The following is a 56641-nucleotide window of genomic DNA, read 5'->3' as shown; positions in this document are numbered from 1 at the left end:
CCCCGTGAGCGAGCGATGTACTGTGAACCTTGTGATATTCGCCACTATCCGCGCATTTCACCGAGCATGATTGTGCTGGTGACCCGTGGCGACGAGGTTCTGCTGGCTCGCTCGCCGCGTTTTGTCACCGGGGTCTACAGCACGCTGGCGGGGTTTGCCGAGCCGGGTGAATCGGCCGAGGATTGCCTGATTCGCGAGGTCCGCGAAGAGGTGCAGATCGAGGTCAAGAACATCCAGTACATGGGCAGTCAGTGCTGGCCGTTCCCGCATTCGATGATGCTCGGTTTTCATGCCGAGTACGCCGGTGGCGAGATTGTCTGTCAGGAGGACGAGATCGAAGACGCCCAGTGGTTCAACGTGCATGAGCTGCCGCCGTTGCCGGCGTCGCGCTCGATTGCCCGTTACCTCATCGACGTCTATGTGGCGCGGCGCTTAGGCCACGCTGAACCAGTGCTGCCAGGCTAACCGGACGGTCAGGCCGAGCACCACGGTGATGAACACAGGGCGAATGAATTTCGCACCGCCGCTGATGGCGGTGCGCGCGCCGAAGAAGGCGCCGACCATCACCGACAGGCCCATGCTCAGGCCGATGATCCAGTCCACCTGCCCGGAAAAGATGAACACCGACAGCGCCGCGATGTTGCTGACGAAGTTCATGCTGCGTGCCACGCCGCTGGCCTTGACCAGGTCGATGGGGTAGAGCAGCAGGCTGCTGACGGTCCAGAACGCCCCCGTTCCCGGACCGGCCACACCGTCGTAGAAGCCGAGGCTGAAGCCCTGGCTCGACTGCCACTTCTTCTTGATCGGTGCGTCGCTGTCCAGTGGCGCCTTTGGTGTGCCGCCGAACAACAGGTACAGACCGCAGGCGAACACGATCACCGGCAGCATCTTGTTCAGCCATTCCGCCGGCAGGTAATGAGCGACCACGGCACCGGTGAGTGCGCCCACCAGCGTGCCGACAATGGCGTGCATCCATTGCCTTGGATGAAACAGCTTGCGCCGGTAGAAGGTGAAACTGGCGGTGGCCGAGCCGAAGGTCGAACTGAGTTTGTTGGTGCCCAGTACCAAGTGCGGCGGCAGGCCGGCGGTCAGCAGCGCCGGGGTGGTCAACAGACCGCCACCGCCAGCGATGGCATCGATAAAACCGGCAATGAAAGCGACGAGAGCCAGAACGGCCAGGGTAGTGAGGTCAACGCTGAGTTCGAAAGGCATGGAATCGGCTTATTCGGCAGGGCGCAGAAGATGGGCTGCGGGGAAGGCCGGTATCTTACCCATAAAGTTATCCTGATACAGCCGATCGTTCCCACGCCTTACGTGGGAATGCCGGTATGTGCGCTTCGGATGTGGCGCGGAGCGTCATGGGATGCATTCCCACGCGGAGCGTGGGAACGATCATCGAGGTGAGGTGAAGTTACAGACCCAGATCGGACAAGCCCGGGTGATCATCCGGTCGGCGACCCAGCGGCCAGTGGAACTTGCGGTCGCTTTCCTTGATCGGCATATCGTTGATGCAGGCGTAACGGTTGAACATCAAGCCGTTCTCGTCGAACTCCCAGTTCTCGTTACCGTAGGAACGGAACCAGTTGCCCGAATCGTCATGCCATTCGTAGGCATAACGCACGGCGATACGGTTGTCGCCATGGGCCCAAAGCTCCTTGATCAGCCGGTAGTCCAATTCCTTGGCCCATTTACGGGTCAGAAAGCTTTTGGCTTCTTCGCGGTTGTGAGCGAACTCGGCGCGATTACGCCATTGTGTGTCCAGGGTATAGGCCAGCGACACCCGTTCCGGGTCGCGGGAGTTCCAGCCATCTTCGGCCAAGCGAACTTTTTCGATGGCCGATTCCCGGGTAAAGGGTGGCAATGGCGGACGAACTTCGGCAGTAGACATATCAAGTCTCCCTATCAAATTAATGTTCCAGCAAGTTGTCGGCTTATTTAAAGTGTTACAGGTCCAATAACTTTCGCGCCATGCATTGCGCATTATCGGCGGCACTGTGATCACCCATCACAAGCGCTACGGTAATGGCACCGTCGATCAGGATCAGCAGCTGTCTGGCCAGCGTCTCCGGGTCTGTAGCGCCATGTTCGGTACAGAGCTCGCACAGGTAGTCGAGCAGTTTCTGTTTGTGGTCTTTGGCAACCAGGCGAACCGGGTCTTGGGCATCGCCGGTTTCGCCGCTGGTGTTAATGAAGGCGCAACCGCGAAAGCCTTCGGAATCGAACCAGGTCCTGAGCACGGTAAACAGGTTGAGCAGCCGCTCGGCCGGGGTTTTTGCCTTGCCGACTTCCGTTCGGTACCACTGCATCCAGCGCACATCACGGCGTTGCAGGGCCGCGACGGTAAGCTCCTCCTTGTTGGCGAAGTAGCGGTAAATACTTTTTCTGGAAACGCCGGCGGTTTTCACCAGAAGATCCATGCCAGTGGCCGCGATGCCACTTTTGTAGATCAACTTTTCGGTGACATCCAGAATGATGTCGCGTGTGTCGTTGCTAGTGATTTCGTTCATGTAGCGAACAGTAGAATGATCGTTCTCCTTGGTCAAGAAGTTATTTGTGGTGGTTGTCAGATTGTCTTCGCGGGCAAGCCTCGCTCCTACAGGGGAATGCAATCAACCGCAGAACGAGGCTTGCCCGCGAAGAGGCCATTACAGACAGTAACAAGACCCAAACCCATCCATGGTGTAAGCTCTCGGGTTCTTCGGATTCGACCCTTTGCGAGCCCTATGCCGTCGCTTTTCAAACGCTCTCTGCTGCCTAAACTGCGCAGTTTTCCGCTGACCGCCGATGCCGTCACCATCCTCTCCGGCGCTGCCGAATTCCGTCGTTGCCTGCTGGAGCAAATCGCTCAGGCAACCCGGCGCATCTATATCGTCGCGCTGTACCTGCAACAGGATGAGGCCGGGCAGGAAATTCTCGATGCCCTGCATGCCGCCAAACTGGCGCGCCCGGAACTGGACGTGGTGGTGGTCGTGGACTGGTTGCGCGCCCAGCGCGGTTTGATCGGTGCCGGCAAGCAGCCGGGCAACGCGGCCTGGTATCAGGAGATGACCCGGACCCACGAAAGCGTTGTGCCGGTGTACGGCGTACCGGTGCAGACTCGCGAGCTGTTCGGCGTGCTGCATTTGAAGGGCTTCGTGATCGATGATTGCGTGCTCTACAGCGGCGCGAGCCTGAACAATGTTTACCTGCATAAATTCGGCAAGTACCGCTTCGATCGTTATCACTTATTGCAGAATCAGGCGCTGGCCGATTCGATGCAGCACCTGATTCAGCACGGCCTGATCGCCTCCCAAGCGGTGCATCGCCTAGACCTGCCGAACCTGCCGACCACCCGCAGCTTGCGTCACGACATTGGCGATTTGCGCAGCCGTTTAAAGCATGCGGCATACGACACCACGGCAGGCAGCACGGTGAAGGGCGGTTTATCGGTCAGTCCATTGCTCGGTGTGGGCAAGAACAACCCGTTGAGTCGGGTGATTTGCGAGCTGATTGCCAGCACCCAGCATCAGCTGACCATCTGCACGCCGTACTTCAACCTGCCGCTGGCCGTAACCCGGGAAATCAACCGGGCGCTGGCGCGGGGGGTGAAGATCGACATCATCGTCGGCGACAAAACCGCCAACGATTTCTACATCCCGCCCAGCGAACCGTTCAAGGTGATCGCGGCGCTGCCCTACCTTTACGAAATCAGCCTGCGGCGCTTCGCCAAACGCCATCAGCGCAGCATCGACAGTGGCAGGCTGAACCTGCATTTGTGGAAAGATGATGACAACACCTATCACCTGAAGGGCATGTGGATCGATCAGCGCTACACCTTGCTGACCGGCAACAACCTCAACCCGCGTGCATTCCGTCTCGACCTGGAAAACGCGTTGCTGATCGATGATCCGAAAGGCGAATTACTGGCGCCGCGTGACAAAGAGCTGGCGGAGATTTTCCTGCACACCCGCCGCATCGAGCGGTATCAGGATCTGGAAACGCTGCCGGATTATCCGGCGGGGGTGGCCAAGTTTCTCAAGCGTGTGAGCCGGGTACGGATCGAGCGGTTGTTGTATCGGATTTTGTAGGTCCCCGCACGGCGAGGCAGGTGTGGTGCCTGTGCGTTAATATGCTCACCACTCAAACAACAAGGCTCGCCTCGGTCAATGTCGGAAAAAGACACCATCGCCGTTCAACTGGTGCGTGAAGCGCTGTTGCAAAGTTGCGCCCCGGGCGCTGCCACCGCAGAGGTGTTGAATAAGGTCGGCATCGATCCTGCGCTGCTGCAAACCAGCGACGCCCGTGTTCCGGCCACTGCTTATGCACGGCTGTGGCGCTTGCTGGCCCGGCGCGGGGACGATGAATTCTTTGGCATGGACCCGCGCAAACTCAAGTCCGGCAGTCTGGAGTTTCTGTGTCGCTGCTCCATGGCTCAGCCGACCCTGTCCGCCGCGCTGACCTCGGGCTTGAGCTTTCTGTCGTTGATGCTCGAGCGCTTGCCCGCGCAATTGGTGCGCCAGCAAAGCCTGGCGGAAATCGTCCTGCTGGAGGACGACGAAGACCCGCGCCGTGCCTTCACCTACTTCACTTACTGGATGATCGTACACGGCGTGGCCTGCTGGCTGGCGGGGCGGCGGATACCGATCCTGGCCATCGAGTTGCGCTGCCCGGCGCCGGATTTTTGCGATGACTATCGGGTGATGTTCTCCGAGAACCTGCGGTTCGACCGGCCGCGCACGCGGATGATTTTCTCGGCTGACTGCCTGGATTTGCCGATCAAGCGCAGCCCTGAAGAACTGAAGCGATTCCTCGCTCATGCGCCAGCGAATATCCTGGTCAAGTACCGCGATCCCGAGAGCCTGGCCAGCCGAATCAAATACAATTTGCGGCAATTGCCCGCCGAGCACTGGCCGGAAACCGAGGCGCTGGCGCAGCGATTGTGCATGTCCGCCTCGACCCTGCGCCGCCGCCTGGCCGAAGAGGGCCAGACTTATCAAGGGCTCAAAGACAGTGTGCGCAAGGAGCTGGCGATCGTCTGGCTGGCCGAGCCTGCCATCAGCTTCGCCGAAATCGCCACCCGTTTGGGGTTTGCCGACACCAGCTCGTTCTACAAGGCCTTTCGCAAGTGGTCGGGGTCCAATCCTGGGCATTATCGGAGTTTGATTCTTAACGAATCCACTTGACGGAATTCGCTCCCGTAGGAGCTGCCGAAGGCTGCGATCTTTTGATCTTGATTTTGTGCGGCTCTCGATACAGCCAGAAGATCAAAATCAAAAGATCGCAGCCTTCGGCAGCTCCTACAGGGATCACCTACAGGCGCCACATCCCTTGAACCTTGGCCAAACCAGTCACCCAACTTGATAGCTTTGACCATTGTCCCGCGCCCCGCGCAGAGCGAGTATTTCCCTGTTGTTTACGGTTCCCCCAACCTAATAAAAACACACAGGGATTCTGGCAATGCGCGATTACTTGTCTGCTACGTCACAGTTCAATTATCAGCACACCGTCGATGCCGCGCTCTCCGGGTCGTTAAGCGCGCTCAATGCCTGCGTCGAGTGTTGCGACCGGCATGCCTTGCCGGGACGCATCGCGTTGTTCTGGGAAGGTCGCGATGGCAGCAGCGCGACTTACACGTTCAGTGACTTGCAGGACAAAGCTGCGCGGTTTGCCAATTTCCTGCTGGCCCAAGGCGTGAAGAAGGGCGATAAAGTCGCCGGCCTCCTGCCCCGCAACATTGAATTACTGATCACCGTGTTCGCCACCTGGCGCATCGGCGCGGTCTATCAGCCGCTGTTTACCGCCTTCGGCCCGAAAGCCATCGAACATCGCCTCAACAGCTCTGGCGCCGCAGTCGTGGTAACCGATGCCGTCAATCGCCCGAAGCTCGCTGAAGTCGCCGACTGCCCGACCATCGTCACGGTTGGCGGCCCGAAAGGCCAAGGTATTGTTCGGGGTGATTTCAGTTTCTGGGCCGAACTGGCCAACTACTCAAGCGTCTGCGAACCGGTATTGCTGACCGGCGAAGACCCGTTCCTGCTGATGTTCACCTCGGGCACCACCGGGCCGTCGAAAGCGCTGTCGGTGCCGCTCAAGGCGATCGTCGCGTTCCAGAGTTACACCCGTGACGCGGTGGACCTGCGCCCCGAAGACGCGTTCTGGAACGTCGCCGATCCGGGCTGGGCCTACGGCATCTATTTCGGCGTCACCGGGCCGATGGCGATGGGGCACCCGATTACCTTTTACGATGGCCCGTTCACCCTCGAAAGCACCTGCCGGGTGATCAACAAATACGGGATCACCAACCTCACCGGTTCGCCGACGGCCTATCGCTTGCTGATTGCCGGTGGCGATGAATTCTCTCGCTCGATCAAGGGCAAGTTGCGCATCGTCAGCAGCGCCGGCGAACCGCTGAACCCGGAAGTGATTCGCTGGTTCGCCGATAACCTCGGTGTGGTGATCCACGACCATTACGGCCAGACCGAATTGGGCATGGTTCTGTGCAATCACCATGGCCTCGAGCATCCGGTACACGTCGGCGCTGCCGGTTTCGCCTCGCCGGGCCATCGCGTGGTAGTGCTCGACGACGAATACAAAGAATTGGGCGTCGGTCAGCCAGGCATTCTGGCCATCGACCGGACCCAGTCGCCGATGTGCTGGTTTGGCGGTTACGAAGGCGTGCCAACCAAAGCCTTTGTCGGTAACTATTACCTGAGCGGCGACACCGTCGAATGGAATCCTGACGGCAGCATCAGCTTCGTCGGCCGCAGCGACGACGTGATCACCACCTCCGGCTACCGCGTCGGCCCGTTCGACGTGGAAAGCGCGTTGGTCGAACACCCGGCGGTGGTCGAAGCGGCGGTGGTCGGCAAGCCCGATCCGGAGCGCACTGAGCTGGTGAAAGCCTTCGTCGTGCTCAGCCCGCATTACCGTGGCGAACCTGCACTGGCCGAAGAGCTGCGCCAACACGTGCGCAAGCGTCTGGCGGCGCACGCGTACCCCCGTGAAATCGAATTTGTCAGCGAGTTGCCGAAAACCCCAAGCGGCAAATTGCAGCGCTTTATCTTGCGCAACCAGGAAATCGCCAAGGCTCAAGAGGCCGCCGCGAAGAACGTTTCAGCTTGAACCCAAGGAAACAATGATGCAGATCGAAAACAAGGTTTTCCTCGTCACCGGCGGTGCATCCGGCCTCGGGGCCGCCACCGCTGAAATGCTGATCGCCGCCGGCGCCAAGGTAATGCTGGTGGACATGAACGCCGAAGCCGTCGCGGCGCAGGCTGCACGACTGGGCGCGCAAAGCGTGGTGGCCGACATCAGCAATGAAGCGGCTGCGCAAGCGGCGGTGCAGGCGACGGTCAAAGCGTTTGGTGGCCTCAATGGGCTGGTCAATTGCGCCGGTATCGTGCGTGGCGAGAAAATCCTCGGCAAGAACGGTCCGCATGCACTGGACAGTTTCAGCCAGGTGATCAACGTCAACCTGATCGGCAGTTTCAACATGCTGCGTCTGGCGGCGGCGGCGATTGCCGACACCGAAGCCGATGAAGATGGCGAGCGTGGTGTGATCATCAACACCGCCTCGGCGGCGGCCTTCGACGGCCAGATCGGTCAGGCCGCGTATTCGGCTTCGAAAGGTGCGATCGTCAGCCTGACCTTGCCCGCCGCCCGTGAACTGGCGCGCTTCGGCATCCGCGTGATGACCATCGCTCCCGGCATTTTCGAAACGCCGATGATGGCCGGCATGACCCCGGAAGTTCGCCAGTCTCTGGCCGCAGGTGTGCCATTCCCGCCGCGTCTGGGCAAGCCGGGCGAGTACGCCGCGCTGGTCAGGCATATCATAGAAAACAGCATGCTCAACGGCGAGGTGATCCGTCTCGACGGTGCCTTGCGCATGGCCGCCAAATAAGGAGGATTTGTCATGACACTTTCCAACGACCCGATTGTTATTGTCAGCGCCGTCCGTACCCCGATGGGCGGTTTTCAGGGCGAATTGAAGAGCCTGACCGCACCGCAGTTGGGTGCCGCAGCGATTCGTGCGGCCGTCGAACGCGCCGGTATCGCCCCTGAAGCCGTAGAAGAAGTGCTGTTCGGCTGCGTGCTCTCCGCCGGCCTCGGCCAGGCGCCAGCGCGGCAAGCGGCGCTGGGTGCCGGGCTGGATAAATCGACCCGTTGCACGACACTGAACAAGATGTGCGGCTCGGGCATGGAAGCCACGATTCTGGCTCACGACAAGCTGATCGCCGGAAGTGCCGATGTGGTCGTCGCCGGGGGCATGGAAAGCATGTCCAACGCGCCATACCTGCTGGACCGCGCCCGCAGCGGTTACCGCATGGGCCATGGCCGGGTACTCGATCACATGTTCCTCGACGGCCTCGAAGACGCGTACGACAAGGGGCGCCTGATGGGCACCTTCGCCGAGGATTGCGCTGAAACCAATGGCTTTACCCGCGAAGCTCAGGACGCGTTTGCCGTCGCTTCGACCACCCGCGCTCAACAGGCGATCAAGGACGGCAGTTTCACCGCCGAGATCGTGCCGCTTACCGTGACCGTCGGCAAAGAGCAGGTGCTGATCAGCCACGACGAACAACCGCCAAAAGCCAAACTGGACAAGATCGCCTCGCTGAAACCGGCGTTCCGCGACGGTGGCACCGTGACCGCGGCGAACTCCAGTTCGATTTCCGACGGCGCGGCGGCATTGGTGTTGATGCGCCGTTCAGAAGCCGAGAAACAAGGCCTGAAACCGCTGGCCGTGATTCACGGTCATGCCGCGTTTGCCGACACACCGGGGCTGTTCCCGGTGGCACCGGTGGGCGCGATCAATAAGCTGATGAAGAAAACCGGCTGGTCTCTGGACGAAGTCGAATTGTTTGAAGTCAATGAAGCCTTCGCTGTGGTCAGCCTGGTGACCATGACCAGGCTGGAAATCCCCCACGAGAAGATCAACGTCCACGGCGGTGCCTGCGCGTTGGGTCACCCGATTGGTGCATCCGGTGCGCGGATCCTCGTGACTTTGCTCTCGGCCTTGCGCCAGAAAGGTTTGAAACGCGGTGTTGCAGCGATCTGCATCGGCGGCGGCGAAGCCACGGCCATGGCTGTGGAATGCCTGTATTAAGGGCTGACGCCAATCCTTGTGGGAGCGGGCTTGCCCGCGATGACGGTTTTACAGGCGCCAAGGATGTTGCCTGACAGATCGCTATCGCGGGCAAGCCCGCTCCCACAGGTCCTGTGTTTCAACTGACAGGCATTTTGTACGAAGGCAAATTTTTAAGGACTTGGCATGATTCCCAATGACGAACAACTTCAGATCAGCGACGCGGCCCGGCAGTTTGCCCAGGAACGGCTGAAACCGTTCGCCGCCGAATGGGACCGCGAACACCGCTTCCCCAAGGAGGCCATCGGCGAGATGGCCGACCTGGGCTTCTTCGGCATGCTGGTGCCGGAGCAGTGGGGCGGTTGCGACACCGGTTACCTGGCGTACGCCATGGCGCTGGAAGAAATTGCTGCGGGTGATGGCGCCTGCTCGACCATCATGAGCGTGCACAACTCGGTGGGTTGCGTGCCGATCCTCAAGTTCGGCAACGACGAGCAGAAAGAGCGCTTCCTCAAGCCACTGGCCAGCGGCGCGATGCTCGGTGCGTTTGCCCTGACCGAACCGCAAGCCGGTTCTGATGCCAGCAGCTTGAAAACCCGGGCTCGGCTGGACGGCGATCACTACGTGCTCAACGGCTGCAAGCAGTTCATCACTTCCGGGCAAAACGCCGGGGTGGTGATTGTGTTTGCAGTGACTGACCCGAGTGCCGGCAAGCGCGGCATCACGGCGCTGATCGTGCCGACCGATTCACCGGGTTATAAAGTCGCGCGAGTCGAAGACAAGCTCGGTCAGCACGCCTCAGACACCTGCCAGATCCTCTTCGAGGGTGTGAAAGTCCCGGTGGCCAATCGACTGGGCGAGGAGGGCGAAGGCTACAAGATCGCCCTGGCCAACCTCGAAGGCGGTCGTGTCGGCATCGCCTCGCAATCGGTGGGCATGGCCCGCGCCGCATTTGAAGCGGCCCGCGACTATGCTCGTGAACGCGAGAGCTTCGGCAAGCCGATCATCGAACACCAGGCGGTGGCCTTCCGGTTAGCGGACATGGCCACCCAGATCGCCGTCGCCCGGCAGATGGTGCATTACGCGGCGGCGTTGCGCGACAGCGGTAAACCGGCGCTGGTCGAAGCGTCCATGGCCAAGCTGTTCGCTTCGGAAATGGCCGAGAAGGTTTGCTCGTCGGCGTTGCAAACCCTTGGCGGTTACGGTTACCTGAACGACTTCCCGCTGGAGCGGATCTACCGCGACGTGCGGGTATGCCAGATCTATGAAGGCACCAGCGATATTCAGCGCATGGTCATTTCGCGCAATCTTTGAGAAGGAGTCCACCTATGAGCTACGAAACGATTTTGCTGGAAACCCACGGCCGCGTCGGCCTGATTACCCTCAACCGTCCGCAAGCCTTGAATGCGTTGAATGCGCAAATTGTCAGCGAACTGAACCACGCCCTTGATGGGATGGAAGCCGATTCGAACATCGGTTGCATCGTGCTGACCGGCTCGAAAAAAGCCTTCGCCGCCGGTGCCGACATCAAGGAAATGGCGGAGCTTACGTATCCGCAGATCTACCTCGATGACCTGTTCAGCGACAGCGATCGCGTGGCCAACCGCCGCAAGCCGATCATCGCTGCGGTCAGCGGTTTCGCTTTGGGCGGTGGTTGTGAACTGGCGTTGATGTGCGACTTCATCCTGGCGGGCGACAACGCCAAGTTCGGTCAGCCGGAAATCAACCTCGGCGTGTTGCCGGGCATGGGCGGCACCCAGCGCCTGACCCGTGCGGTGGGCAAGGCCAAGGCCATGGAAATGTGCCTGAGCGGTCGTTTGATCGATGCGGTGGAAGCGGAACGTTGCGGCATTGTTGCGCGCATCGTGCCGGCGGACGAGTTATTGGAAGAAGCGCTGAAAGTCGCGGCACTGATTGCCAGGAAGTCGCTGCCGATTGCGATGATGGTCAAGGAAAGCGTCAATCGCGCCTTTGAAGTCAGCCTGTCGGAAGGCGTGCGCTTTGAGCGCCGGGTGTTCCATGCGGCGTTTGCCACGCAGGATCAGAAGGAAGGGATGGCGGCGTTTATTGCCAAGCGTGAGGCCGAGTTTCAAGGCAAGTAATACAACGTTCTGATTGACGCCATCGCGAGCAGGCTCGCTCCCACAAGGGATCTCATGAACACTGGAGATCCACTGTGGGAGCGAGCCTGCTCGCGATGCTTTCACCGATCATTCCCACGCTCTGCGTGGGAACGATCTTCTTAGACCAGGTAGTGCTTGAGTTCCCGGGCAATCACCATCCGCTGTATCTCGCTCGACCCTTCATAAATCTGCGTGATCCGCGCATCCCGGTAGTAACGCTCCACCGGGTAGTCTTCCAGGTAGCCATACCCGCCATGAATCTGTATCGCCGAGGAGCAAACCTTCTCGGCCATTTCCGAGGCAAACAGCTTGGCCTGTGAAGCCTCCGACAGACACGGTTTGCCAGCACTGCGCAACCGTGCGGCATGCAGGATCAGCAAGCGCGCCGCGTTCAAGCGGGTGTGCATGTCGGCCAGCATGTTGGCGATGCTTTGGTGCTCGATGATCGGCTTGTCGAACTGCACCCGATCCCGCGCATAAACCAGCGCCGCTTCGAACGCTGCCCGGGCGATGCCCAAGGCTTGCGCGGCGATGCCGATGCGGCCGCCTTCGAGGTTGGAGAGGGCGATGGCCAGGCCTTTGCCACGTTCGCCCAGCAAATTAGCTTGGGGAACCGTGCAATTGTTCAGGGTCACGGCGCAGGTGTCGGAAGCGCGGATGCCCATCTTGTGTTCACTGCGATCGACAATGAAACCCGCGGTTTCGGTCGGCACAAGAAACGCCGAAATGCCGCGCTTGCCCAGCTCCGGATCGGTCACGGCAAACACAATCGCCAGTTTCGCCCGTTTGCCGTTGCTGACGAATTGCTTGGCGCCGTTGATCACCCACTGGCCGTCGCGCAATTCGGCGCGGGTACGCAGGTTATGCGCCTCGGACCCGGCCTGGGGTTCGGTAAGGCAGAAGCAGCCGATGGCCTGGCCGCTGGCGAGATCCGGCAGCCATTGCTGTTTTTGCTCTTCGGTGCCGTAGTTGAGCACCGGCCCGCAGCCCACGGAATTGTGGATGCTCATCAGCGCGCCGGTGGCGCCGTCACCGGCGGAAATCTCTTCCACCGCCAAGGCGTAGGCGACGTAGTCGACATAAGTACCGCCCCATTCCTCGGGCACCACCATGCCCAGCAGACCCAGTTCACCCATCTTCGCCACCAGACCGTCATCGATCCAGCCGGCCTTTTCCCAGGCTTGTGCGTGGGGCGCGATTTCGCCGCGGGCAAAATCCCGGGCCATGTCGCGGATCATGACTTGCTCTTCGCTCAATTCGATATCGTGCATGGCTCAGCTCCAGCTTGGGTCGAACCCGGTGAAAAAACTCGCCACGTGCCCGGCGTCCAGCGCCTGCAGAGTCGGCGGATTCCAGCGCGGGTTCTTGTCTTTATCGATCAACAAGGCGCGCACGCCTTCAATCAGATCGCCGCGTTCGAACCACTGGCGATCCAGATGCAACTCGAGGGCGAAGCACTGTTCCAGGCTCAACTGCCGACCCCGTCGCAGCATTTCCAAAGTCACGCCCATGGCCAGCGGCGAACGGCTTTCGAGCAGGTCGGCGGTGGCCGTGGCCCACTCATGAGTGTCGGCGACGGTCACTGCACGCAGTTGTTCCACCATACTCGGCACATCGGGCAGGGCGAAGAAGTGATCGATGGCCGGCCGCAACGCCGCCAGGGGCGCTACCGGTAATTGCTGCACGGCGAGTTTGGCCAGCACGCCTTGCAGGTCCTTGAGTGGCGTGTCGTGCCATTGGAGGTGATCAAGTTGCTCGTCCAGCGCGCTCAGGCTGGCGCTTTCCAGATACCAGTCGGCCAGGCCGCAATAGAGCGCATCGGCGGCACGAATCTGCACGCCGCTGACCCCCAGATAAATGCCCAGCTCACCGGGGATGCGCGGCAGGAAGTAGCTGCCGCCAACGTCCGGGAAATAACCGATGGCCACTTCCGGCATCGCCAGGCGACTGCGTTCGGTGACCACCCGCAAATCGGCGCCTTGCACCAGGCCCATGCCACCGCCCAGCACAAAGCCGTCCATCAAGGCCAGGACCGGTTTGCGATAGTGATGGAGGGCAAGGTCGAGGGCGTACTCTTCGACGAAGAAGTCCTCGTGCAGGGTATCGCCGTTTTTGAAACTGTCGTACAGCGAACGAATATCGCCGCCGGCACAGAAAGCTTTCTCACCTGCGCCGCGCAACACCACTGCGTTTACCTGCGGATCTTCGGCCCATGCATCCAGGTGCTGTTGCAGGCTGCGAACCATGTCCAGGGTAATGGCGTTGAGGCCGGCGGGGCGATTGAGGGTGAGGTGACCGATGTGATTGCGAACCTCGGCCAACACCTCGTTTTGCGTGGCATCCATGGACTGTGTGGTCGGGGATGAAACTTGAGCAGTCATCACTAACTCCCTGCTTTTATTGTTCTTTATAGAGGCTCGCGCGCGAGCGATGCTGGATCGTATCAGTGCAAATTTGTGATGTACAACCGGGATACGTGCAGGTGCTGTTTGCATTTTTGTGATGTCGGGCGCGAATGTATTCCTCAAAACGCACAGGTACGGGCGCTCACGACCGATTCGGCTGTGAAAACCACCTTATCAGCGTAATAGGGGGGTCTGCATCGGTCCTAACGACACCTGCCGCCGAGCTTCTGTTGGCATTCTGGACGCGGGTTTGAAACCTTGTGTCGAGGGGTTTCGGCCAGGTGCCGGTCTGTAACAAGCACCTTGTGCAAAACAATAAGAACGCTGTTGCGGTGTGAACCGCATCGACTCTCTGTTCCTGCCCATAAAGGTGGCCTGGTTAGCCCGGCCGCGATAATTCCAAATAAATCGGGATTCAAGAAGATGAAGACTAGATGGCTGAGCGTATCGCTACTGGCATTGCTGTGCTGTTCCACGGTTGCCAGCGCCAAGGAGTGGAAAGAGCTGCGATTCGGCGTCAACCCCAGTTACCCGCCTTTTGAATCCACCACCGCCGATGGCGGCGTGCAGGGGTTTGGCGTGGACTTGGGCAATGCAATCTGTGCCGAGCTTAAGTTGAAGTGCGTGTGGATCAGTAATGACTTCGATGGGTTGATCCCAGCCCTGAAGGCAGGAAAGTTCGACGCCATCGAGTCCTCGATGACCGTCACCGATGCGCGCAAAAAACAAATCGACTTTACCAATCGCCTGTATGCCGGGCCGACCGCCATCGTCACCCGCAAGGACTCCGGCCTGTTGCCCACAGCCGAATCGCTGCGAGGCAAGACCATCGGTTACATGCAGGGCACCATCCAGGAAACCTACGCCAAGGCCAAATTGGGACCGGGCGGGGTGAAATTGCGCGCTTATCAGAACCAGGACCAGGTTTACGCCGACCTGGTTTTCGGGCGTCTCGATGCGTCGATCCAGGACAAGCTGCAAGCGCAGATGAGCTTTCTGATGTCTCCCCAAGGGGCGGATTTCCAGAACAGCGAAGGCATCAGCGACCCGTTGGTGCCTTCGGAAATCGCCATCGGCATCCGCAAGGACAACGAAGAGCTCAAAGGCATGCTCAATGCCGCCATCAAGGCCCTGCATGAAAAGGGCATCTACGCACAGATCCAGCAGAAGCATTTCGGCGATCTGGACCTCTACAACAACTGATCCTCGCGCCCCGAGCGCTGCGCCCTGACAACAGGCGCAGCGCTTGCAAACGGGCGCCTCAAGACAGGTGACTGGCGTGAATTCCTTTCTGAATCTGATCGGGGTCGATCTTTCGTCCCTGCAAGGCTATGGCCCTTTGTTGCTGCATGGCACCTGGGTCACTCTCAAATTATCGGCGCTGTCGCTGCTGGTGAGCATGGCCTTGGGGCTGCTCGGCGCGGCGGCCAAGCTGTCGCCGCTGAAACTGTTGAACCTGCCCGCGACCTTCTACACGACCCTGATTCGCGGGGTGCCTGACCTGGTGCTGATGCTGCTGATTTTCTACAGCTTGCAGGGCTGGCTGAGCAGCCTGACCGAAGCGATGAACTGGCCTTACATGGAAATCGATCCGTTTGTGGCCGGGGTCATCACTCTGGGCTTCATCTACGGCGCGTATTTCACCGAGACTTTTCGCGGGGCAATCATGAGCGTGCCGCGCGGCCAGCAGGAAGCCGCCGCGTGCTTTGGTCTGAACCGCTGGCAGCGGTTTCGCTTCGTGGTGTTCCCGCAAATGATGCGGTTCGCCTTGCCGAGCCTGGGCAACAACTGGCTGGTATTGCTCAAGGCCACGGCGCTGGTGTCGATCATCGGTTTGTCGGACCTGGTCAAAGTCGCGCAGGAAGCCGGTAAAAGTACCTTCAACATGCTCGATTTCCTGCTGCTGGCGGGGGCGCTGTACCTGCTGATCACCAGCGCGTCGAACTACGTCTTGCGAGTGCTCGAGCGGCGTTATAACCAGGGCGTTCGGGGGATGGCGCGATGATCGAGTTGATTGCCGAATACTGGAAACCCTTTCTGTTCAGCGACGGCTACAGCCTCACCGGCTTGGCAATGACCTTGTGGCTGCTGGTGGCGAGCATCGTGATGGGGTTCTTCCTGTCGTTGCCAATGGCGATTATGCGCACTTCGCGCTGGGGCCTGCTGCGCTGGCCGGTCCAGCTGTTCACGTATGTGTTTCGCGGCACACCGCTGTATATCCAGTTGCTGATTTGCTACAGCGGGATCTACGGCATCGCCGTGGTCCGCTCGCAACCGTTGCTCGAAGCGTTCTTTCGCGATGCGATGAACTGCACCTTGCTGGCGTTCACGCTCAACACCTGTGCCTACACCGTGGAAATCTTCGCCGGGGCGATCCGCAGCATTCCTTACGGGGAGATCGAAGCGGCCCATGCCTATGGCTTGAGCGGCTGGCGCCTGTACTTGCGGCTGATCCTGCCTTCGGCATTGCGCCGGGCGCTGCCGTATTACAGCAACGAAGTGATCCTGATGTTGCATGCCACGTCGGTGGCGTTCACCGCGACCATTCCCGACATTCTAAAAGTCGCCCGGGACGCCAATGCCGCGACCTTCATGACGTTTCAGGCCTTCGGTATTGCCGGCCTGCTGTACCTCGCACTGTCATTCGGCCTGGTCGGTGCGTTTCGTCTGGCGGAGAAGCGCTGGTTGAGCTTCCTCGGGCCGGCGCACTAATTCCTCTTTTCATCCAGAGCAGCGCCCAAGCACGCGCTGCTGGAGACTTACGCATGTACAAACTCACGGTTGAAAATCTGTATAAACGTTTTGGTGACAATGAAGTGCTCAAGGGCGTCTCGTTGAACGCACGGGCTGGCGATGTAGTGAGCATGATCGGTGCCAGCGGTTCGGGTAAAAGCACCATGCTGCGTTGCATCAATTTTCTGGAGCGGGCGGACGAAGGCGCGATTGTGCTGGACGGTGAGCGAGTCATCACTCGCCCAGGCGCAGGCGGCATGCGAGTCGCCAACCCGGCGCAGTTGCAGCGCTTGCGCACACGCCTGGCGATGGTGTTCCAGCATTTCAATCTGTGGAGCCATCTGACCGTGCTGGAAAACATCATACTGGCGCCGTGTCGGGTGCTGGGTGTCAGCCGCAAGGCCGCCGAAGAGAGCGCGCGGGCGTATCTGGACAAGGTCGGTTTGCCACAACGGGTGGCCGATCAATACCCGGCGTTTCTGTCCGGCGGGCAACAACAGCGCGTGGCGATTGCCCGGGCGTTGGCCGTGGAACCGGAGATTCTGTTGTTCGACGAGCCGACCTCGGCCCTCGATCCGGAACTGGTGGGCGAGGTGTTGAAGGTGATTCAGGCGCTGGCCGAAGAAGGCCGGACCATGTTGATGGTGACCCATGAAATGGGCTTTGCCCGGCAAGTCTCCAGCCAGGTGCTGTTCCTGCATCAGGGGCGGGTCGAAGAGCAAGGTGATGCAACCATCCTCGACCAGCCAAAGAGTGAACGTTTACAGCAATTCCTATCGGGTCGTTTGAAGTGAGGCAAGACGTACATGGCGGATATCCGCGATCTGTCGATCGTGCTTGATCGTATCGATCAGGCAATTATCGAAGTGCTGCGCCACGAAGGGCGCATTACTTATCAAAAGCTTTCCGAGCGCGTACACCTCACGCCCAGGCCGTGCCTGGAGCGGGTGCGCAAACTCGAACAGCTCGGGGTTATCCGTGGTTACGGGGCTATTCTGGACGAAAAGAAACTGACGCCGGGCCTGTCGCTGCTGGTGTTGGTTGCACTGTCGAACCAAAGCGGGCGGGCAGCGCAAAAAGCTTTTGAGGCCAAGGTTCGTGGCTGTCCAGAGGTGCTGGAATGCCGTTTGATCAGCGGTGCGTTCGACTACAGCCTGCGCATGCGTTGCCGGGACATGGAGCATTATCGGGTGCTGACCGAAGTCTGGTTTGACGACCCGGAGTTGCACATCGACAAACTGGTCAGCCATCCGGAATTGGCGATGGTCAAGACCACCATGGGATAACCGCTGCTTCGTAGCAGCTGCCGAGCCCGCGAGGCTGCGTTCGAGGATGAAGTCCTCGTCAATCCGTGTACGCGATTTGTCTGACCCACCGCGTTGCATGGTTTGACGACGGCTGCGCCGCCGAACGCAGCCTCGCGGGCTCGGCAGCTGCTACAGGCCCTCGCCGAATCGGCTGGGCCAACCACTTTTTTCAGCCATTTTCATCACCATCAAAGCCCTTATCAACCGGGTTTTTCCGCCGCCGAAACAGACAATGAGCACCTCTCAACCCTCATTGAATCTGTGCCCATGCAAACCACCAATACCGTTTTGATGATTCGCCCGACACGTTTCTCGTTCAATCAGGACACGGCGGCAAACAACCGTTTCCAGCGCCCGGCCGATGTGTCCGAGGACGTGCAGCTCAAGGCCTTGCAAGAGTTCGATGGCTACGTCGCCGCGCTGCGCAGCCACGGCGTCGAAGTGCTGGTGCATAACGACCTCGAAGCCCCGCACACCCCCGATTCGATCTTTCCCAACAACTGGTGGAGCAGCCATCCTGACGGCACGTTGGTGCTGTACCCGATGCAAGGCCATAACCGGCGCCTGGAGCGCGATAAAGGGGTGCTCGACTGGCTGCGGGACGAGTACCACGTCGAGCAGTTGCTGGACCTTTCCAGCCTCGAACAGCAGGAAGTGTTCCTCGAAGGCACCGGCAGCATGGTGCTGGATCGACAGCAGCGGGTTTGTTACGCCGGCTATTCCACACGCACCCACGCTAGGGCGCTGGACCAACTGGTCGATCATTTGGGTTACGAGCTGTGCGCCTTCAACGCAGTGGACCGTCAGGGCGTGGCGATCTATCACACCAACGTGATGATGAGTGTCGGCACGCGGCTGGCGATTGCGTGCCTGGCCTCCGTCACCCATCCGGGCGAACGTCTGGCCCTGCGTAAACGTCTGGAAGATAGCGGTAAAGAAGTGATCGCGCTGGACTGGGCGCAGCTGGAATCGTTCGCCGGCAACATGCTGGAAGTCCACAACGCCGCGGGTGAATCCTTGTTGGTGATGTCGCGTACCGCCTGGCAATCGCTGAATGCTGGTCAGCGCCGTTTGATCGAATCACACAGCACGCCGCTGCCGGTGAATATCGACACCATTGAACGCATCGGCGGCGGCAGCGCCCGCTGCATGTTGGCCGAAGTGTACCTATCGAAACGTCAGTCCAAACCTGCCCAGGAGCCAATGCAATGATTGTCCGTCCCGCAACACCGGCAGATTTGCCGGCCCTGTTAGCCCTGGCCCATAGCGCCGGAACCGGTTTGACCACCTTGCCAGCCGATGCGGCGCGTTTGAGCCAACGCCTGGAATGGGCGGCGAAAACCTTTGCAGGCGAGGCCGAGCGCGGCGATGCCGATTACCTGTTCGTGCTGGAAAACGATCAGCAGCAAGCGGTCGGTATTTGCGCGTTGGCAGGCGCTGTCGGTTTGCGCGAGCCCTGGTACAACTATCGACTGGGCCTGTTTGTTGCCGCGTCGAAAAACCTCGGGATCAATCAGCAACTGCCGACGTTGTTCCTGGGCAATGACATGACCGGCCACTCGGAACTGTGTTCGCTGTTTTTGCATGCCGATCACCGCAGCGGTCTGAATGGTCGTTTGTTGTCGAAGGCACGTTTCCTGTTTCTGGCAGAGTTTCGCCAGCACTTCGGTGACAAGGTGATCGCGGAGATGCGGGGCTATTCGGACGAAGACGGCGTTTCACCGTTCTGGGAAGGTCTGGGGCGGCACTTCTTCAAGATGAATTTCGCTGACGCCGACTACCTCACAGGCCTTGGCAACAAAACCTTCATCGCTGAACTGATGCCCAAGTTTCCGCTGCCGACCTGCCTGTTGCCTGAGGCGGCGCGAGCGGTCATTGGGCGCGTGCACCCCAACACCGAACCGGCACTGGGCATGCTCAAGGCAGAAGGGTTCGAGCACCGGGATTACATCGACATCTTTGACGGCGGGCCGCTGATCGAATGCGCCACGGGCAACATCCGCGCGGTGCGCGACAGTCAGGTGCTGCAACTGAGCATCAGCACACCGGGAGAGCAGGCGGCGACGTACCTGATCCACAACCGCCAGTTTGCCGAATGCCGGATTACCGCTGCTCCTGCACGCGTTGCCGCCGGGACCTTGATCGTCGATGCGCAAACGGCGAAAACGTTGGGCTTGAGTGCCGGGTCGTCGGTGCGCGCGGTGAGCCTGGCAGTGCCGGCGCGCCAGCAGTCTGCTGCATAGTGAAACCCTGTGGCGAAATGCGACTGTAGCAGCTGCCGAGCCTGCGAGGCTGCGTTCGGCGGCGAAGCCGTCGTCAATCCTGTATACGCGGATCTCCTGAAACACCGCATAGCCTGACTTCACGACGGCTTCGCCGCCGAACGCAGCCTCGCAGGCTCGGCAGCTGCTACAAGGTGTCAGGTTCTGCTGCTCAGCACTTCACCAATACTACGGCGCTTGGCATGCAGCTCGCTGGCATGGATCAACTGCTCGAGGTCTTCGGGAGTGACGTCGTAGAAGGCCTCCATGTCGGCGAGGGCCAGTTTCAGATCCGCGGCCGTGATCGCCTGGCTGTCGGGTACCGGCATCATCGGCGCCGGTTCAGTGGGGCGTTTGGGATAACGAATGCGCGTCAGATTGTTGTACGCCAATGCGCTGAGCAGCATCGTCGAGGCACTGAGCATCACCGGGCCGAGGGCCTTCCACTCCAGGGCGATGGTCGCCGGGTCTGCCACCACCATAAGCAACGCCAAGGCACCGGCCGGCGGGTGCAAACAACGCAACCAACACATCAGAATCAGTGCCATGCCCGCCGCCAGGCAAGCGCTGCCGAGGGTGCGTCCGAGCACATGAGCGACCAGCAGCGAGACCACGCCCGCACACAGGTAGCCGCCAAGAATCGACCACGGCTGGGCAAGCGCGCCCGAGGACACGGCGAACAACAGCACCGCCGAAGCACCCAGTGGCCCGATCAGATGCAGCGCCACCTGCATGCCGAATACCTGACTGCAGACCCAGACGCTGAACATCGTGCCCAGTGACATGCCGATGGCGGCGCGGCTCCATTCTGAAGGGCGGGTGTTGATGGCGGCAGGTAACCAGCGAGCAAACATGAGGCAAACGGTCCGTATAAAAATCGAGGCAAAAAAAAGGCTTAGCTGGGATACCCAGAAAGCCCTTGAAGTAGTTCCAACTATTGGGGGAGGAACGGCGCACAGTGTGCCGATCATTCCTTATGCTGACAAATTCATATTAATGCTGTTTCAGTGCATTATTTTTGCAGTATTGCCACGCGCCGACCGCTCATGAAGCACAGTAAACCGCCCATCGCCGTCAATGCACTCAGCGCATAAAACATGGTGGGCGCGGGGGTGTGCAGCAGCAGATAACCACAGATCACCGGGCTCAGCGCCCCACCGAGGGCCGCGAGATTCTGCGCGCCGTAGTAACTGCCCCGCAGTGCTTCCGGGGCCAGGGTATCGACGAAGAGGAATTCAGCCGGGTAAATGATCATTTCGCCGAGCGTGAAGATGAACATCGCCACGCACCAGCTCACCAGGCTGTCAGCCAGGCTGAAACCGATCAACCCGAGGATGAACAGGCTGGTGCCGCCGGCAATCCAGTAACGCAGTTGTTCGCGCTTGAGAAACCGCCCGATCTGGTATTGCAGCAGGATCACGCTGATGGCGTTGCAAGCGAGCAGGGCGGCCATGGTTTCCAGGGCGCGTTGGGTGTCTTGGGTGACTAGCAGGTATTGCGACAAGTACAGGGTGAAACGACCGTGCACCACGGTGCTGAGCAGGCAGCCAAAGGTGAACATGATCAGCGTGCGGTCGTTCTTCAGGGTGATCAGGGTTTTGAGGAAACTCTGGGGCTGGCCGATGGCGGGTGTCTGGGTCGGGTCTTTGGGAATTCCACTCATCAGGAAAATACTGAAGAACGCGATGCCGCCGGCGATCAGGAACGGCGCCAGCGGCTGCACCCCGGCGATCACCACGCCGAGCATCGGGCCGGTGGCGTAGCCGATGTTGGTCAGGGTGTAGCGCAGCGAAAACGCCTTGGCGCGCTGGCCCACGGGCAGGTTTTCGCTGAGGATCGCCTTGGACCCGATCAAAAACAGTGCCGAGGCGGTTTCCGTGATCACCAGGGTGGCGGTGGTCAGGTAGAGGTTTTCGGCGAAGGTCAGCAACACGAAACCGATGGCGCTGGAGAGCATGGTCAGAATCAGTAGCCGACGTTTTTCAAGGCGGTCGATGATGTAACCACCGTAAAGTGCGAGCAGCGTGGCGATGAACACCGCGATGCCCAGCAACAGGCCGACGTCCTGTTGGTTGAGGCCGAGTTTGTTGCTCAGGAACAGCGTGAGCAACGGGCTGGTAATGGCGCGGCTGACGACGATGGTCAGGGAAACGATCATCAAGCGGCGAATAACGAGGGAGTAAGTGGCCACGGTGGGGCAAATGTCCTTATTTTAGATTCTGTAGTGTTCGCCGGGATATCGAGTCGCTGCTAATCGCGGGCAAGCCCGCTCCCACAGGTTTTGTGTCGATCATTTAATCGTGGCTCGACGCGAACCTTGTGGGAGCGGGCTTGCCCGCGATGAGGCCCGCACAGACAACGCCATACTCAAGTCAGCCACCTATCAAGCGCCCGAACCGACTCCAGTTCTTCAAGCTTCCATAACTGCTCAATCAATCCTTGCGCCCGCTGTCGCGGCATCACCCGTCCCGCCAGACTGAAGAACTTCTCCTCCAGCGCCTCATCACTCAGCGGATTGCCCGGCGCACCCAGCGGCACCTCGACGCACAGGCTCGCTTGCCGACCATCCACTGTCCGCACACTGACCACAGGCTCGCCATCCTCGGACAGTAGCGGGTCGACTTCAAGATGAATACACGACATCCAGTGAGCAATTCGCGGATGCTGGCGCTGTTCGTCATCGTAGGCTTCCAACCGGCAATGCCCATGGACCAGCCGGGCGGCGAGGGCATAACGCAAACTCATCTGCGCCGCTGGCAGGGTATTGATGTCCTGACCACCACACATGCCCTGAAGGAATGCGCACAACGAAACCTGAACGTCTTCGATCTGATGAACGTCAACCTGCAATTGGTCCAGCAACAGGCCCAATGCATCGATTGCCGAATGCGTCCCCCGGCATGCCGCGTAGGGTTTGATCGAGCAGCGGGCGAGTTTCCATACCTGGCCCAATCCGGCATCCAGTGCCTCGGGCACGGAGGTATCCGCCGCGAGGGTCTTGAGAAAACCGCCCCAGGCATCATCGAACAATTTTGTCGGCCCGGTGATGCCTTGTTGCGCGAACCGCGCCGCCAACAATCCACCTTCGGCAGCCCGACCGCTGTGGAGTTTTTTGCTTTGCGAGCCATCATGAATGAACGCCCAAAGACCGCCGCTGAAGCTGCCGGCAATGCCCAGCGCCGACAGTGTTTGCTGTGCATCCAGACCCAGAATCCGTGCACTGGCCGCCGCTGCGCCAAACACCCCGCACGTCGCCGTGGAATGCCAACCGGCGCCGTTGTGGGCCGAGTAACCGCCGCAGGCTTCGAGTACCCGACGGCTGATGTCGTAGCCGATCACCACGGCGGTAATCAATTCGCGGCCGCTCACGGGTTTTACCGATATCGAGAGTGCAGCCAGCACCGCCGGCAGCATCACTGCGCCGGAGTGATCGCAGCCACCGGTGTCGTCCAGCTCCAGGGCATGCGCGGCGATGCCATTGAGCAGGGCCGCCTGCGCCGCGCCGACGCGCTGATCGGTGCCCCAGACCAACGTGCTGCCGACCTCACCCTCAAAAACCTGACGTGCCTGCTTCGCCACCTCACTGCCAGCCCCGGCCAGGGTTACGCCGAAAGTGTCGAGGATGTGTCGCCTGGCTTGCGCAACCAACGCGGGAGGTAAATCTTCAAAACAAGTGTCCACACAAAACTGCGCCAATCGCTCCATCCGCATCACCCCACCGTAGGCGCTGCCGAAGGCTGCGATCTCTTGATCTTGAACTTTCATACGCCGTCATCCCGGTAATGACGTTCATACACCGCCACCGGATGATCCTCGGTCACGGGCGCTGCCGATTCAGCCCACCATTGAGCGATCTCGGCACCGGTAGCGAGCCACACATCGTCATGCTGCTGGATACTTTGCAGCAATTCGCGCAATACGCCGATTCGCCCCGGCGTGGCAATGATCTCCGGGTGCAACCGCAACACGTAGCACAACCCGAACCGGTGAAACCCGGCGAAGTCCATTTGCAGGTTGCCCAGCGTGTGGCTGTAAGAGGCGATCCGCGATTGCGCCGGCGGCACTGCCGGGCTGAGGTTAAAGGCAAAGTAGGGTTCGTCTTCCAGTTCGTAGTGCAACGGCAGCTCGATCACTTCGGGCGCCGTCGGGTGAGCGAAGGGCAAATCATCGCCGCGCCATGAAGAGCTCCAGCGCATGCCATGTTCCCTTAACGCCTCGATGAAGCCTGGCGCACCGTTGCCGGCCGGGATACGAAAGCCTGTCGGACGCTGACCGGTCAGCGCACTCAACGCCGCACAACCCTTGGCGACCTCGGCGCTTTGCTCGGCCAGCGTCAGCTTGTCGTAGTTCTGATGGCGATACCCGGCGCAGGCAATCTCATGCCCGCCAGCCTGGATCGCTTGGATGTGCTGCGGGTTTTCCTCGGCGACGATGCCGGGAATGAACCAACTGCTGGAAACGCCCAGTTCTTCGAAAAGCCTGAGCAAACGCTCGACACCCCGTTGGGTGCCGTAGCGCCACACCGATAAGGTCTTGTCGCGCCCGGCGACTTCCGGGGCCTGGGTAAGGATGCCGTGAATGTCGTTGTAATCGACGGTCAGCACCACGGCGCAGCGGTAGCCGTTGGGCCAGACGATGGAATCAGCCACGGTGATGCTCCTTCAGCCACCAGTGAGCGACGTCGCGGCAGGTGGCGAACCAAACGTCGTCGCGTTGGCGCATGTGTTCGAAGAGTTTTTCCAACAGCAGGATGCGCCCCGGTTTGCCGGTGATCTTGGGGTGGAAGAGGGTGGTCAGGCACAACCCTTCGTCCATGGCACCGCCGAACTCGCGGCACCAATTGTCGAGGGTCAATTCGTAGCTCGCCGTGCGGTCCAGCCCCGACGGGAAGTCTGGCGCGCGGGTGTAGGCGAGGGAGGCGTAATCGTCCAGTTCCCAGCGGCCGGGGATTTCCACCAGCGGCGTATGGAAGCCCGGCACGTTGACCAGATACGGCCGATCATCACCGCGCATGCTGCTGGAATAGATCACGCCGGCTTCCACCAGCATGGCCGGTGTTTCGGCCCGCCAGTCGCCGGATGGCGTGCGGAAACCTTCGGCGCGGATGTTCAGATGCTTCCAGAACACCTCGCGGCATGTGTGCATCACGTCCTTTTGCTGATCCAGCGTCAGGGCGTAAAAGGATTCATGTTTGTAACCGTGGTAAGCCACCTCGTGCCCGCGCTCGACGATTGCCTGGCACTGTTTCGGCCAGTTCTCCACGACCCAGGCCGGGACGAAAAACGTGGTCGGAATCCGGAACTCATCCAGCAAATCGAGAATCCGCGGCAGCGCCCGATAGGGGCCGTAACCACCGAAGCCGAAATACTCGGGCTTGCGCCAGATCGAACCGTTGAGCATCGCATCGCCGGTCGGGCCATCGAGGTCGAAGGCCAGAGCGAGGCAGGCTCTGTGCTGATCGGGCCAGGTGGGTTGCGGTGAGGAGGACATCGTATGGCGCTCCAGAATTTATAGTTGAAACACCTGTAGCAGCTGCCGAGCCTGCGAGGCTGCGTTCGGCGGCGCAGCCGTCGTAAACACTGCACACGAGGTTTCCCTGAAACACCGCGTAGTCTGAATTCACGACGGCTGCGCCGCCGAACGCAGCCTCGCAGGCTCGGCAGCTGCTACGAGACGTGTTACTTGCCGGCGTTGATGGTCACGGTCTTGATCGCGCCCAGTTCCAAATCCCATTTCTTCAGGATCGCCTGGTAGCTGCCGTCATCGACCAGGCTCTGCATCGCCACTTTCACCGCTTCACTGAGCTCAGGCTTCTTCTTGCTCACACCCAGCCCGGTGAATTGCTTGGAAATTGGCAGGCCCACGGTTTTGTACATGTCCTTTTCCTGGGTCTTGAGGTACGGCAGGGTTTCGCTGCCTTGCATGGCCGCGTCGATACGGCTTTGACGCAGTTGCGCGCGGGCGTCGGCCGAGCCTTCGGTGCCGATCACGTTGATCGCAGGCTTGCCGGCGGCTTCGCAGTTGGCCTTGCTCCACTCGGCGATTTCCGCCGGGAAAGTCGTACGCCGGCTGGTGCCGACTTTTTTGCCGCACAGGTCGATGATCTCGTTGGTGTCCTTGTTTTTCTGCAAGGTGTAGAACTGCGGGCCGCTGGTGAAGTAGTCAACGAAGGTCACGCTGGCCTGACGCTCGGCGGTGTCGGTCATGCCCGACATCACCATGTCGACGCGGTCGGTGGTCAGCGCGTTGATCATTTGCTCGAAGCCGGTTTCCTGCCATTTGATCTTCACGCCCAGACGTTCGGCCAGGGCGTTGCCCAGGTCATAGTCGAGCCCTGTGAGGGTATTGGTGGCCGGGTCCTTGAAATCCATCGGCGGGTAGTTCGGCATGATTGCCACCACGACCTCGCCCTTGTCCTTGATGCTGGCCGGCAATTGGGCGGCAAAGCTGACAGTGGAAGTCATCAGGCCTGCGAGTACTGCGGGGATAACGAAGTTCTTCATGGTCGTTCTCTTATGAGTGTTGTTACGCAGCGCTTGGTTTCCCAGGCTGGCGCTTAGGTTCGAACGGCAGAAATGAAGCTTTGGGTGCGTGGGTTTTGCGGACTTATTAGTATTTCTTCGGGGCTTCCAGCCTCCACGATCTGTCCTTCGTCCATGAACACCATGCGGTTGGAAACCTCGCGAGCGAAGCCCAGTTCATGAGTGACGACGATCATGGTCATGCCGGTCTGCGCCAGATCGCGCATCACCGACAGCACCTCTCCGACCAGTTCCGGGTCGAGTGCCGAAGTGGGTTCATCGAACAGCATCAGCTTGGGTCGCATGGCCAACGCGCGGGCAATCGCCACCCGTTGTTGCTGACCACCCGACAGTTCGATCGGGTAGCTGTTGCGTTTGTCGGCCAGGCCGACGCGAGCGAGCAACTCCAAGGCTTCTTCGTGCGCTTCTTTGGGCGAACGCTTGAGCACCTGGCACGGCCCTTCGATGATGTTTTGCAGCACAGTCATGTGCGGAAACAGGTTGAAGCGCTGGAACACCATGCCGGTGGCCAGGCGTTGGCGAGCGATCTGTGTTTCGTTGAGCTCGTGCAGTTTGTTGCCGGCGATGCGGTAACCCACCAGCTCGCCGTCGACCCACAGGCCGCCCTTGTCGATTTTTTCCAGCTGATTGACGCAGCGCAGCAGCGTGCTTTTGCCGGAGCCGGACGGGCCGATGATGCACAGCACTTCACCTTGCTCGACCTCGATGTTGATGTCCTTGAGCGCGTGGAAATGGTCGTAGTACTTGTTCAGGCCCACGGCCTTGACGATGCTTCTCATGTTGAACTCCTCAAGAACGCTTGCCGGCGCCGCGAGCGAAACGACGCTCCAATCGGCTTTGACCAAAGGACAGCACGGTAACGGTGGCCAGGTACCAGATACCGGCGACGATCAGCAGCTCCATCACGCGGGCGTTGGCGTAGTAGATGTTCTGGGCGTTGTAGAGCAGTTCCGAGTACTGGATGACACTCGCCAGGGAGGTCATTTTCACCATGCTGATGAACTCGTTGCCCACCGGCGGAATGATGATCCGCATGGCCTGGGGCAGGATGATCCGGCGCAGGGCTTGCAGGCGCGGCATGCCGATCGACTTGGCGGCTTCGTACTGCCCGGTGTCCACCGAGAGCAGGCCGGCGCGCACCACTTCGGCGGTGTAGGCGCCCTGGTTGATGCTCAAGCCGAGGAGGGCGGCCACGAACGGCGTCATCAGGCTCACCGTGTCCATTTCGAACAGGCCGGGGATGCCGATGGTGGGGAAAATCAGCGCCAGGTTAAACCACAGCAGCAGTTGCAGAATCAGCGGCGTGCCGCGAAACAGCCAGGTGTAGGTCAGCGCCACATAGCGCAGGATCGGGTTGGCCGACATGCGCATGATCGCCGTGATCACCCCGAACACGATGCCCAGCGCCATCGCCAGTACCGCCATGACGATGGTGTTGAGCAGGCCCCACATAATGGCCTGTGAGGTCAGGAACTGGCCGATGTACGACCATTCGATCTTGCCTTCGGCGAAGGCCCGCACCAGGCCGACAATCGCAATCACGATCACTGTGGCGAAGAAAATCCGCCCGTAGTAACGCCGTGGCACATGTTGGTACTGGGTGATATCGAACTGGTTTTCCGCCAGTTTGCGCTCCGCCTGGAGTCGTTCTGCCTGAGTCTGGCTCATGTTGTTTCTCCGTACTCTGATATTTCAGGTCAGCACAGTCCCTGTGGGAGCGGGCTTGCCCGCGATAGCGGACTGTCAGTCAACAAAAATGTGGATGTGATGGCCTCATCGCGGGCAAGCCCGCTCCCACAGGTTTTGTGCTCTGACTTAAAGGCGAAAGCCCTGATAGTTCTCGGTCCACTGCTGCTGCGCCGCAAGGGCGGTTTTCAGTCGGCCGATCTGCTCGCGCACCTGTTGCGGTGCGGTGCCGCCCCAGCCGCTGCGGGCGGCGATGGCGGCTTCCAGGGTCAGGCTGTCGCGCACTTCAGGTTTGAGGCGCGAATCGATCTCGGCCAGCAGCGCCGGGGAGGCTTCCCACAATTCGATCTCATGTTTCTCACAGGCCTGGACCAGTGCGCCGGTGATTTCGTGAGCTTCCTTGAACGGCACGCCGCGCACTGCCAGCCAGTCGGCCACTTCGGTAGCGAGGGTGAAACCCAGTGGTGCCTGACGACGCAACTCTTCGACGTTGACCTTCATGGTTGCGACCATTCCAGCCATGGCCGGCAGCACCAGCAGCAGGGTGTCGACGCTGTCCAGCACGCCGTTCTTGTCTTCACTCAAGTCGCGGTTGTACGACAGCGGCAGGGATTTGAGGGTCGACAGCAAACCGGTCAGGTTACCGATCAGGCGGCCAGCCTTGCCCCGGGCCAGTTCGGCGATGTCCGGGTTTTTCTTCTGCGGCATGATCGAACTGCCGGTGGCATAGGCATCGTCCAGCGCGACCCAGCGAAATTGTCGCGACGACCACAGGCAGAACTCTTCGGCGAGGCGGGAAATGTTGATCCCCAGCATGCTGGCGATAAACAGGAACTCGGCTACGTGATCGCGGCTGGCCACCGCGTCAATGGAGTTTTCGCACACGCCGCTGTAGCCCATTTCCCTGGCCGACTGCTGCGGCAAACGCGCGATGGCGGAACCGGCCATGGCCGCCGCACCGAGTGGCGACAGCGAGGTGCGCACATCCCAATCCACCAGGCGCTGCACGTCACGCAACATCGATTGGGCGTGGGCCAGCAAGTGATGAGCAAAGACGATTGGCTGGGCCTGTTGCAAGTGGGTGAACCCAGGGCAGATGCTCTCGATGTGTTGCTCGGCTTGATCCACCAACGCTTGTTGCAGGGCCAGCACTTCAACGGCCAGGGTACGCACATGATCACGCAGGAACAGGCGCAGGTCGTTGGCGGTCTGGTCGTTGCGCGAACGGCCGGCGCGCAGCTTGCCGCCCAGGGCGCCGAGGCGTTCGGTCAGCAGGCGCTCGATGAACGTGTGGACGTCTTCGTCGTCCAGCGTCGGCGCGATGCTGCCGGCACGGAAGTCCTCACCGATACGCTCCAGGGCGTCGAGCATGGTCTGGGTTTCCTGCTCGCTCAGAAGCCCTGCGCGTTGCAATTCCCGGGCATGCGCCTTGGAACCGGCGAGGTCATACGGGGTGAGGCGAAAGTAGCGCTCGGGGCAACGGGACAAGGCCGCCAGGGCTTCGGACGGGCCGCTCTTGAAGCGGGCACCCCAGAGACGGTCGGTGGTTTGAGACATTGTTGTTTTCCTCGTCGGTAACGCGAACTGAAATCGGTGTGCCGTCAGATCGAAGCGATATCTCATGTAGGAGCTGCCGAAGGCTGCGATCTTTTGATCTTGGTTGACCCATAAAAGATCAAGATCAAAAGATCGCAGCCTGCGGCAACTCCTACGTTGAAGTGTCAGCTTTTAATAGTTCGAAATCAGTGAGTTGGCACTGATCTGCGGGATTTATAAACGGTTGCCAAGCTTTGTTTTCTGTGTTCATTATTATTAGCCAGCACTGTTTTTGTTGTTGGACACAGAGTGTTGAATAGGGCGCCAGAGGTAAATAAGCATTATGGAAACCCCACTTTCCAATTCCGGAAACCCGCCGCCAAAAACGGTACATCGGGCACCGCTGGCCCTCAGTGGTCTAGACTTCAAACTGCTCAAAGTGTTCAAGGCCGTGGTCGAGGCCGGTGGCTTCAGTGCGGCGCAGAATGAGCTGAATGTGGGCCTGGCGGCCATCAGCAAACAGATCTCCGACCTCGAGATTCGGATCGGTATGCGCCTGTGCACCCGAGGACGGGAAGGTTTTCACCTGACCGAAGAAGGCCGGTTGGTGTACCAGGCGTCAATCGATCTGTTTGCCTCGGTCGACAACTTTCGAGACCGGCTTAGTTCGGCGCAGAACGAACTTATTGGCGACCTTGGGGTGGGGGTTATCGATAATACGATTACCGACGATAATTCACCGTTAGTTGCGGCGCTTAGAAAGCTGAATGAAGAGTCGCCAAAAGTAAGATTTCAACTTCAGGCGTCTCAGTTAGATGAGGTGGAACGAGGCGTAGTCGAGGGGCGCTTAGTGGCCGGGATCGTGCCGGTTTATCAGAAACGAGAGGAGTTCGATTACTTCCCGCTTTATGAAGAACACTCGTATGTGTATTGCGCTGTCGGCCATCCGCTGTTCTCGGTGCCAGAGGCGGAGATGGGCAGCAACGTGCTGCAGGATCACGAGTGCATCAATCACCGCTATGCGATCCATCGAGACAAACTGAATTTTGCCCGCTACGACAGCTTTTCCGCGTCGGCGACTCAGGTCGAAGCCGTAGCGCTGTTGGTTAAAACCGGCCGTTTCGTGGGTTTTCTGCCCCAGCATTACGCCGCCAATCTGGTGGCTCAGGGGCAGTTTCGGGCGGTACGACCGGACCTGATCAATATCGTCACGCCGTTCAATCTGATTCTGCGCCACAACACCGTGCGCAGTCCGTTGGTGAAGGCGTTTGCCCAAGCGTTGGGGGTGGATCTGAAGGCGTCGGTTTGACCTCAAGCGCAAGTGTTCAAGCATGGCAAACAATAATAACCAACAGACAATACTTCTATGTAGGAACTGCCACACTTCGGCAACTTCGAAGCCGCCAAAAGATCACGGCCTTCGGCGGCGGCTACAAGCCTGCGTACACCGAGCTTTGTGTAGGAACTGCCGCAGGCTGCGATCTTTTGATCTTGATTTTCGGCAACTTTGAAGCCGCCAAAGATCGCAGCCTGCGGCAGTTCCTACAAAGGGAGGCCGCAAATGGGCGCGTCAAGCAACGACCGAGGCCGCTGGCCATTGCTGATGGGGAATCGGCAGGTTGCGCGATTCACCACGGCCCATCGGGAAGTACAGGAAGCCACTGCGGGCCAGGCGTTCGGCGTCGTACAGGTTACGCCCGTCGAAGATCACCGGCGCGTTGAGCCGTTGCTGGATCAGATCGAAGTCTGGCGCCTTGAATTGCTGCCATTCGGTGCAGATGATCAATGCATCCGCACCCGCGAGCACCGATTCCGGCGTGCCCATGAGCATCAGCTTCGATTGGTCAGGATAGAGGTGTTGGGTTTCCTGCATGGCCTGCGGGTCGAACGCCCGCACATGGGCCCCGGCCGCCCATAGCGATTCCAGCAGCGCCCGGCTCGGCGCATCGCGCATGTCGTCGGTGTTGGGCTTGAACGCTAGCCCCCACACGGCGAAGGTTCTGCCGCGCAAGTCGCCCTTGTAGAAGGCGTTGATGCGTTCGAACAGTTTGTGTTTCTGCCGCTGGTTGATGGCCTCCACCGCTTGCAACAGGTCGCTGGAGCAGTGGGCCGTTTCGGCACTGTGAATCAGCGCGCGCATGTCCTTGGGGAAACACGAGCCACCGTAACCGCATCCGGGATAAATGAAGTGATAACCGATGCGTGAATCGGCGCCGATGCCCAGCCGCACCGATTCGATGTCGGCGCCCAGGTGTTCGGCCAGTTCGGCGATCTGGTTGATGAAGCTGATCTTGGTCGCCAACATGCAGTTGGCGGCGTATTTGGTCAGCTCGGCGCTGCGCAGGTCCATGAACATGATGCGGTCATGGTTACGGTTGAACGGGGCGTAGAGGTCGCGCATCACATCACGTACGTCGTCACGTTCACAGCCGATGATGATGCGGTCCGGGCGCCGGCAGTCAGCCACGGCCGAACCTTCCTTGAGAAACTCGGGGTTGGAGACAATATCGAACTGCAGCAGTCGACCGACCTTGAGCAGGCACTTTTCGATATGCGCGCGCAACGTATCGCCCGTGCCCACCGGCACCGTGGATTTCTCCACCAGAATCACCGGTTGTTCACGGTGACGTGCCACCGCTTCACCCACTGACAGCACGTGGCGCAGATCCGCTGAACCATCGTCCCGGGACGGCGTGCCGACGGCGATGAACAACACCTGGCCATGTTGCACCGCGTATTTTTCGTCGATGGTGAACTGCAACCGTTTGGCTTCCAGGCTTTCGCGCACCAGGCTGGCCAGCCCCGGCTCGAAGATACTGACGTGGCCTTGTTGCAGCAACGCAACCTTCTTCTCGTCAATGTCCATGCACACCACGTCGTGGCCGACTTCAGCCAGGACGGCAGCTTGCACCAGGCCGACATAACCGCTACCAAATACGCTGATTTTCATGGGGCTCTCCTGATAGTGGACGCATGAGCAGGTCGAGAGTTGATGGTGATGACACCGAGGATGACCAGCGCCACCCCCAGGGTTTTCGAAAGGCTGAAGGTTTCGTTGAACAGCGGCAGGCTGGCGGCCAGCACATACACCAGCGCGTAGCTGATGCTCAGCAGTGAATACGCCCGACCCAGGGGCAAATCGCGCAGGGCGGCGAGCCAGGTGAACATCGACACGGCATAAGCGAGGATGGCCGCCAGCACGACGGCTACAGCGAACGCATCAACGCTGCCGTTGCTCAAGGCGGATACCCACTGTTCGGGATGGGGCAAACGGGTCATGCTCCAGCGCATGCCCAACTGTGCGGCGCTGCCCAACAGCACGCTGCCCAGGGCGAAGGCGAGTCCGCGACGCAGGCTCATGCGTGTTGCCCCAGCAGCACCACGCCAGCGATCACCAGCGCCACGCCCAGCCAGTGACGGCGGTCGATGGTTTCGTGAAAGACGAAGCGGGCGACCAAGGTGATCAACACAAAATTCAGGCTGAGCATGGGATAGGCGACGCCGACCTCGAGGCGCTGCAACACCAGCAGCCAGACCAGCAAGCCCAATCCGAGAGAGGCGAGCGCCAGCCACAGCCACGGCGAACGCAGTTTCTCGCCCCAGCCCGACGTCTTGCCGCGCCAACTTTCCACGGCGTACTTCTGGGCGACCTGGCCCAGGCAGGTCAGCAGGCAAGCGGCCAATACGAGCAGCAGGCTCATGACACCCCCTGAGGAAAGGCCAGCATCCCCAGGTTGCTCATAACGTTTGCCATCCTTGGCCGGTCGTTCGATTTTTCAGCACGCCATTGCCCTTGACCCGCATCACCATCGACCGAACCTCTGGCGGTTTTTTTCCCATGCACGGGTGCACCTTGTCCGCGAATCGCTGCTTTATTGAATGAGGATAGGCGAGGCCATATTTCAATTCGCCTATCGAGCTGTGTAACGCCACATCGGGGCGTTTCAGGCGCCCCGAGCCAGGGCTTGAGCGGTGCTGGCAAAATCCATGAAAACTAAGTTTTTCAAAGACTTAGCCAATAAGCCAAGAAGCCACTAATTGACTTTTCCGGCCATGACCGGCAGCGTGACGGCCCCTCGGGCTCATAGAATGAAGGGAAGGCCACGCCCGTTTTTGCCTAAGGAACATGAAACCGGTGGGTGAATTGTTTATCTGAAGCTCATGATAGCCACTGCTCAGACTTGCGCCGCTTATCCCGCTCATTAGCAAGCCCGACATCAGTGCCTGATGCAATTGCCATAGGCGATCTGTAGCAGCTGCCGAAGGCTGCGATCGGCTGCGAAGCAGTCGTCAAACCAGAACCTGCCGTGTATCAGGCAAACCGCATCAGCCGGATTCACGAGTGCTTCGCAGCCGAACGCAGCCTCGCAGGCTCGACAGCTGCTACAAAGAGGGCATCGCGGCGGCGAATTGTTTATTTGATCAAGCTGAAGTGCTTTTTTTATCTTAAGTAATTTTCATTGTTCAGTTGTTTTGTTGAACTTTATTCATTTCAAGGCCGTTTCATTGATTGACTTACCTGTTACCGAACCCAGTGTTTCCAAAGCCAACCCGTTAACCCTGTACCTGGCGCGCCTGGCGCCGTCCAGCCAGTTGACCATGCGTTATGTCATGCAGGACGCCGCCGACCGTCTGGACTTCGAAGACATGAACATCGAAGAGATTCCCTGGCACGAGCTACAACCTGAGGATGTCGTTGCCCTGGTCGCGACCTTGCGCGAAGACGGCTACGCGCCCAATACCTCCTCGCTTTATGTCAATGCGGTGCGCGGGGTGATGAACGAAGCGTGGCGCATGAGCCTGATCAGTCAGGAGCACTTGCTGAAGATGCGCTCGGTCAAAGGCATTGCCGGCACACGACTGTCCCAGGGGCGCAACCTCAAGCGCACCTTGATTCGCGACTTGATGGAGGTGTGCGCCGCCGATCCTCGGCCACAAGGGCTGCGGGACGCGGCCATCATCGGGATTCTGTACGGGTCGGGGATGCGCAAATCGGAATCGGTGAATCTGGACCTGGCCCAGGTGGATTTCACCGAGCGCAGCCTGTGCGTCACCGCCAAGGGCAACAAACAGTTGATCAAGTACGCGCCAGCGTGGGCCTTCGCCAAACTGGACGCCTGGCTGGAACTGCGACGTTCGCAGTTAAAGGAGGGGGAAACGGACGACCCGTTCCTGTTCAACCGCATTCGCCGTGGCAGCCACATTACCCGTGAGCGCATCACCAAGCATGCGATCTACTACATTGCCCGGCAACGCGGTGCACAGGTCGGGGTGAAAATCATGCCGCACGATTTTAGGCGGTCGTTCATCACCCGAGTGATCGAAGAGCATGACCTGTCGATCGCGCAGAAACTGGCTCACCACAGCAACATCCAGACCACCGCCCATTATGATGTGCGCGACGACAATGAACGCCGTCGGGCAGTGGACCGTTTCGATTTGTGACCACACAGAACCTGTGGGAGCGTGGCTTGCCCGCGAAGAACGATGACGCGCAGTACCTGAAAAACTGCGGTGCCTTCTTCGCGGGCAAGCCACGCTCCCACAGGATTTTCGTCGCTCAAATTTCTTAACTTACCGGCATTACGCCGAAGGGCAGCCTTTTTGCGAGCCGATCGCCTGACTGATCAGCGCAGCTAACCGTTTCACATTGTTCTGATGGGCGAGCACCAGCTCATCGATGCTCGGGCCTGTGGGGGTCTGCAATGTGCTGCGACAGGTGATCACCGCCGCATCGCCGGGGCCGAGGCTGCGCAGGCGCCATCTGACGTCGATCAAGGCGTATTGACCGGGGATCGAATCAAAGCGCTGCACGTCCAGTCGCAACGACACTCTGCGTTGCAGATTGCTGGTGACCAGTTGATCGACCAAGGCGCTGCGCAATTCATCCACCAGCGTCGCCGCCCACCATTCGGTTTCGAGGATTGCCACGCCACTGTTGCCCTGGCGAATGACAATCTGCGGGCGGTCGACCTGGGGCGGCACGGTGATGCTTTCGATCTGAATCTCCGCGCCGCCGCTTGCGCCGCTCAGTTGGGTCGGGGTCAGGGTATGGAACTGAATCGGATCGCTGCGGCAAGCGGTGAGCAGTAACAGCGCAGTGACCAGCGAGATCTTCAGCGGGAAAGCCATGGGTATTGCTCCTGTGGTCAGTTGCGCGGTGGCGCCTTCATATCCATCGGTGCGGCATTGTCAGGACGACCGCGAATCAGCGATTCCGGATGCCGGCCCAGGTAATCCGAAAGTTCACGCAAGGAGCGTGACATGCGCCCGAGTTCGTCCAGGGTCTGGGTCAACTGCTCCCGTTGCGGCGAATCATCAGCCAAGGTCGAGCTGGCCGATTGCAAGGCCTTGCTGACGTCCCCCAAGGTGGTCTGCACGCCGGGCAGGGTCCTGGCGTTGAACTGTACGAGGCCCTTGCGCAGTTCGACGAGGTTGCTGTCCAGATTGCCGGCAATTCGATCGATCGGCAGCTGGTTGATCTTGTTGACCATGTTTTCCAGTTTTTCCTGCAACTGCTCGAGGCTGCCAGGGATGGTGGGGATGGTCACGGGGCGGGCGGTTGGATCGAACACGACTTTCTCTGCGTCGGGGTAGAAGTCGAGCGCGATGTAGAGCTGACCGGTCAACAGATTGCCGCTACGGGCCTGGGCCCGCAGGCCGTTTTCGATGAAGCTGCCCATCAGCCGTACGCCAGCGGCTTCGTCATTCGGGTCATGCTTCAAAGCCTCGAGCATCTTTAAATGAGCCTGACCGAGGCGTTGCGGATAGATCACAATGCCGACATTGACCGGGAAGCTGCGCTTTTTCGCGTCGAAATCCAGATTGACCGAGACGACTCTGCCAAATTCGATGCCGAGGAACTCCACCGGCGCGTCGACCTTCAGCCCGCGCATTGCCTGATCGAAGCGCAAACTCAGGTACTGTCCCTTGCCAAAAGGTGGCGCGAGGGCGGTTTGCTGGTCTTCGAACAGCTCAAAGGCTTTATTCTCGCTGGCTGGCTGATCATCGGGGCTGTATTCCGGCGCACGAAACGCGATACCGCCCACCAACAACGAAGACAACGACTCGGTACTCACCGCAAAACCGTTGGCACCCACGTTCACATCAATACCACTGGCGTTCCAGAACCGGGTGTTCTGCGTGACGAAGACGTCATGGGGCGAATGCACGAAAATTTCGATGTTCACCCCTTTGCCGTCGGCATCCAGCGCATACGCCACCACTTGCCCGACTGGAATCTTGCGGTAATAGACGGGGGAGCCGATGTCCAGCGAGCCCAGGTCCGGGGTGCGCAACATGAAACGCTTGCCTGGCTCGCCATAGGTAATGGGCGGCGGGTTTTCCAGACCAATGAAGTGTTTGGAACGGGCATTGGCCACGCCGATGTCGGCACCAATGTAATCGCCTGACAGCAGGGTATCGATGCCCGATACGCCGCCGGCACCAATGCGCGGGCGCACGACCCAGAATTGCGAATCTTCGCGGGTGAAGTTTTCAGCCTGTTTGTCGAGCTTGATCGTGGCGTTAACGCTTTTCTGATCGTTGCTCAGCTTCACTTCCGAAACATGGCCGATGACCACGTTGCGGTATTTGACCTCGGTCTTGTTGGCCGTAAGACCGCTACCGGTCTTGAACGTGACGGTGATGGTCGGGCCTTCCTGCATCACGCTGTGTATCACCAGGGAGATCCCCACCAGCACCGCAACGAGCGGCACAATCCATACCAGCGAAACGCTGAAGCGACGGGTCTTGATACTGGCCTGGCCAGGGTCTTGCGGCCCATCAGTGGCTTGCGACTTCATCCATGACCTCCTCGTTTGGTGGGTTATTGCGCTCGTTAGCCGGCACTTCATCCCGCTCGTTATCCCGCTTTTCATCCCAAATCAGCCGCGGGTCGAAACTCATGGCTGACAGCATGGTGAATACCACCACCAGACCAAAGAACAAAATCCCCATGCGCGGCTGAATATCGCCCAGCGCCTGGAATTTCACCAGCGCGGCGACGAGCGCGACAACGATGACATCGAGCATCGACCAGTAGCCGATCAGCTCGACGAAACGGTAAAGCTTCGAACGCTCCTTGCGCGCCCAGTGGCTGCCGCGCTGCACGGTGATCAGCAGCAGGGAAAGGGCAACGAACTTGATGCCCGGTACCGCGATGCTGGCGATGAAAATAATCAGGGCAATGTCCCACGCACCGTGTGCCCAGAACTCCAGCACACCGCTCATGATGGTGCTATCGGAGCCACTGCCGAACAGACTGGTGTTCATGACCGGAAGCAGATTGGCGGGAATATAAAACACCAGCGAGGTCAGCAAGTAAGCCCATGTGCGGGTCAATGAGTTGGTTTTGCGAGCATGCAGCGGCGCGCCGCAGCGCGGGCATTCGTGAGGGTTATCCTTTATGTCGCAGGCCAGGCCGCAGCTATGGCACAGGCACAAGTTAAGTTCGCTGGCGAGCGGTGGCCTGTTCATAAGGTGTCCCACAATTCACGGACATCGCGCCCGGCGATGCGGATCAGCAGCAGGCTGAGGACCGCCAGGGCAAACAGGCCAAGGCCGGGTATGACATCGAGCATGCCTGCCAGTTTGAACACCGCCACCATTGCCCCCAGCAGACAAACCTCGAGCATGCTCCAGGGCCTGAGGGTTTCCAGCCAGCGCATGCACAGCTTGAAGCCTGGCGAGCGCCGATGCGCGAGGGCGAAGCTCAGGACCCAGATCAGCAACGCCAGTTGAAAAAGCGGCGCGATGATGATCGATATCGCCGCCACCAGCGCAATAAAGGTGATCGGTCCCTGGCTCAATGCCAATACCGAATCCCACAGCGTCGCACTGTTTTTCAGGCCCTTGAGGCTGATGCTCATGACGGGATAGAAGTTGGCGAAAATCCACAGCACCATTGCCGTGAAGGCCAAGGCCAGACGCTGCTCCACCGACAGTCCGTTATAACGCTGCAGCACGCCGCCGCAGCAGGTACACAGGGCTTTCTGATGTTTGGCAAGCGTGACTTTTTCATACACGCAGTCGCAGTGCTCGCAGATGATCAGTTGGTCAGTCGTAGCCATAGGCCGCACTCGCCATAAGACAGGGAAGTCAGAGCACACCCTCAATATAGAAGTGACTTGCGATTGAGCAAATAAAAGCCTGATCAAGGATGCACTGGCACCATCAAGATCCGATAGCCATTTGTGGCGAGGGGCTTGCCCACGTTGGGTCGCGAAGCGGCCCCACAATTTGCCATCTAATTCCGTCAGGCATACCGCATAAAGAATATTGACGACTGCTGCGCAGCCGAACGGGGGCAAGCCCCCTCGCCACAGGTTTGTGTAAGGTTCTTGTCCCGAACTTCAGCCAAGCAATTCGCGCAGGCGATACCAGAACATACCAAGGGCCAACAGCGGTGAACGCAGGGCTTTGCCACCGGGGAAGGTCATGTGCGGGACGGCGCTGAACACATCGAGGCCCTTGCTGTGTCCGGCATGAATCGCTTCAGCCAGCAAGCGTGCGCACCAGTGGGTCACGTTCAGGCCATGACCGGAATAACCCTGGGCATAAAACACGTTCGGGTACTGGCTCAACCGTCCTGCCTGCGGGAAGCGGTTGGCGGTGATGCCGATCATGCCGCCCCATTGATAGTCGATGCGCACATCCGCCAAATGCGGAAAAACCTCGAGCATTTTTGGCCGCATGTATGCGCCGATGTCTTTCGGATCGCGCCCGGAGTAATGGCAGGCACCGCCAAACAGCAAGCGTCGATCTGCCGAGAGCCGATAGTAATCGAGGCCGACTTTCTGGTCGCACAGCGCCAGGTTCTGCGGGATCAATTGCGCGGCAAGCTCAGGTGCCAAAGGCTCGGTGGCGATGATGTAACTGCCTGCCGGTAGCACCTTGCCGCTCAGGCGTGGTTCGAGTTCTTCCAGGTGCGCATTACAACCGAGCACCAGACTGCCGGCGCGAACCGTGCCGCCAGCGCAACGAACCTGCACGGTGCTGCCATGAATCAATTCCAGCACCGGGCTTTGTTCGAATATTCGCACCCCAAGAGACTCGGCAACGTGCGCTTCGCCGAGCACCAGATTCAGCGGATGCAAATGACCCGAACCCATGTCGATCAGGCCGCCGGCATAAACATCGGAGCCCACCACTTGCTGGCGGATCTGCTCGGGGCCGACAAGTCGGGTTTCATGGCGGTAACCCAGTTCGGCAAGTTTTTGCAGTTCCGCATTGAACGCCTCGAACTGCGCCGGGGTGTTAGCCAGTTCACAGAAGCCCCAGCGCAGGTCGCAATCGATCCCATGCTCACGGATGCGATTGCCCACCAGTTCCACCGATTCGATGCCTGCGCGCTCTAGATAGCGCACACCTTCCTGACCCACATAACGGGCGAAACCTTCGACGTCGTGACCGATACCGCGGATCAACTGGCCGCCGTTACGCCCGCTGGCGCCCCAGCCGATTCGCCGGCCTTCCAGCAGAATCACCGAGAGTCCGCGCTGCGCCAGTTCGATCGCGGTATTGACCCCGGTGAAGCCACCGCCCACCACGCAGACATCGGCTTCAAGATCCGAGCCCAGCGCTGGGTAAGGTGTCATGCCCTTGGCCGAGGCAGCGTAATAGGAATGAGCGTGTTGATGATCGTACTGATTCATTGGCTGGACTTCACTTTGCTCCAGGAGCGGGTCATCAGGCGCATGATTGGCTGGGGCGGGGTGGTGGAGATGTAGAGTTTGTCGAGCACTTCCTGAGGAGGATAGACCTCTGGATTACTGACCAGCTCCGGGTCCATGTATTGCTTGGCCGCCGGGTTTGGATTGGCGTAACCGACCGAAGCGCTCACTTTGGCGATTACCTGCGGATCCAGCAGGTTGTTGACGAATGCGTGAGCCTCTTTCGGGTTGCTGGCGTCAGCAGGAATCGCCAGCAGGTCGAACCAAAGGTTACTGCCTTCCTTGGGAATCGAGTAGGCGATATTCACGCCATTCTTCGCTTCCTTGGCACGGTTCGCCGCCTGGAACACATCGCCCGAGTAGCCGAACGCGACGCAAATATCGCCATTGGCCAAGTCCGACACGTATTTGGACGAATGGAAATAGGTGATGTAAGGCCGGATGGTCAGCAGTTTGGCTTCGGCCTTTTTAAAGTCCTCGGGATTTTCGCTGCGTGGGTCCATGCCCATGTAATTCAAGACCGCCGGGAACACTTCGTCGGCCGAATCCATCATCGATACGCCGCACTGACTGAGCTTCTTCAGGTTCTGCGGCTCGAAAAACACTGCCCAGGAATCGATGCGATCGATGCCCAGCACTTGCTTGACCTTGTCGACGTTGTAGCCAATGCCGTTGGTGCCCCACAGATACGGCACCGAATGTTCATTGCCCGGATCGTTTTTTTCCAGCAAGGCCAGCAGTTTCGGGTCGAGGTTTTTCCAGTTGGGCAACTGCGAGCGATCCAGTTTGAGGAACGCGCCGGCCTTCACCTGGCGCGCCAGGAAGTGGTTGGAGGGCACCACCACGTCATAACCCGTGCGGCCGGCGAGCAGTTTGCCTTCCAGGGTTTCGTTGGAATCGAATACGTCGTAGATCACTTTGGTCCCGGTTTTGGCCTGGAAGTCGGCGAGGGTGGTCTCGCCGATGTAATCGGTCCAGTTGTAGACGCTCACACTTGATTGAGCGTGTGCAGTTACGCTGAAGAGCAAGGCCAGCGAGGCCGGAACCACCGTTTTCAATAGACGCATATCGACACTTCTTTTAATTATTGGATTTGTTCAGGCGTTTCCTGATCGTTCCCACGCTCTGCGTGGGAATGCCTCGACGGACGCTCCGCGTCCGCTTCTAGGACGCAGAGCGTCCCGGGCTGCGTGCCCACGCGGAGCATGGAAACGATCAGGATCAGACGCTGAGCAGCAGGAACTCGCGCTCCCAGGAGCTGATCACGCGTTTGAAGTTTTCGTGTTCGGCCCGTTTGACCGCGACGTAACCGCGCACGAATTTGCTGCCCAGATAGCGCTCGACGGTTTCGCACTCTTCCATGCGCGTCAGTGCGTCCTCGATGGTGATCGGCAGGCGCAGATTGCGTCGCTCATAGGCGCGGCCCTGCACCGCGGCGCTCGGTTCGACTTTTTCGACCATGCCCAGATAACCGCACAAAAGGCTCGCGGCAATCGCCAGATAAGGGTTGGCGTCGGCACCCGGCAAGCGGTTTTCCACGCGCATGGCGTCGGGGCTGGAGGTCGGTACGCGCAAGCCGACGGTGCGATTTTCTTCGCCCCATTCAACGTTGACCGGCGCCGAGGTGTCGGGCAGGAAGCGGCGGAAGGAATTGACGTTGGGCGCAAACATCGGCAGCACTTGGGGAATGTATTTTTGCAAGCCGCCGATGTGGTGCAGGAACAGCTCGCTCATCTGCCCGTCGGCATCGGCGAAAATCGGCCGGCCAGTGGCAATGTCCACCACGCTCTGGTGCAGGTGCATGGCACTGCCGGGTTCGTCGCCGATCGGTTTGGCCATGAAGGTCGCGGTAACGTTGTGCTTGAGTGCCGCCTCGCGCAGGGTGCGTTTGAACACGGTGATCTGGTCCGCCAGATCCAGCGCGTCGCCGTGACGGAAATTGATTTCCATCTGTGCCGGGCCGTCTTCATGGATCAGCGTGTCGAGGTCCAGGCCCTGGAGTTCACACCAGTCGTAAACGTCTTCAAACAGTGGATCGAACTCGTTGGCGGCGTCGATGGAGAATGACTGACGACCGCTTTCCGCACGGCCGGAGCGTCCCAGTGGCGCCTTGAGCGGCAAGTCCGGGTCTTCGCAGCGTTGGGTCAGGTAAAACTCCATTTCTGGCGCGACAATCGGCTTCCAGCCTTTGTCGGTGTAGAGCTGCAGCACTTTCTTCAGCACGTTGCGCGGCGACAGTTCGATGGGGTTGCCGAACTTGTCGAACGTGTCATGGATCACGATGGCGGTTGGTTCGATGGCCCATGGAATGACGTAAACCGCGTCGGCGACGGGCTTGCAAACCATGTCGATGTCGGCCGGGTCGAGCAGGTCGTAGTAGATGTCGTCGTCGACAAAATCCCCGGTTACCGTTTGCAGCAGCACACTTTCCGGCAGGCGCATGCCTCGCTCATGCAGGAACTTGTTGGTAGGTGCAATCTTGCCGCGAGCAATGCCGGTCAAGTCGCTGACCACACACTCGACCTCGGTAATCTTGTGATCTTTCAGCCACGTGAACAGCTGATCGAAAGGGGCATTCATAAAAACCTCATTGTTGGTCTGATTGACGCCGGGGAGGGCGGCTTCATCCACCGGACACTTCCCCTGTGGCGCGTTGACGACTATCTTGGGTGAGCCTTGCCGTTCCATCTATCCACTTTAAATCGCACACAACGCACCAAAAGAGTGCGCGAGACTGCCCATGACAACGTGCAATCCGTTGCAGGTTCAAGCGTTCAACACCGCCGATGTGGCCGAGCAAATCCGCGCCACACCGGGTTGGGTGCAGCACTATCAGCAAATGTCCCCGGGGCATTTCGCCGGCAGGGTGCGCTATCTGGATTTGCAAGGCGTCGAGATTTACGAAGAACAGATGAACACCCGGGTCGAGCAGAATTTCAGCGCCCCGCAAGGCTCGCTGGCATTCTGTTTCGATCGCAGCGACAACTCGCTGTACGTGTTGAATGGTGAAAGCCGCAATATCTGGATCACCCCGGAGAACTACCAGGAAATCGCCGTGGTGTTCGGTCCCGAATTTGTTCAGCGGCATGGCCTGGACGTGGCGCAACTTGAAGGTTTGTTCATGTCGCCGCTCAATTCAGGTCAGAACGCGCTGTTCAGCCGCTGGTTGAGCGGGACGTTGACGCGGCTGACGCAGACGCTGGATCCGCCGAGCAAAGAGGCGTTGACCCAGCAACTGCTGGAAGACTGTTTGTACATCCTCGATAACGCCTGTATGTGCCTGGATCATGCAGGTTTGCAGCGCCGGGCGCAGGGACGAACGATCATGAAACGCGTCGCCGAATGGGCTGCCGATACACCGGAAGAAACCCTCAATTTGCTGGAGCTGTCCCAGGTGGCCGGGGTTTCGCTGCGCCAGTTGCAGCATGCGTTCAAGGCGTATACCGCAATGACCCCCACGCAGTGGTTGCGCTTGCGTCGGCTCAACAGCGCCCGCCGCGAATTGCTCAGGCAAACGGCCGGGGAAACGACGGTCGCGCAAGTGGCGATGAATTGGTCGTTCTGGCATTTGGGACGGTTTTCCAACAGCTATCGAGCGTTGTTCCAGGAACTTCCCAGCCAGACGCTGGCCCGCAAACACAGCGGAGCGTGTCGGAGGTCATCATGAGTCGGTTAGTGTTTTTCAGTCTGTCTGCCGTCATGTCGATGGCCTATACCCAGGTTCTGGCCGAAACGGTCGTGCCCTTGAATGGGCAGAGCTCGCAACAAATCCAGCTGGACATCAACGATTGCAACAACGTTACGACCAGTCAGGGCACCTCGAGCCCGCCACCCTCGGAGGGTGCTGCGATGGATGCTACGCAGGTACGAGGACGTCAACACGACGAGTTTTATGAGCAGGTCGAGGTCGATGTAAAACAGCACTATCACGACTGCCTGCAAGGGCGGGGTTATCAGGTCACTCCGTGAGCTGAGTGACACGTGGATTGCGCTGCCGCCGATCAAGTAGGTGGACCATCAGCAAGGCATAGAGCGTGAGGGCGATAAACAATCCCATGCGCACGGCGAAGGCGGTATAGACGTCTTTCCCGGCGAGGCTGTCCTGAACCGACTGGCCCAGCAGGATGATTAGCGTGACCAGACTGTTGAGCCAGAACCCCGGGGTTTGTCGGGTCGGGCTGAGGGCATAGAGTTTGCGCGCCAACAGCAAGCCGAACAGGAGCATCCACAGAAAGAACATCCACAAGTGCACGAACAGGCTGAGCGCGCACCAGAACCCAACAGCCAACAGCCCGCCCATGAAGGTCGAACCGAGCAGTTCATGGGCAGCGTTGCGTGTCGTTGTCGTCGAACTCTGTTGGCCGAGACTGACCGCTTTCAAAATGATCGGCAGATAGCTCGCCGGGTCAATCAGGGCCAACAGGAATGCCGGTATGACAATCAGGGTCGCACGCAGTGCAACCCTCCCCACTTCTTGCTCCGGCAAAGCGCTGGCGGCGGGTGGGGACGGCGCATTGGCGGGGTCGGGAAACAGCCAGTGACTAATCCCCACAACGAGAACGGCGAGGATCAACCCCTTGACCAGGGCACCGATGACCATCATCGCCAGATCGAACTCGGCGACGCCGGCCGAAGAAATCATCGTCAGGCCAATGATCATGAAGGTCATGATCAAGGCATTGCCGCCGCGCAGGCCAAAACGAAATGCCAGGAACATACTGATGCCAATCAGCAGCACGCCGGTAATCGGGTAGTAACGCAGGACCGGAATCAACAACAGGCCGACGCCGGTGGTGAGCATCGCAGCCAGAGCGAGAATCAAACCGGCCTTCAATGGCAACGGCCGGTTGAGAGAAGCCAGCAGTAACACGGCCAGCACCGGCGCGAGAAAAGGGATCGGCAAGCCCAGGCCGAAGCTGACCGCCAAGCACAATGCAGTGCCTGTGCCCATACGCAACGCCCGCTGAACCCGGGGCGTGCGCTGGGTCGGCGAGCGCTTAATAGGCATAGCTCAGCCAGCTCATGAACCCCACGAACAAACGACCGAGCAGGTTCAACGGGTTGTCTTGAGTCGGGAATGCCATCACTTCGGCCTGCCCACCGGCACGGATGGCGCGGCTGTCGAACAGCGTTTTCCGTGAGGCCTCGGAGAACTCGATAATCACCGGAAAACGCTGGGCCGGACGCAGCCAGTCGCGGCTGTTCTGCACACTGGGAAGGGTACCGGGCGCAGTGCTCTGACCGACGCTGACACCGTAACCGACACTGCGTACACGGCCTTCGAAAATCTTCCCCGGCAGGGCATCCAGCACGATCGAAACCGGGGTGCCGACCTCGACCAGGCCCAGGTTGTTTTCGGTCATGTCTGCACTGATCCATACATCATGGATGGCAATCAGGGTCATGACCGGGCTGCCGGCAGTGGCGAACTGTCCGACATCGGTGCGCAGGTCGGTGATCAATCCCGCTGACCGTGCGCGTATCTGCGTGTTGGACAAGTCCAGTTCAGCTTTTGACAACGCCGTGGCGGCGCTGCGCAACAGCGCGTTGTCTTCCTCGCTGCCGCCTTCCTGTTCCCGTGCCCGCTGGACTTCGGCACGGGCTGCGGCGACCTGACTGATAGCCTGTTCACGGGTGGCTCGAGAGACTTCGAGCAAGCGCAAGGAAATGGTTCCCCGGTCTTCCCGGTACAAGCCTTCGAGGCGTTCGTTATCCTGCCGGGCCTTGAGCTCATTGGCCTGGGCTGCGCGCAAATTGGCTTGAGCCGAAGCAATGCCGGCGGTGCTGGCGCCGATCTGGCGGCGTGTGGATTCAAGGTCTGCACGTGCACGGTCGACGGCTATTTGATAGGGCTGCTGGTCCACTTCAAACAGCACATCGCCCGCCTTGACATCCTGATTGTTGCTCACATTCACTCGGGTCACCCGGCCGGCCACCTCGGAAGCCACCGGAATGACAAACGCACCCACCCGAGCCTGTTGGGTATACGGTGTGAAACGGTCCGCCAACAGGTACCAGGCCAGGCTCAGGACGATCAACAGCAATACCCATCTGATGCCCTTTTTCGCAGGATCGGCGGCAGGTTCGGATGCCTTGGGGGAGGGCGCCTCAGTAACGGGCGGCGAGGGTTCAGTCATCGGCTTTAACCTTTCGGCTCGGGATAGGAGGCTTGCGACGGGGCTGGCTCATTCAGCAGGTTGCCCCAGTCGGTACGTTGTTCCATTTGTTGGCGAGTGTTTTGATCGACTGTCGGCTGTGTGCTGTACCACCCACCACCCAGGGCTTTGTACAGCGCGATCAGGTTGCTCACGGCGTTACTGCGGCTGAGCAGGTAATTGTCCTGCTGTTCGAGCAATGCGCGTTGCGCATCCAGCACGCGCTGGAAGTCCGAGTAACCTTCCCGGTATTGGGTGCTGGCCAGGCTCAACGAACGCGCCGCGGCGACCTGCGCTTCACCCAGGATGCGCTCGCGCTCCAGCGATTTGATCAGGCTGCTGGCGGCATCATCGGCTTCCCGTGCGGCCTGGCGGACTTTGTCGCGATAAACCTCAATCAGCTGCTGCAAGCGCGCATCCTGTATACGCACGTTGTTGCTGATCTGGCCATGGTCAAACAGGTTCCAGCGCAAACTGGGGCCGCCGATCAGGTCCAGGCTGTTGGAAGTGCCGCTCAGCGTATCGGTGGTCCAGACAATGCTGCCCAGCAAGGTCAGCGACGGATAGAAGTCGGTTTGCGCGACGCCGATCAGTGCCGACTGGGCTGCGACATTGAGCTCGGCGGCGCGCACGTCCGGTCGGCGCAACAACAGGCTGGCCGGTACGTCTTGTAGCACGGCTCGGTCCACCAGCGGAATCAGTCCCTCGTGTTCAAGCAATTGGGGCAGGGCGCTGGGTGGCTGTCCGATCAGCACAGCCAGCGCGTTACGGGTGCGCACGACTTGCGCTTCAAAATCCGGGATGCTGCTCAAGGTGCCCAGGTATTGGGTCTTGGCTTGTTGCACGTCGAGTTCGGCGCTCTGGCCACTGTTGAACAGTTTTTCGGTGATCTCAAAGTTGCGCTTTTGCTGTTGGGCGTTTTCTCGGGCGACGCGCAAACGCGCCTCGGTGGTGCGCAACGAAAAGTAGGTATCGGCCACCTGAGCACGCAGCAGTACCAGAACGTCTTCATAGTTGGCCTGAGCCGCGAAGTAACTGGCATCGGAGGACTCGATCGCTCGACTGAAACGCCCCCAGAAGTCCAGTTCCCAACCGACATCAAAACCGGCGCTGTGCTGCCAGAAGTGGCTGTCTTGCGGGTTGTTCCCGCCGGACTGCTGGCGGTTGAAGTACAAGCTGTCAGCGCTGGCCTGCTGCAGTTGGGGATAACGCCCGCTTTGCGCAATACCCAACCGGGCACGGGCTTCCATGACGCGAAGGCCGGCAATTTTCAAGTTGGAATTGTGCGCATCCGATTCGGCGATCAGCGCGTCGAGGACCGGGTCGGCGAACACCTGCCACCACTGGCGAATGTCGGGATTCAGGCTTCGTTGGCTGGCTTGCTCAAGCGCGGGGCTGCTCCAGAGTTTTGTCCAGGCTTCGCCGGGAGGCTGAAAATCGGGCCCCAGACGGACACAACCGCCAAGGCCAAGGACGAGCAGCAGAAGCAATGGACTAGAGCGCGTCAGCATCGGTGCACTGATAGTAGATCTTGGGAAAACGTCATCCGAACATACCTGATATTGAAATGGCGTTGGTTCGCTTAGGTTAGTACAGCTGCGAGAAATACAAGCTCATGGTGAATGATCTGGGATCGACTAACTGCTACGCTTCTCAAGATCCATTAATCCTGGCAAAAAAATGAAGGTTAAGAAGACCATGAGTAGCCCTCAGGACAACATTGCTCCAAGCTCCACCGGTTGGCGTTTCAAACTGGGCATTGCGATTATTTGTTTGATGCTGGGCTCCTGGCTGATGGTGCCTCTTGCTGCCGCAGTGGATGTACCCGGCTCAAAGATCGCGGCACTGACAGGCATTTTGTTTATCAGCAACAAGGTTCTGTTAATTCTCGTCATTGCAATCATGGGTAAATCCGGCTTTCAGCAACTCAAGCGCAGCATGTTTGGTTACGTCTCCACGCTTGCACCGTCGGCAGACGTGGAAGTAGGCCCGGCTCGCCATCGAATCGGTCTTGTGATGTTTTGCCTGCCGCTGATTTCGGCATTTCTCGAACCCTACGTTGACACTCTTTGGCCGGGGCTGCGACCAAACCTCTGGCAGCTCCAGGCACTGGGCGATGCCATGTTGATCGGCAGCTTTTTCGTGCTGGGTGGAAATTTCTGGGACAAGGTCCGTGCATTGTTTATACGCAAGGCACGTGTCGTTAATACAACCGCGGTGTGAACGCCTCTAACGTGAAATGATCCCGTGATCGATCGCGTACTTTACCAGTGCAGCGGGTTTGTCGATGTTGAGCTTGCGACGGATGCTCAGGCGATGAGTTTCTACAGTCCGGACACTGATGTCCAGTTCGCGAGCCATTTCCTTGTTGTTCAGCCCCTGCGCCATTTTGTACAGCACTTGGTTTTCGCGCGGAGTCAGCTCATTGTCGGTACTTTTATCGGCAATGAGCCGCTGTGCGATCTCGGCGCTGTAGAACGTCCCGCCACTGACAATCGCTTCGATCGCCGCAATGATTTCCCGTGAAGGCGCGTTCTTCAACACATAGCCGCTGGCACCCGAGCGAACGGACTCACTCACGTATTCATAATTGTCGTACATGCTCAACACCAGCACTTTGAGCGTTGGGTACTGGCTGCGTAACAACCGGGTCAGCTCGAGGCCGTTGATGTCCTTCAGGCTGATGTCGACCAGCAACAGGTCCGGCTGGCAGCGCCCGACCATTTCAATGGCATCGGCGCCATTCTCGGCTTCTCCTACCACTTCCAGTTGCGCCATGACCCCCAGCAGCGATTTGATTCCATCGCGAACCAGGGAGTGATCGTCGACCAGGGCGACGCGGATCGGGTAGGGCAGGTTCATCGCAGGCATTCACTCTAATTGTTATAGGTTGGGTCAGCGTTCTGTACCCGGCCGTTTCATCGGCAGTAGCACGTCCAGCTCACTTCTTCCCGGCATCGATGTCAGCTCGAATCGACCGCCAAAATGCTCGACACGCTCACGGATGTTGCGCAGGCCAATGCCCGCGTGACGACGTTCGACCTGGGCGACGTTGAAACCGATACCGTCATCGATCACTGTCAACCGTACGGACTTTTCAGAACCGTGCAGGGTAATGATGACGTTTTTTGCTTGGGCGTGGCGTTCGATGTTGGTCAAGCCTTCTTGTACGATGCGAAACAACGATACGGCGGCGCCATCGACCAGATGACAGTCGAATTCGTTATCGTTGAAGGTCACGACCAGACCGCTGCGTTGCTCGAATTCTGCGGCGAGTTGACCGATAGCCGCCGGCAGGCCGAGGGTGTCGAGCAGCGACGAGCGCAGGTCGTGAGAGAGGCTGCGCACTTCGCCAATCGCATCCCCGAGGCGCTCCGTGGCGTCTCTTAAAATGCTCAATCCTTTATCTTGTCCATTTTCCAGCACATGGCTGGCCAGTTCGAACTGAAACTTGATGGACACCAGCAGCTGGCTGATGCCGTCGTGCAGTTCTCGGGAAACCCGCGACCGTTCTTCCTCCTGCAGGCTGACGATGCGTTGGGTCAGGCGCTGGAGTTTTTTATCGGCCAGGCGATGCTCGCTGACGTTCAGTGTCATGCCGCTGGCGAAAACGAACAGCACCGCAACGAGGGCCACCGCGGCTATGGCCAGCATGGTTTTGCGGATGCCCTGAGCCACCTCGTCACGGGCCTGCCGGGTGGCGCGTTCAACGTCTTCAAGGTAGATGCCGGTGCCGAGCATCCAGCCCCAACGGTCCAGCATCACTACGTAAGCGAGCTTGTCGGTCACTTGGCCCGAAGAGGGTTTGTTCCAGGCGTAACGTTGAAAACCTTCACCCGATTGCGCACTTTTGAGCAACGCCTGGATCACCGGCAGCCCGTAAGGGTCAGTCATGTCCCACAGGTATTTGCCCACCAGCTCTGACTGGCGCGCATGCATCAGGCTGCGGCCCTGGTGGTCGTAGACGAAAAAGTAGCCGTTGATGCCAAAGCTGAGCTTGCGCAGTTCTTCGAGCACTTGTTGCTGCGCGCGGGCGTCACCCCGGCCGTTGTCATACAGCGGCGCGATCAGGCTCTGGGCCATTTCGACGTAGTTTTTCAGCTCCGCACGCTTGCTCGCCAGAATGCTGTCTTCAATCAGTTGCGCCTGTTGATCGCCCAGTTGCCGGTTCAGCGAAATCACCAGCGCGCAGATGACGGCGATCGCCAACACCAGCGGCAGAATCCCGAGCGCAACGATTTTGTGTTTGAGCTGCATCTCTACTCCTGGCCAGGCCAAGGGAAGGCGAAGGCCCGGCATCATATGCCAAAGATACCCGCCTCCAGTAGCAGTGCTGGACAGAATGACCTGCGGCCATGATGAAACACAAAAAACCTGTGATCTGTGGCGAGGGGGCTTGCCCCCGTTTGAGTGCGTAGCACTCACAAGATCCTGGGTACATCAGAGATTTCTCGGGGCTGCTTCGCAGCCCAACGGGGGCAAGCCCCCTCGCCACAGCCCGCTCCCACAGGTGTTGCATTTCATCCGAGAGATCAGTGGCGTCTACGTAGAACTACGTAGACACCCCGTACGTAGTAACGCGGATTTATTTGTCGACAACATGCGCAGATATTGGGCTGGCTCCGCACAGCGGACACAATTATAAAAATTACCGCCGCAGCCATGGCTGTCGGCAGGAGACACGCTATGCCCCGTCTGGCTAAACACCTTGCCTGGTTTGCCGTGGCTGTCCTGGGAGCGTTTGCGCTGAGTGTCGTGGCCCTGCGCCGCGGCGAAGCCATCAACGCCCTCTGGATCGTCGTCGCAGCAGTCGCTATCTATCTCGTCGCATACCGCTATTACAGCCTGTTCATCGCCACCAAGGTGATGCAGCTCGATCCCAATCGAGCCACTCCCGCTGTACTCAACAACGATGGTCTGGACTACGTACCGACCAACAAACACGTGCTCTTCGGACACCACTTCGCCGCCATCGCTGGCGCGGGGCCGCTGGTAGGTCCGGTCCTGGCGGCGCAGATGGGCTACCTGCCCGGTACGCTGTGGCTGATTGCCGGGGTGGTGCTGGCCGGTGCGGTTCAGGACTTCATGGTCCTGTTCATGTCCACCCGCCGCAACGGTCGTTCCCTGGGCGACATGGTCCGTGAAGAAATGGGCCGCATCCCCGGGACCATCGCGCTGTTCGGTTGCTTCCTGATCATGATCATCATCCTCGCGGTGCTGGCGCTGATCGTGGTCAAGGCCCTGGCCGAAAGCCCGTGGGGCATCTTCACGGTGATGGCGACCATCCCGATCGCGATGTTCATGGGCATCTACATGCGCTACATCCGTCCGGGCCGCATCGGCGAAATCTCGGTGATCGGCGTGGCATTGCTGCTGGGTTCGATCTGGCTGGGCGGGCAGATTGCCGCTGACCCGGTGTGGGCCAAGGCGTTCACCTTCACGGGAATCCAGATCACCTGGATGCTGATCGGCTACGGTTTCGTCGCGGCGGTCCTGCCGGTGTGGCTGATTCTGGCGCCGCGTGACTACCTGTCGACCTTCCTCAAGATCGGCACCATCGTTGCGCTGGCGATCGGCATCCTGATCACCATGCCCGATCTGAAAATGCCGGCATTGACCCAGTTCATCGACGGCACCGGGCCGGTGTGGAAGGGTGGGTTGTTCCCGTTCCTGTTCATCACCATTGCCTGTGGCGCGGTGTCCGGTTTCCACGCACTGATTGCTTCCGGCACCACGCCTAAGTTGCTTGCCAATGAAGGCCATGCCCGTTACATCGGTTACGGCGGCATGCTGATGGAGTCCTTCGTGGCGATCATGGCCATGGTGGCCGCGTCGGTGATCGAACCAGGCGTGTACTTCGCCATGAACAGCCCGGCGGCCCTTGTAGGCTCCGATGCTGTTTCGGTGGCCCAGACGGTCAGCAGCTGGGGTTTCGCGATTACGCCGGAAGCCCTGCAAACGGTGGCCAAGGACATCGGTGAAACCACCATTCTGGCCCGTGCCGGTGGTGCGCCGACCCTGGCGGTTGGTATCGCGCAGATCCTGCACCAACTTCTGCCGGGTGAAAACACCATGGCGTTCTGGTACCACTTCGCGATCCTGTTCGAGGCGCTGTTCATCCTGACCGCGGTGGATGCCGGCACCCGGGCCGGGCGCTTTATGCTGCAGGACTTGCTCGGCTCCTTCGTGCCAGCGCTGAAACGCACCGAATCCTGGACCGCCAACCTGATCGCCACCGCCGGTTGCGTGGCGATGTGGGGTTACCTGCTGTACCAAGGCGTGATCGACCCGTTGGGCGGGATCAACACCTTGTGGCCGCTGTTCGGCATCTCCAACCAGATGCTGGCGGGTATCGCGCTGATGCTGGCAACTGTCGTATTGATCAAAATGAAGCGCCAACGCTACATCTGGGTCACCATGCTGCCCGCCGTGTGGCTGCTGATCTGCACCACCACCGCCGGCTTCATCAAACTGTTCGACGCCAACCCGGCCATCGGCTTCCTGTCGTTGGCGAAGAAATACAGCGATGCGTTGGCCAACGGGCAGGTCCTGGCCCCGGCCAAGAGCATCGAGCAGATGCAGCATGTGATCTACAACGCCTACACCAACGCAACGCTGACCGCGCTGTTTTTGCTCGTGGTGTTTAGCATCTTGTTCTTTGCACTCAAGGTCGGCATTGCCGCCTGGGGCACCAAGGAGCGTACGGATAAAGAAGCGCCGTTCCAGGCTTTGCCGGATGCTTGATGGAGGAGGGTGCCCATGTTCAATGACCTGAGTCGCCTCGGTAAATACCTCGGTCAGGCCGCGCGCCTGATGGTCGGCATGCCCGACTACGACACTTATGTCGAGCATATGCAAACCAGACACCCGGACAAACCGCTGATGAGTTACGAAGTGTTCTTTCGCGAACGTCAGGAAGCCCGTTACGGCAGCAAGGCGGGACCGAAATGCTGTTGATGCGAAACCTTTAAGCGGCATTGTGCTTTAGAAGCCCGGCCTGCCGGCGATAGCGATCTTCAAGACGCTACCGTCGGCAAGCCGGGCTTTTTTGTTGTGTTTTTGGCTTGCCTCTACGGTATTGCGTAGACCTTGAACAGCTTCTTGTCCGTGTCAGTAATACCTTCCAGGTGAGTGTCGTATGCCTGCTCGATCTCGCCCGATCGATACATTTCACTCAGCGCAGTGTCGACCAGCAAACGGAAATCTTCATCGTCTCGGTCCATTGCCATTGAAGTCGGCAAGTATTCGAAAACTCGATCCAGCAAGACCAGATTCCCTGCGGAATAGTTATTGGCGAGGAGCTTCTTGAGCATCATACGTTCGGCGAAGAAGGCATCGGCTTTGCCGTCGGCGACAAGTTTGAGGCCCGCTTCAATGTTCTCGACCGTGACCAGGGTAGCTACCACACCGAGTAATCGCATCTGCTGACGGATCCATGCCTCGGTGACACCACCTGCGATGGCGGCATAGGTCAGGTTGGCCAGCCCCCGATTGATGGTCGCACGCCAGGTCGGCCCGGCATGGGCTACTTTGCCGTTTAGTACATTGAGCAACGCCTCAGGTGCTTCCTGACGCACTACTACCGAAAGGCCGGCCGTGTAGATTGGAATCGAAAAACTCACACGCTTGCGGCGCGCCAATGTGGGGGGCGTCGGCGTGCAGAGGAGGTCGATCTCGCCCGAGCTCACGGCATTCATCTCGTCGTTGACGACGACGGGGCGGTAACGTACCTGCAACGCGGGCAAATCCAGTTCCGTCTTGATTTTGTCGGCGACCTTCAGACAAAGCTCGATCGCATAACCGTTGGCTTTGTCGCCTGCCTGGACGGAAAAGGGAGCGAAGTCCGGCACATAACCGAGGGTGAACGTATTGCTCACCCGCACGCGTTCAAGGGTATTGGCACCGGCGAGTACCGGCACCATTGTGAGCAGGCAGACGAATAGCAAGTTAATGGCTTTGGTCAATCGTACGTTCATATCCTGGCGCCCCGTATCGGATGTCTGTGCTGTCCTGAAGATAAAACTAAGGATTGCCGGCCCTGATCTGAGCGGTTGGAGACGCATCGACAAAACGCTTGGAGAGGAAGCCATAGAGCAGATAGCCGAATGCAAGGACAATGAGGCCACCGAATACGGCATCCTTGCCGCAGGCATAAAGGGCATACAACGAATAGCCCACGGCGATCAGTAATAGCATCGTGTTGCGGGTGTAGATCCCTGTACTGACTTTGGCTTTGTACATCATGACCAATAGACCTGTGGCAGCTGTCACGTAGGGGATCAGGTTGGTCACAGCTGCCAGGCTGACGAGTTTTCCGAACTGGGCGCTGGCATTGGGCGAGATGGTCGACAGGGCCATCAAGGTCTGAAAGACGCCGCAGACGAGCATGCCGAGAATAGGCGCATTCTGTGCGCTGACCTTGCTAAACAATTTCGGGAACATGCCTCGGTCAGCAGTCATCTTCGCCGTTTGCGCCAGGGTGAATTGCCAGCCCAGCAGCGAACCGACACAAGCCATTACTGCCAGCGCCATGACGATGTTGCCGACGATGGGAGTGAACATATGTGCATAGACGAGCGCGAAGGGCGCCGAAGAGTTGGCCAGTTCGGCATTGGGTACAATGCCCTGAATGACCGTAGTCGAAAGCACATAGACCACTGCCGCGCCAAGCGTGCCGAACAGACAGGCCAAGGGTACGGTGCGCTTGGGATCTTCCACTGCATCGGAAGCCTGTGCCGCCGATTCCATGCCAAGGAAAGCCCACAGGGTGAGGGGAATCGCCTTGCTGATGGCGTCGGAGATCGGCAGGGTATTCGGGTTCCAGGCGGCAATCAGCACATCGGGCTTGAACCAGAACCAGCCGATAATACTCAACCCGGCCACCGGGATGATCACCCCCCACACGGTAATCGCGCCGATCTTGCCGGTGATACCGGGGCCTCCGAAGTTGGCCACGGTGGTCAACCAGAGGAGGCTAACCGTACCGATGAACAGAGGAATCGCGCCGCTGCCCAGCCAGGGCACGAACGGTGTCATGTAACCCACTGCTGAAATGGCGACGGCCACGTTAGCGATGCCCAGCGAGAGAAAGTACAGATACGAACAGAGAAAGAAGCCTGATTTGGCATGCGCCTCTTCGGTGTAGGCAGACAACCCGCCTGAGCGCGGGCAGTAAATGCCGCACTGGGAAAAGCAGTAAGCAATGGCCATCGAACCGACGGCAGTGACGATCCATGACAGCAACGAAACAGCCCCAAGTTGGGCCATGCTCGTCGGCAACATGATGATGCCCGAGCCCATCATGTTCACCGTCACCAGAGTGGTAAGCCCCATGAGGCTCATTTTCTTGCTTGAATCGGCCATCGGAAACTCCTTGATCTGCTCACCACATAGAACATAGTCCTGATTGCCGTAGTCATAGTCCGTCGAACAGATTTATCGCAGTGAGTTCTCGAATGTGCGGGCAACGCCCAGAGCGAGGTGAGGAGTGCGATAAAACGACTAAATGGTTATTTAGTATAGCTATAAACTATTATGGCTATTTGCTTGATAGATAAGCCATTCAAAGAGAGGGCGATTTTCAAATTCTCTACGCTGACGCAGTGATCGCGGTATCGGCTTTGGAGCCTCATATGGAGGCAGTTTTTTGATGCTTTATTTCGATCAACACGTCAGGGCTAGCTTAATGGAGATTAATCCATTCGTTGCTTGCTCAGGATTGGCCTATAGATCGTTTTCACTTGAATCAATCGGACATCGTTCATTACTACCATTTGGTAAACCGATTCAATACAGCCTGATTTTTCCATACGGTATGAATACCGGGCAGCGACGTTATCGCTGGGCAATATTTGCCGCTGTATATCTGGTGGCGTCTTAGCGGTATACGGTTTGATTAGTGAAGCGGGTTCACCAGGATCTGATTCTGCATTATGGAGATGAACCGTCGGCAGAAGCTCAGAGAGCAATTTCCCGAGCGTACAGAGTTGTTGGAAAGCTGATCCAAGGAATGAGGGGCTTGGGTGAAATAAGGGGCTTCAAAATCCGCGTGCAACCAGGTTAACTCTGAAACACGTTGTTACGTGTAATGTATATTATGTTAAACGAGGTGCTATGTCAGATATGTTCATGATGTTAGCGGCACCTAAAAACCAGA

Annotated in this window: 53 protein-coding genes (1 of these 53 only partly in view); 22 read left to right on the top strand and 31 right to left on the bottom strand. The window is 59.2% G+C overall.

Features of this window, described 5'->3' with window-relative positions; translation table 11 throughout:
* Positions 1-465, top strand: the 3' portion of a protein-coding gene (nudC, locus tag FHW68_RS17685) for an NAD(+) diphosphatase (RefSeq protein ID WP_095631018.1). It extends 366 nt beyond the left edge of the window; the window shows 465 of its 831 coding nt (coding positions 367-831); its start codon lies beyond the left edge, outside the window; its stop codon occupies positions 463-465.
* Here nudC and FHW68_RS17680 read toward each other — a convergent pair.
* The 3 genes from FHW68_RS17680 to FHW68_RS17670 all read right to left on the bottom strand — a co-directional run bounded on the left by FHW68_RS17680 (position 433) and on the right by FHW68_RS17670 (position 2507).
* Positions 433-1212 (bottom strand): TSUP family transporter, encoded by a 780-nt coding sequence (locus tag FHW68_RS17680; RefSeq protein ID WP_095631017.1) that lies wholly within the window; start codon positions 1210-1212, stop codon positions 433-435. The genes nudC and FHW68_RS17680 overlap by 33 nt on opposite strands.
* Positions 1213-1411: 199 nt before the next feature.
* Positions 1412-1888, bottom strand: coding sequence for a nuclear transport factor 2 family protein (locus tag FHW68_RS17675; protein WP_183681829.1), 477 nt, complete (start codon positions 1886-1888; stop codon positions 1412-1414).
* A gap of 55 nt (positions 1889-1943) precedes the next feature.
* Positions 1944-2507 (bottom strand): TetR/AcrR family transcriptional regulator, encoded by a 564-nt coding sequence (locus tag FHW68_RS17670; protein WP_095631015.1) that lies wholly within the window; start codon positions 2505-2507, stop codon positions 1944-1946.
* A 216-nt stretch (positions 2508-2723) separates the two neighbouring features.
* Between FHW68_RS17670 and pssA the strand changes: the two genes are divergently transcribed.
* From pssA to FHW68_RS17635, 7 genes are all read left to right on the top strand, one after another.
* Positions 2724-4067 (top strand): CDP-diacylglycerol--serine O-phosphatidyltransferase, encoded by a 1344-nt coding sequence (gene pssA, locus FHW68_RS17665; RefSeq protein WP_183681826.1) that lies wholly within the window; start codon positions 2724-2726, stop codon positions 4065-4067.
* A 78-nt stretch (positions 4068-4145) separates the two neighbouring features.
* Complete coding sequence (locus tag FHW68_RS17660) at positions 4146-5162, top strand: AraC family transcriptional regulator (protein WP_183681823.1); 1017 nt, start codon at positions 4146-4148, stop codon at positions 5160-5162.
* A gap of 274 nt (positions 5163-5436) precedes the next feature.
* On the top strand, positions 5437-7101 hold the full coding sequence (locus FHW68_RS17655) for an AMP-binding protein (protein ID WP_183681820.1): 1665 nt from the start codon (positions 5437-5439) through the stop codon (positions 7099-7101).
* A gap of 16 nt (positions 7102-7117) precedes the next feature.
* Complete coding sequence (locus FHW68_RS17650; RefSeq protein WP_183681817.1) at positions 7118-7879, top strand: SDR family NAD(P)-dependent oxidoreductase; 762 nt, start codon at positions 7118-7120, stop codon at positions 7877-7879.
* A 12-nt stretch (positions 7880-7891) separates the two neighbouring features.
* Positions 7892-9085, top strand: a complete 1194-nt coding sequence (locus FHW68_RS17645) for an acetyl-CoA C-acyltransferase (protein ID WP_095634010.1) — start codon at positions 7892-7894, stop codon at positions 9083-9085.
* 165 nt (positions 9086-9250) lie between these two features.
* Positions 9251-10378 (top strand): acyl-CoA dehydrogenase, encoded by a 1128-nt coding sequence (locus tag FHW68_RS17640; protein WP_183681812.1) that lies wholly within the window; start codon positions 9251-9253, stop codon positions 10376-10378.
* A 14-nt stretch (positions 10379-10392) separates the two neighbouring features.
* Entirely contained in the window at positions 10393-11166 is a 774-nt protein-coding gene (locus tag FHW68_RS17635; protein WP_183681809.1) for an enoyl-CoA hydratase, read from the top strand.
* A 140-nt stretch (positions 11167-11306) separates the two neighbouring features.
* On the opposite strand, the gene FHW68_RS17630 is transcribed toward FHW68_RS17635, so the two are convergent.
* Positions 11307-12458, bottom strand: a complete 1152-nt coding sequence (locus FHW68_RS17630; protein ID WP_095634007.1) for an acyl-CoA dehydrogenase family protein — start codon at positions 12456-12458, stop codon at positions 11307-11309.
* A 3-nt stretch (positions 12459-12461) separates the two neighbouring features.
* Entirely contained in the window at positions 12462-13568 is a 1107-nt protein-coding gene (locus tag FHW68_RS17625) for an enoyl-CoA hydratase/isomerase family protein (protein WP_095634006.1), read from the bottom strand.
* Between the two features lie 447 nt (positions 13569-14015).
* Here FHW68_RS17625 and FHW68_RS17620 point away from each other — a divergent pair, with 447 nt between their 5' ends.
* From FHW68_RS17620 to astA, 7 genes are all read left to right on the top strand, one after another.
* Entirely contained in the window at positions 14016-14795 is a 780-nt protein-coding gene (locus FHW68_RS17620) for a transporter substrate-binding domain-containing protein (protein ID WP_095634005.1), read from the top strand.
* A 76-nt stretch (positions 14796-14871) separates the two neighbouring features.
* Positions 14872-15597 carry an ABC transporter permease gene (locus FHW68_RS17615; protein WP_095634004.1) on the top strand — a complete coding sequence of 242 codons (726 nt, stop codon included), beginning with the start codon at positions 14872-14874 and terminating at the stop codon, positions 15595-15597.
* Positions 15594-16304, top strand: a complete 711-nt coding sequence (locus FHW68_RS17610) for an ABC transporter permease (protein WP_095634003.1) — start codon at positions 15594-15596, stop codon at positions 16302-16304. Before FHW68_RS17615 ends, FHW68_RS17610 begins: the two co-directional genes overlap by 4 nt.
* 53 nt (positions 16305-16357) lie before the next feature.
* On the top strand, positions 16358-17119 hold the full coding sequence (locus tag FHW68_RS17605) for an ABC transporter ATP-binding protein (protein WP_007900193.1): 762 nt from the start codon (positions 16358-16360) through the stop codon (positions 17117-17119).
* Between the two features lie 12 nt (positions 17120-17131).
* Positions 17132-17611, top strand: a complete 480-nt coding sequence (locus FHW68_RS17600; protein WP_095634002.1) for an Lrp/AsnC family transcriptional regulator — start codon at positions 17132-17134, stop codon at positions 17609-17611.
* A gap of 288 nt (positions 17612-17899) precedes the next feature.
* The gene (ctlX, locus tag FHW68_RS17595) at positions 17900-18844 is read left to right on the top strand and encodes a citrulline utilization hydrolase CtlX (protein ID WP_095634001.1); all 945 of its coding nucleotides are present in this window, start codon (positions 17900-17902) and stop codon (positions 18842-18844) included.
* Complete coding sequence (gene astA, locus FHW68_RS17590; RefSeq protein ID WP_183681806.1) at positions 18841-19875, top strand: arginine N-succinyltransferase; 1035 nt, start codon at positions 18841-18843, stop codon at positions 19873-19875. The genes ctlX and astA overlap by 4 nt, the downstream gene beginning before the upstream one ends.
* A 176-nt stretch (positions 19876-20051) precedes the next feature.
* On the opposite strand, the gene FHW68_RS17585 is transcribed toward astA, so the two are convergent.
* From FHW68_RS17585 to argH, 9 genes are all read right to left on the bottom strand, one after another.
* Entirely contained in the window at positions 20052-20747 is a 696-nt protein-coding gene (locus FHW68_RS17585; protein WP_183681803.1) for an HPP family protein, read from the bottom strand.
* Positions 20748-20905: 158 nt separating this feature from the next.
* Positions 20906-22084 (bottom strand): MFS transporter, encoded by a 1179-nt coding sequence (locus tag FHW68_RS17580; protein WP_183681800.1) that lies wholly within the window; start codon positions 22082-22084, stop codon positions 20906-20908.
* A 176-nt stretch (positions 22085-22260) separates the two neighbouring features.
* Positions 22261-23604 (bottom strand): MmgE/PrpD family protein, encoded by a 1344-nt coding sequence (locus FHW68_RS17575; RefSeq protein ID WP_183682101.1) that lies wholly within the window; start codon positions 23602-23604, stop codon positions 22261-22263.
* 50 nt (positions 23605-23654) lie between these two features.
* Positions 23655-24542: a polysaccharide deacetylase gene (locus FHW68_RS17570; protein ID WP_183681797.1), complete on the bottom strand. Its 888-nt coding sequence runs from the start codon at positions 24540-24542 to the stop codon at positions 23655-23657.
* Positions 24535-25383 carry a polysaccharide deacetylase gene (locus FHW68_RS17565; protein ID WP_095633996.1) on the bottom strand — a complete coding sequence of 283 codons (849 nt, stop codon included), beginning with the start codon at positions 25381-25383 and terminating at the stop codon, positions 24535-24537. The genes FHW68_RS17570 and FHW68_RS17565 overlap by 8 nt, the downstream gene beginning before the upstream one ends.
* A 188-nt stretch (positions 25384-25571) precedes the next feature.
* On the bottom strand, positions 25572-26396 hold the full coding sequence (locus FHW68_RS17560; RefSeq protein ID WP_183681794.1) for an ABC transporter substrate-binding protein: 825 nt from the start codon (positions 26394-26396) through the stop codon (positions 25572-25574).
* A 53-nt stretch (positions 26397-26449) separates the two neighbouring features.
* The gene (locus FHW68_RS17555) at positions 26450-27214 is read right to left on the bottom strand and encodes an amino acid ABC transporter ATP-binding protein (protein ID WP_095633994.1); all 765 of its coding nucleotides are present in this window, start codon (positions 27212-27214) and stop codon (positions 26450-26452) included.
* A gap of 10 nt (positions 27215-27224) precedes the next feature.
* Positions 27225-28103: an amino acid ABC transporter permease gene (locus FHW68_RS17550; protein ID WP_183681791.1), complete on the bottom strand. Its 879-nt coding sequence runs from the start codon at positions 28101-28103 to the stop codon at positions 27225-27227.
* 147 nt (positions 28104-28250) lie between these two features.
* Complete coding sequence (gene argH, locus FHW68_RS17545; protein ID WP_183681788.1) at positions 28251-29678, bottom strand: argininosuccinate lyase; 1428 nt, start codon at positions 29676-29678, stop codon at positions 28251-28253.
* Between the two features lie 322 nt (positions 29679-30000).
* Here argH and FHW68_RS17540 point away from each other — a divergent pair, with 322 nt between their 5' ends.
* Positions 30001-30966, top strand: coding sequence for a LysR family transcriptional regulator (locus FHW68_RS17540; protein ID WP_183681785.1), 966 nt, complete (start codon positions 30001-30003; stop codon positions 30964-30966).
* 261 nt (positions 30967-31227) lie between these two features.
* Here FHW68_RS17540 and FHW68_RS17535 read toward each other — a convergent pair whose 3' ends face one another.
* From FHW68_RS17535 to arnE, 3 genes are read right to left on the bottom strand one after another with little or no spacing between them, the layout of a single operon-like run.
* A complete protein-coding gene (locus tag FHW68_RS17535; protein WP_183681781.1) occupies positions 31228-32607 on the bottom strand; it encodes a UDP-glucose/GDP-mannose dehydrogenase family protein in 1380 nt (459 codons plus the stop codon).
* Positions 32604-33017 carry a 4-amino-4-deoxy-L-arabinose-phosphoundecaprenol flippase subunit ArnF gene (gene arnF, locus FHW68_RS17530; protein WP_095633990.1) on the bottom strand — a complete coding sequence of 138 codons (414 nt, stop codon included), beginning with the start codon at positions 33015-33017 and terminating at the stop codon, positions 32604-32606. The genes FHW68_RS17535 and arnF overlap by 4 nt, the downstream gene beginning before the upstream one ends.
* The gene (gene arnE, locus FHW68_RS17525) at positions 33014-33358 is read right to left on the bottom strand and encodes a 4-amino-4-deoxy-L-arabinose-phosphoundecaprenol flippase subunit ArnE (protein ID WP_183681777.1); all 345 of its coding nucleotides are present in this window, start codon (positions 33356-33358) and stop codon (positions 33014-33016) included. Before arnE ends, arnF begins: the two co-directional genes overlap by 4 nt.
* An 805-nt stretch (positions 33359-34163) precedes the next feature.
* Between arnE and xerC the strand changes: the two genes are divergently transcribed.
* On the top strand, positions 34164-35102 hold the full coding sequence (gene xerC, locus FHW68_RS17520) for a tyrosine recombinase XerC (protein WP_095634014.1): 939 nt from the start codon (positions 34164-34166) through the stop codon (positions 35100-35102).
* 138 nt (positions 35103-35240) lie between these two features.
* Here xerC and FHW68_RS17515 read toward each other — a convergent pair whose 3' ends face one another.
* The 7 genes from FHW68_RS17515 to FHW68_RS17485 all read right to left on the bottom strand — a co-directional run bounded on the left by FHW68_RS17515 (position 35241) and on the right by FHW68_RS17485 (position 42910).
* Positions 35241-35789, bottom strand: coding sequence for a membrane integrity-associated transporter subunit PqiC (locus FHW68_RS17515; protein ID WP_095633988.1), 549 nt, complete (start codon positions 35787-35789; stop codon positions 35241-35243).
* A gap of 17 nt (positions 35790-35806) precedes the next feature.
* The gene (locus tag FHW68_RS17510) at positions 35807-37462 is read right to left on the bottom strand and encodes an intermembrane transport protein PqiB (protein ID WP_183681773.1); all 1656 of its coding nucleotides are present in this window, start codon (positions 37460-37462) and stop codon (positions 35807-35809) included.
* Positions 37443-38135 (bottom strand): paraquat-inducible protein A, encoded by a 693-nt coding sequence (locus FHW68_RS17505; protein WP_183681770.1) that lies wholly within the window; start codon positions 38133-38135, stop codon positions 37443-37445. The genes FHW68_RS17510 and FHW68_RS17505 overlap by 20 nt, the downstream gene beginning before the upstream one ends.
* Positions 38132-38728: a paraquat-inducible protein A gene (locus tag FHW68_RS17500; RefSeq protein WP_095633985.1), complete on the bottom strand. Its 597-nt coding sequence runs from the start codon at positions 38726-38728 to the stop codon at positions 38132-38134. Before FHW68_RS17500 ends, FHW68_RS17505 begins: the two co-directional genes overlap by 4 nt.
* 282 nt (positions 38729-39010) lie before the next feature.
* Positions 39011-40312, bottom strand: coding sequence for an FAD-binding oxidoreductase (locus tag FHW68_RS17495; protein WP_095633984.1), 1302 nt, complete (start codon positions 40310-40312; stop codon positions 39011-39013).
* Complete coding sequence (locus tag FHW68_RS17490) at positions 40309-41397, bottom strand: polyamine ABC transporter substrate-binding protein (RefSeq protein ID WP_095633983.1); 1089 nt, start codon at positions 41395-41397, stop codon at positions 40309-40311. Before FHW68_RS17490 ends, FHW68_RS17495 begins: the two co-directional genes overlap by 4 nt.
* 154 nt (positions 41398-41551) lie before the next feature.
* A complete protein-coding gene (locus FHW68_RS17485) occupies positions 41552-42910 on the bottom strand; it encodes a glutamine synthetase family protein (protein WP_095634013.1) in 1359 nt (452 codons plus the stop codon).
* 160 nt (positions 42911-43070) lie between these two features.
* On the opposite strand from FHW68_RS17485, the gene FHW68_RS17480 reads away from it, so the two are divergent.
* Both FHW68_RS17480 and FHW68_RS17475 read left to right on the top strand, forming a co-directional pair.
* Positions 43071-43997, top strand: a complete 927-nt coding sequence (locus FHW68_RS17480; RefSeq protein ID WP_183681767.1) for a helix-turn-helix domain-containing protein — start codon at positions 43071-43073, stop codon at positions 43995-43997.
* Positions 43994-44299, top strand: a complete 306-nt coding sequence (locus tag FHW68_RS17475; RefSeq protein WP_183681763.1) for a hypothetical protein — start codon at positions 43994-43996, stop codon at positions 44297-44299. Before FHW68_RS17480 ends, FHW68_RS17475 begins: the two co-directional genes overlap by 4 nt.
* On the opposite strand, the gene FHW68_RS17470 is transcribed toward FHW68_RS17475, so the two are convergent.
* From FHW68_RS17470 to FHW68_RS17460, 3 genes are read right to left on the bottom strand one after another with little or no spacing between them, the layout of a single operon-like run.
* The gene (locus FHW68_RS17470) at positions 44289-45338 is read right to left on the bottom strand and encodes a DUF2955 domain-containing protein (RefSeq protein ID WP_183681760.1); all 1050 of its coding nucleotides are present in this window, start codon (positions 45336-45338) and stop codon (positions 44289-44291) included. The two genes, FHW68_RS17475 and FHW68_RS17470, sit on opposite strands and share 11 nt — an antisense overlap.
* A complete protein-coding gene (locus FHW68_RS17465) occupies positions 45328-46467 on the bottom strand; it encodes an HlyD family secretion protein (RefSeq protein WP_095633979.1) in 1140 nt (379 codons plus the stop codon). Before FHW68_RS17465 ends, FHW68_RS17470 begins: the two co-directional genes overlap by 11 nt.
* Positions 46468-46472: 5 nt before the next feature.
* On the bottom strand, positions 46473-47996 hold the full coding sequence (locus FHW68_RS17460; protein ID WP_095633978.1) for an efflux transporter outer membrane subunit: 1524 nt from the start codon (positions 47994-47996) through the stop codon (positions 46473-46475).
* 187 nt (positions 47997-48183) lie between these two features.
* On the opposite strand from FHW68_RS17460, the gene FHW68_RS17455 reads away from it, so the two are divergent.
* Positions 48184-48708 (top strand): transporter suffix domain-containing protein, encoded by a 525-nt coding sequence (locus tag FHW68_RS17455; protein ID WP_095633977.1) that lies wholly within the window; start codon positions 48184-48186, stop codon positions 48706-48708.
* A gap of 6 nt (positions 48709-48714) precedes the next feature.
* On the opposite strand, the gene FHW68_RS17450 is transcribed toward FHW68_RS17455, so the two are convergent.
* Both FHW68_RS17450 and FHW68_RS17445 read right to left on the bottom strand, forming a co-directional pair.
* Entirely contained in the window at positions 48715-49347 is a 633-nt protein-coding gene (locus FHW68_RS17450) for a response regulator transcription factor (protein WP_183681757.1), read from the bottom strand.
* A 33-nt stretch (positions 49348-49380) separates the two neighbouring features.
* Positions 49381-50742, bottom strand: coding sequence for a cache domain-containing protein (locus tag FHW68_RS17445; protein ID WP_095633975.1), 1362 nt, complete (start codon positions 50740-50742; stop codon positions 49381-49383).
* Between the two features lie 429 nt (positions 50743-51171).
* Here FHW68_RS17445 and FHW68_RS17440 point away from each other — a divergent pair, with 429 nt between their 5' ends.
* A complete protein-coding gene (locus FHW68_RS17440; RefSeq protein WP_183681754.1) occupies positions 51172-53229 on the top strand; it encodes a carbon starvation CstA family protein in 2058 nt (685 codons plus the stop codon).
* A gap of 15 nt (positions 53230-53244) precedes the next feature.
* Entirely contained in the window at positions 53245-53442 is a 198-nt protein-coding gene (locus tag FHW68_RS17435) for a YbdD/YjiX family protein (RefSeq protein WP_183681751.1), read from the top strand.
* Between the two features lie 113 nt (positions 53443-53555).
* On the opposite strand, the gene FHW68_RS17430 is transcribed toward FHW68_RS17435, so the two are convergent.
* Entirely contained in the window at positions 53556-54461 is a 906-nt protein-coding gene (locus FHW68_RS17430; RefSeq protein WP_183681748.1) for an amino acid ABC transporter substrate-binding protein, read from the bottom strand.
* A gap of 46 nt (positions 54462-54507) precedes the next feature.
* Entirely contained in the window at positions 54508-55848 is a 1341-nt protein-coding gene (potE, locus tag FHW68_RS17425) for a putrescine-ornithine antiporter (RefSeq protein ID WP_183681745.1), read from the bottom strand.
* Positions 55849-56641: the final 793 nt, after the last annotated feature.

This window comes from Pseudomonas sp. Tn43, from assembly GCF_014192635.1.
Classification (GTDB): Bacteria; Pseudomonadota; Gammaproteobacteria; order Pseudomonadales; family Pseudomonadaceae; genus Aquipseudomonas.
Note: the sequence above shows the minus strand (reverse complement) of the source record. Positions and strands in the feature narration are given on the sequence as shown.

Excerpts from the sequence above, each read along its gene's own strand:
- FHW68_RS17680 (WP_095631017.1), bottom strand. The coding sequence starts at position 1,212 with ATGCCTTTCGAACTCAGCGTTGACCTCACTACCCTGGCCGTTCTGGCT.
- FHW68_RS17675 (WP_183681829.1), bottom strand. The coding sequence starts at position 1,888 with ATGTCTACTGCCGAAGTTCGTCCGCCATTGCCACCCTTTACCCGGGAA.
- FHW68_RS17670 (WP_095631015.1), bottom strand. The coding sequence starts at position 2,507 with ATGAACGAAATCACTAGCAACGACACACGCGACATCATTCTGGATGTC.
- pssA (WP_183681826.1), top strand. The coding sequence starts at position 2,724 with ATGCCGTCGCTTTTCAAACGCTCTCTGCTGCCTAAACTGCGCAGTTTT.
- FHW68_RS17660 (WP_183681823.1), top strand. The coding sequence starts at position 4,146 with ATGTCGGAAAAAGACACCATCGCCGTTCAACTGGTGCGTGAAGCGCTG.
- FHW68_RS17655 (WP_183681820.1), top strand. The coding sequence starts at position 5,437 with ATGCGCGATTACTTGTCTGCTACGTCACAGTTCAATTATCAGCACACC.
- FHW68_RS17650 (WP_183681817.1), top strand. The coding sequence starts at position 7,118 with ATGCAGATCGAAAACAAGGTTTTCCTCGTCACCGGCGGTGCATCCGGC.
- FHW68_RS17645 (WP_095634010.1), top strand. The coding sequence starts at position 7,892 with ATGACACTTTCCAACGACCCGATTGTTATTGTCAGCGCCGTCCGTACC.
- FHW68_RS17640 (WP_183681812.1), top strand. The coding sequence starts at position 9,251 with ATGATTCCCAATGACGAACAACTTCAGATCAGCGACGCGGCCCGGCAG.
- FHW68_RS17635 (WP_183681809.1), top strand. The coding sequence starts at position 10,393 with ATGAGCTACGAAACGATTTTGCTGGAAACCCACGGCCGCGTCGGCCTG.
- FHW68_RS17630 (WP_095634007.1), bottom strand. The coding sequence starts at position 12,458 with ATGCACGATATCGAATTGAGCGAAGAGCAAGTCATGATCCGCGACATG.
- FHW68_RS17625 (WP_095634006.1), bottom strand. The coding sequence starts at position 13,568 with ATGACTGCTCAAGTTTCATCCCCGACCACACAGTCCATGGATGCCACG.
- FHW68_RS17620 (WP_095634005.1), top strand. The coding sequence starts at position 14,016 with ATGAAGACTAGATGGCTGAGCGTATCGCTACTGGCATTGCTGTGCTGT.
- FHW68_RS17610 (WP_095634003.1), top strand. The coding sequence starts at position 15,594 with ATGATCGAGTTGATTGCCGAATACTGGAAACCCTTTCTGTTCAGCGAC.
- FHW68_RS17605 (WP_007900193.1), top strand. The coding sequence starts at position 16,358 with ATGTACAAACTCACGGTTGAAAATCTGTATAAACGTTTTGGTGACAAT.
- FHW68_RS17600 (WP_095634002.1), top strand. The coding sequence starts at position 17,132 with ATGGCGGATATCCGCGATCTGTCGATCGTGCTTGATCGTATCGATCAG.
- ctlX (WP_095634001.1), top strand. The coding sequence starts at position 17,900 with ATGCAAACCACCAATACCGTTTTGATGATTCGCCCGACACGTTTCTCG.
- astA (WP_183681806.1), top strand. The coding sequence starts at position 18,841 with ATGATTGTCCGTCCCGCAACACCGGCAGATTTGCCGGCCCTGTTAGCC.
- FHW68_RS17585 (WP_183681803.1), bottom strand. The coding sequence starts at position 20,747 with ATGTTTGCTCGCTGGTTACCTGCCGCCATCAACACCCGCCCTTCAGAA.
- FHW68_RS17575 (WP_183682101.1), bottom strand. The coding sequence starts at position 23,604 with ATGCGGATGGAGCGATTGGCGCAGTTTTGTGTGGACACTTGTTTTGAA.
- FHW68_RS17565 (WP_095633996.1), bottom strand. The coding sequence starts at position 25,383 with ATGTCCTCCTCACCGCAACCCACCTGGCCCGATCAGCACAGAGCCTGC.
- FHW68_RS17560 (WP_183681794.1), bottom strand. The coding sequence starts at position 26,396 with ATGAAGAACTTCGTTATCCCCGCAGTACTCGCAGGCCTGATGACTTCC.
- FHW68_RS17555 (WP_095633994.1), bottom strand. The coding sequence starts at position 27,214 with ATGAGAAGCATCGTCAAGGCCGTGGGCCTGAACAAGTACTACGACCAT.
- FHW68_RS17550 (WP_183681791.1), bottom strand. The coding sequence starts at position 28,103 with ATGAGCCAGACTCAGGCAGAACGACTCCAGGCGGAGCGCAAACTGGCG.
- argH (WP_183681788.1), bottom strand. The coding sequence starts at position 29,678 with ATGTCTCAAACCACCGACCGTCTCTGGGGTGCCCGCTTCAAGAGCGGC.
- FHW68_RS17540 (WP_183681785.1), top strand. The coding sequence starts at position 30,001 with ATGGAAACCCCACTTTCCAATTCCGGAAACCCGCCGCCAAAAACGGTA.
- FHW68_RS17535 (WP_183681781.1), bottom strand. The coding sequence starts at position 32,607 with ATGAAAATCAGCGTATTTGGTAGCGGTTATGTCGGCCTGGTGCAAGCT.
- arnF (WP_095633990.1), bottom strand. The coding sequence starts at position 33,017 with ATGAGCCTGCGTCGCGGACTCGCCTTCGCCCTGGGCAGCGTGCTGTTG.
- arnE (WP_183681777.1), bottom strand. The coding sequence starts at position 33,358 with ATGAGCCTGCTGCTCGTATTGGCCGCTTGCCTGCTGACCTGCCTGGGC.
- FHW68_RS17515 (WP_095633988.1), bottom strand. The coding sequence starts at position 35,789 with ATGGCTTTCCCGCTGAAGATCTCGCTGGTCACTGCGCTGTTACTGCTC.
- FHW68_RS17510 (WP_183681773.1), bottom strand. The coding sequence starts at position 37,462 with ATGAAGTCGCAAGCCACTGATGGGCCGCAAGACCCTGGCCAGGCCAGT.
- FHW68_RS17505 (WP_183681770.1), bottom strand. The coding sequence starts at position 38,135 with ATGAACAGGCCACCGCTCGCCAGCGAACTTAACTTGTGCCTGTGCCAT.
- FHW68_RS17500 (WP_095633985.1), bottom strand. The coding sequence starts at position 38,728 with ATGGCTACGACTGACCAACTGATCATCTGCGAGCACTGCGACTGCGTG.
- FHW68_RS17495 (WP_095633984.1), bottom strand. The coding sequence starts at position 40,312 with ATGAATCAGTACGATCATCAACACGCTCATTCCTATTACGCTGCCTCG.
- FHW68_RS17490 (WP_095633983.1), bottom strand. The coding sequence starts at position 41,397 with ATGCGTCTATTGAAAACGGTGGTTCCGGCCTCGCTGGCCTTGCTCTTC.
- FHW68_RS17485 (WP_095634013.1), bottom strand. The coding sequence starts at position 42,910 with ATGAATGCCCCTTTCGATCAGCTGTTCACGTGGCTGAAAGATCACAAG.
- FHW68_RS17480 (WP_183681767.1), top strand. The coding sequence starts at position 43,071 with ATGACAACGTGCAATCCGTTGCAGGTTCAAGCGTTCAACACCGCCGAT.
- FHW68_RS17475 (WP_183681763.1), top strand. The coding sequence starts at position 43,994 with ATGAGTCGGTTAGTGTTTTTCAGTCTGTCTGCCGTCATGTCGATGGCC.
- FHW68_RS17470 (WP_183681760.1), bottom strand. The coding sequence starts at position 45,338 with ATGCCTATTAAGCGCTCGCCGACCCAGCGCACGCCCCGGGTTCAGCGG.
- FHW68_RS17465 (WP_095633979.1), bottom strand. The coding sequence starts at position 46,467 with ATGACTGAACCCTCGCCGCCCGTTACTGAGGCGCCCTCCCCCAAGGCA.
- FHW68_RS17460 (WP_095633978.1), bottom strand. The coding sequence starts at position 47,996 with ATGCTGACGCGCTCTAGTCCATTGCTTCTGCTGCTCGTCCTTGGCCTT.
- FHW68_RS17455 (WP_095633977.1), top strand. The coding sequence starts at position 48,184 with ATGAGTAGCCCTCAGGACAACATTGCTCCAAGCTCCACCGGTTGGCGT.
- FHW68_RS17450 (WP_183681757.1), bottom strand. The coding sequence starts at position 49,347 with ATGAACCTGCCCTACCCGATCCGCGTCGCCCTGGTCGACGATCACTCC.
- FHW68_RS17445 (WP_095633975.1), bottom strand. The coding sequence starts at position 50,742 with ATGCAGCTCAAACACAAAATCGTTGCGCTCGGGATTCTGCCGCTGGTG.
- FHW68_RS17440 (WP_183681754.1), top strand. The coding sequence starts at position 51,172 with ATGCCCCGTCTGGCTAAACACCTTGCCTGGTTTGCCGTGGCTGTCCTG.
- FHW68_RS17435 (WP_183681751.1), top strand. The coding sequence starts at position 53,245 with ATGTTCAATGACCTGAGTCGCCTCGGTAAATACCTCGGTCAGGCCGCG.
- FHW68_RS17430 (WP_183681748.1), bottom strand. The coding sequence starts at position 54,461 with ATGAACGTACGATTGACCAAAGCCATTAACTTGCTATTCGTCTGCCTG.
- potE (WP_183681745.1), bottom strand. The coding sequence starts at position 55,848 with ATGGCCGATTCAAGCAAGAAAATGAGCCTCATGGGGCTTACCACTCTG.